The organism is Klebsiella sp. RHBSTW-00484 (assembly GCF_013705725.1).
GTDB lineage: Bacteria > Pseudomonadota > Gammaproteobacteria > Enterobacterales > Enterobacteriaceae > Klebsiella.
In genome coordinates, this window is the sequence record NZ_CP055481.1 from 3208023 (window position 1) to 3265192 (window position 57170).

The 57170-nt window shown below is 54.3% G+C and carries 53 protein-coding genes and 1 pseudogene (2 of these 54 cut by a window edge); 24 read left to right on the forward strand and 30 right to left on the reverse strand.

The features are described from left to right. Window positions 1-222, forward strand: the 3' end of a protein-coding gene (locus HV213_RS15315; protein ID WP_181485135.1) for an aldehyde dehydrogenase. 1212 nt of this gene lie to the left of the window's left edge; the window shows 222 of its 1434 coding nt (coding positions 1213-1434); its start codon lies beyond the left edge, outside the window; it ends in the stop codon at window positions 220-222. On the opposite strand, the gene HV213_RS15320 is transcribed toward HV213_RS15315, so the two are convergent. Beyond that, window positions 219-983 carry an alpha/beta fold hydrolase gene (locus HV213_RS15320; protein ID WP_181482349.1) on the reverse strand — a complete coding sequence of 255 codons (765 nt, stop codon included), beginning with the start codon at window positions 981-983 and terminating at the stop codon, window positions 219-221. The two genes, HV213_RS15315 and HV213_RS15320, sit on opposite strands and share 4 nt — an antisense overlap. 71 nt (window positions 984-1054) lie before the next feature. Next, window positions 1055-1228 (reverse strand): GhoT/OrtT family toxin, encoded by a 174-nt coding sequence (locus HV213_RS15325; RefSeq protein ID WP_110274759.1) that lies wholly within the window; start codon window positions 1226-1228, stop codon window positions 1055-1057. Between the two features lie 197 nt (window positions 1229-1425). On the opposite strand from HV213_RS15325, the gene yncL reads away from it, so the two are divergent. Further along, a complete protein-coding gene (yncL, locus tag HV213_RS15330; protein ID WP_110274760.1) occupies window positions 1426-1521 on the forward strand; it encodes a stress response membrane protein YncL in 96 nt (31 codons plus the stop codon). A 49-nt stretch (window positions 1522-1570) separates the two neighbouring features. On the opposite strand, the gene HV213_RS15335 is transcribed toward yncL, so the two are convergent. Next, the gene (locus HV213_RS15335) at window positions 1571-1855 is read right to left on the reverse strand and encodes a hypothetical protein (protein WP_181482350.1); all 285 of its coding nucleotides are present in this window, start codon (window positions 1853-1855) and stop codon (window positions 1571-1573) included. A gap of 584 nt (window positions 1856-2439) precedes the next feature. Between HV213_RS15335 and HV213_RS15340 the strand changes: the two genes are divergently transcribed. Next, window positions 2440-2562 (forward strand): small membrane protein, encoded by a 123-nt coding sequence (locus HV213_RS15340; RefSeq protein WP_181482351.1) that lies wholly within the window; start codon window positions 2440-2442, stop codon window positions 2560-2562. Between the two features lie 428 nt (window positions 2563-2990). Here HV213_RS15340 and patD read toward each other — a convergent pair whose 3' ends face one another. The 6 genes from patD to HV213_RS15370 all read right to left on the reverse strand — a co-directional run bounded on the left by patD (window position 2991) and on the right by HV213_RS15370 (window position 10048). Further along, window positions 2991-4418 carry an aminobutyraldehyde dehydrogenase gene (patD, locus tag HV213_RS15345; protein WP_181482352.1) on the reverse strand — a complete coding sequence of 476 codons (1428 nt, stop codon included), beginning with the start codon at window positions 4416-4418 and terminating at the stop codon, window positions 2991-2993. A gap of 22 nt (window positions 4419-4440) precedes the next feature. After that, window positions 4441-5247, reverse strand: coding sequence for an ABC transporter permease (locus HV213_RS15350; protein WP_181482353.1), 807 nt, complete (start codon window positions 5245-5247; stop codon window positions 4441-4443). Then, window positions 5237-6166, reverse strand: coding sequence for an ABC transporter permease (locus tag HV213_RS15355; RefSeq protein ID WP_181482354.1), 930 nt, complete (start codon window positions 6164-6166; stop codon window positions 5237-5239). The genes HV213_RS15350 and HV213_RS15355 overlap by 11 nt, the downstream gene beginning before the upstream one ends. 1 nt (window position 6167) lies before the next feature. Then, entirely contained in the window at window positions 6168-7178 is a 1011-nt protein-coding gene (locus tag HV213_RS15360; protein ID WP_181482355.1) for an ABC transporter ATP-binding protein, read from the reverse strand. A 19-nt stretch (window positions 7179-7197) separates the two neighbouring features. Beyond that, window positions 7198-8343 carry a putative ABC transporter substrate-binding protein YdcS gene (ydcS, locus tag HV213_RS15365; RefSeq protein WP_181482356.1) on the reverse strand — a complete coding sequence of 382 codons (1146 nt, stop codon included), beginning with the start codon at window positions 8341-8343 and terminating at the stop codon, window positions 7198-7200. A 292-nt stretch (window positions 8344-8635) separates the two neighbouring features. Then, window positions 8636-10048 carry an aminotransferase-like domain-containing protein gene (locus HV213_RS15370; protein WP_181482357.1) on the reverse strand — a complete coding sequence of 471 codons (1413 nt, stop codon included), beginning with the start codon at window positions 10046-10048 and terminating at the stop codon, window positions 8636-8638. A gap of 532 nt (window positions 10049-10580) precedes the next feature. Here HV213_RS15370 and HV213_RS15375 point away from each other — a divergent pair. From HV213_RS15375 to HV213_RS15385, 3 genes are read left to right on the forward strand one after another with little or no spacing between them, the layout of a single operon-like run. Further along, window positions 10581-11978 (forward strand): cytochrome ubiquinol oxidase subunit I, encoded by a 1398-nt coding sequence (locus tag HV213_RS15375; RefSeq protein ID WP_181482358.1) that lies wholly within the window; start codon window positions 10581-10583, stop codon window positions 11976-11978. Beyond that, window positions 11978-12988 (forward strand): cytochrome d ubiquinol oxidase subunit II, encoded by a 1011-nt coding sequence (cydB, locus tag HV213_RS15380; RefSeq protein ID WP_181482359.1) that lies wholly within the window; start codon window positions 11978-11980, stop codon window positions 12986-12988. The genes HV213_RS15375 and cydB overlap by 1 nt, the downstream gene beginning before the upstream one ends. Continuing rightward, a complete protein-coding gene (locus HV213_RS15385; RefSeq protein WP_181482360.1) occupies window positions 12988-13113 on the forward strand; it encodes a DUF2474 domain-containing protein in 126 nt (41 codons plus the stop codon). Before cydB ends, HV213_RS15385 begins: the two co-directional genes overlap by 1 nt. Window positions 13114-13171: 58 nt before the next feature. Here the strand turns inward: HV213_RS15385 and HV213_RS15390 are convergent, their stop codons facing one another. The 3 genes from HV213_RS15390 to HV213_RS15400 all read right to left on the reverse strand — a co-directional run bounded on the left by HV213_RS15390 (window position 13172) and on the right by HV213_RS15400 (window position 16452). Continuing rightward, entirely contained in the window at window positions 13172-15136 is a 1965-nt protein-coding gene (locus HV213_RS15390; protein ID WP_181486427.1) for a peptidase U32 family protein, read from the reverse strand. A gap of 248 nt (window positions 15137-15384) precedes the next feature. Further along, window positions 15385-15921 (reverse strand): helix-turn-helix domain-containing protein, encoded by a 537-nt coding sequence (locus HV213_RS15395; RefSeq protein ID WP_181482361.1) that lies wholly within the window; start codon window positions 15919-15921, stop codon window positions 15385-15387. 108 nt (window positions 15922-16029) lie between these two features. Next, window positions 16030-16452, reverse strand: a complete 423-nt coding sequence (locus tag HV213_RS15400) for a GNAT family N-acetyltransferase (RefSeq protein ID WP_181482362.1) — start codon at window positions 16450-16452, stop codon at window positions 16030-16032. A 200-nt stretch (window positions 16453-16652) separates the two neighbouring features. On the opposite strand from HV213_RS15400, the gene HV213_RS15405 reads away from it, so the two are divergent. Next, window positions 16653-17819, forward strand: coding sequence for a benzoate/H(+) symporter BenE family transporter (locus HV213_RS15405; RefSeq protein ID WP_181482363.1), 1167 nt, complete (start codon window positions 16653-16655; stop codon window positions 17817-17819). Here the strand turns inward: HV213_RS15405 and HV213_RS15410 are convergent. Continuing rightward, window positions 17799-18665, reverse strand: coding sequence for a helix-turn-helix domain-containing protein (locus tag HV213_RS15410; RefSeq protein ID WP_181482364.1), 867 nt, complete (start codon window positions 18663-18665; stop codon window positions 17799-17801). The two genes, HV213_RS15405 and HV213_RS15410, sit on opposite strands and share 21 nt — an antisense overlap. A gap of 308 nt (window positions 18666-18973) precedes the next feature. Between HV213_RS15410 and HV213_RS15415 the strand changes: the two genes are divergently transcribed. Beyond that, complete coding sequence (locus tag HV213_RS15415; protein ID WP_181482365.1) at window positions 18974-19870, forward strand: DMT family transporter; 897 nt, start codon at window positions 18974-18976, stop codon at window positions 19868-19870. A 157-nt stretch (window positions 19871-20027) separates the two neighbouring features. Here HV213_RS15415 and HV213_RS15420 read toward each other — a convergent pair whose 3' ends face one another. Both HV213_RS15420 and HV213_RS15425 read right to left on the reverse strand, forming a co-directional pair. Continuing rightward, the gene (locus HV213_RS15420; RefSeq protein WP_181482366.1) at window positions 20028-20696 is read right to left on the reverse strand and encodes a DUF3313 domain-containing protein; all 669 of its coding nucleotides are present in this window, start codon (window positions 20694-20696) and stop codon (window positions 20028-20030) included. Window positions 20697-20831: 135 nt separating this feature from the next. Next, complete coding sequence (locus HV213_RS15425; RefSeq protein WP_181482367.1) at window positions 20832-22424, reverse strand: ABC transporter substrate-binding protein; 1593 nt, start codon at window positions 22422-22424, stop codon at window positions 20832-20834. 238 nt (window positions 22425-22662) lie between these two features. On the opposite strand from HV213_RS15425, the gene pepT reads away from it, so the two are divergent. Beyond that, window positions 22663-23892, forward strand: coding sequence for a peptidase T (pepT, locus tag HV213_RS15430; protein WP_181482368.1), 1230 nt, complete (start codon window positions 22663-22665; stop codon window positions 23890-23892). Here pepT and tehB read toward each other — a convergent pair. After that, on the reverse strand, window positions 23889-24485 hold the full coding sequence (gene tehB / locus HV213_RS15435) for a tellurite resistance methyltransferase TehB (RefSeq protein WP_181482369.1): 597 nt from the start codon (window positions 24483-24485) through the stop codon (window positions 23889-23891). The genes pepT and tehB overlap by 4 nt on opposite strands. Window positions 24486-24487: 2 nt before the next feature. Beyond that, window positions 24488-25486 (reverse strand): dicarboxylate transporter/tellurite-resistance protein TehA, encoded by a 999-nt coding sequence (tehA, locus tag HV213_RS15440; RefSeq protein ID WP_181482370.1) that lies wholly within the window; start codon window positions 25484-25486, stop codon window positions 24488-24490. 110 nt (window positions 25487-25596) lie between these two features. On the opposite strand from tehA, the gene ydcK reads away from it, so the two are divergent. Beyond that, window positions 25597-26577 carry a YdcK family protein gene (gene ydcK / locus HV213_RS15445; RefSeq protein WP_181482371.1) on the forward strand — a complete coding sequence of 327 codons (981 nt, stop codon included), beginning with the start codon at window positions 25597-25599 and terminating at the stop codon, window positions 26575-26577. 319 nt (window positions 26578-26896) lie between these two features. Here the strand turns inward: ydcK and HV213_RS15450 are convergent, their stop codons facing one another. The 4 genes from HV213_RS15450 to ycaC all read right to left on the reverse strand — a co-directional run bounded on the left by HV213_RS15450 (window position 26897) and on the right by ycaC (window position 31243). Then, on the reverse strand, window positions 26897-27919 hold the full coding sequence (locus HV213_RS15450; RefSeq protein WP_181482372.1) for an IS110 family RNA-guided transposase: 1023 nt from the start codon (window positions 27917-27919) through the stop codon (window positions 26897-26899). Between the two features lie 163 nt (window positions 27920-28082). Next, a complete protein-coding gene (gene rimL / locus HV213_RS15455) occupies window positions 28083-28649 on the reverse strand; it encodes a 50S ribosomal protein L7/L12-serine acetyltransferase (RefSeq protein WP_181482373.1) in 567 nt (188 codons plus the stop codon). A 63-nt stretch (window positions 28650-28712) separates the two neighbouring features. Continuing rightward, the gene (locus HV213_RS15460) at window positions 28713-30368 is read right to left on the reverse strand and encodes a glucan biosynthesis protein D (RefSeq protein WP_181482374.1); all 1656 of its coding nucleotides are present in this window, start codon (window positions 30366-30368) and stop codon (window positions 28713-28715) included. A gap of 251 nt (window positions 30369-30619) precedes the next feature. Further along, window positions 30620-31243: an isochorismate family cysteine hydrolase YcaC gene (gene ycaC / locus HV213_RS15465; RefSeq protein WP_112217412.1), complete on the reverse strand. Its 624-nt coding sequence runs from the start codon at window positions 31241-31243 to the stop codon at window positions 30620-30622. A 418-nt stretch (window positions 31244-31661) separates the two neighbouring features. Between ycaC and HV213_RS15470 the strand changes: the two genes are divergently transcribed. Together HV213_RS15470 and HV213_RS33740 are read left to right on the forward strand one after the other, a co-directional pair. Further along, window positions 31662-32861, forward strand: coding sequence for a T6SS phospholipase effector Tle1-like catalytic domain-containing protein (locus HV213_RS15470; RefSeq protein ID WP_181482375.1), 1200 nt, complete (start codon window positions 31662-31664; stop codon window positions 32859-32861). 27 nt (window positions 32862-32888) lie between these two features. Further along, on the forward strand, window positions 32889-33086 hold the full coding sequence (locus HV213_RS33740; RefSeq protein WP_442788100.1) for a hypothetical protein: 198 nt from the start codon (window positions 32889-32891) through the stop codon (window positions 33084-33086). Here the strand turns inward: HV213_RS33740 and HV213_RS15480 are convergent. After that, a complete protein-coding gene (locus HV213_RS15480) occupies window positions 33058-34566 on the reverse strand; it encodes a carboxylesterase/lipase family protein (RefSeq protein WP_181482376.1) in 1509 nt (502 codons plus the stop codon). The two genes, HV213_RS33740 and HV213_RS15480, sit on opposite strands and share 29 nt — an antisense overlap. Before the next feature lie 42 nt (window positions 34567-34608). Next, window positions 34609-35952 (reverse strand): 2-oxoadipate dioxygenase/decarboxylase HglS, encoded by a 1344-nt coding sequence (gene hglS / locus HV213_RS15485; protein WP_181482377.1) that lies wholly within the window; start codon window positions 35950-35952, stop codon window positions 34609-34611. Window positions 35953-36189: 237 nt separating this feature from the next. Here hglS and pcaH point away from each other — a divergent pair, with 237 nt between their 5' ends. The 5 genes from pcaH to HV213_RS15510 all read left to right on the forward strand — a co-directional run bounded on the left by pcaH (window position 36190) and on the right by HV213_RS15510 (window position 41691). Next, on the forward strand, window positions 36190-36930 hold the full coding sequence (gene pcaH, locus HV213_RS15490) for a protocatechuate 3,4-dioxygenase subunit beta (RefSeq protein ID WP_181482378.1): 741 nt from the start codon (window positions 36190-36192) through the stop codon (window positions 36928-36930). Beyond that, entirely contained in the window at window positions 36927-37547 is a 621-nt protein-coding gene (pcaG, locus tag HV213_RS15495) for a protocatechuate 3,4-dioxygenase subunit alpha (RefSeq protein WP_181482379.1), read from the forward strand. Before pcaH ends, pcaG begins: the two co-directional genes overlap by 4 nt. 172 nt (window positions 37548-37719) lie before the next feature. Beyond that, window positions 37720-38643, forward strand: a complete 924-nt coding sequence (locus HV213_RS15500) for a LysR substrate-binding domain-containing protein (RefSeq protein WP_181482380.1) — start codon at window positions 37720-37722, stop codon at window positions 38641-38643. Between the two features lie 305 nt (window positions 38644-38948). After that, a complete protein-coding gene (locus tag HV213_RS15505) occupies window positions 38949-41321 on the forward strand; it encodes a glucose/quinate/shikimate family membrane-bound PQQ-dependent dehydrogenase (protein ID WP_181482381.1) in 2373 nt (790 codons plus the stop codon). 91 nt (window positions 41322-41412) lie between these two features. Then, window positions 41413-41691 (forward strand): hypothetical protein, encoded by a 279-nt coding sequence (locus tag HV213_RS15510; RefSeq protein WP_181482382.1) that lies wholly within the window; start codon window positions 41413-41415, stop codon window positions 41689-41691. Window positions 41692-41744: 53 nt separating this feature from the next. Here HV213_RS15510 and HV213_RS15515 read toward each other — a convergent pair whose 3' ends face one another. The 3 genes from HV213_RS15515 to cybB all read right to left on the reverse strand — a co-directional run bounded on the left by HV213_RS15515 (window position 41745) and on the right by cybB (window position 43853). Next, window positions 41745-42863, reverse strand: a complete 1119-nt coding sequence (locus tag HV213_RS15515; protein WP_112215758.1) for an S-(hydroxymethyl)glutathione dehydrogenase/class III alcohol dehydrogenase — start codon at window positions 42861-42863, stop codon at window positions 41745-41747. Between the two features lie 23 nt (window positions 42864-42886). Beyond that, window positions 42887-43162 carry a metal/formaldehyde-sensitive transcriptional repressor gene (locus HV213_RS15520; RefSeq protein WP_004101746.1) on the reverse strand — a complete coding sequence of 92 codons (276 nt, stop codon included), beginning with the start codon at window positions 43160-43162 and terminating at the stop codon, window positions 42887-42889. Window positions 43163-43325: 163 nt separating this feature from the next. Beyond that, a complete protein-coding gene (gene cybB, locus HV213_RS15525) occupies window positions 43326-43853 on the reverse strand; it encodes a cytochrome b561 (RefSeq protein ID WP_181482383.1) in 528 nt (175 codons plus the stop codon). A gap of 297 nt (window positions 43854-44150) precedes the next feature. Between cybB and HV213_RS15530 the strand changes: the two genes are divergently transcribed. Further along, window positions 44151-44627, forward strand: coding sequence for a cold-shock protein (locus tag HV213_RS15530; protein ID WP_181482384.1), 477 nt, complete (start codon window positions 44151-44153; stop codon window positions 44625-44627). A gap of 75 nt (window positions 44628-44702) precedes the next feature. Here HV213_RS15530 and HV213_RS15535 read toward each other — a convergent pair whose 3' ends face one another. Beyond that, window positions 44703-45734, reverse strand: a complete 1032-nt coding sequence (locus HV213_RS15535) for a methionine synthase (RefSeq protein WP_181482385.1) — start codon at window positions 45732-45734, stop codon at window positions 44703-44705. Between the two features lie 23 nt (window positions 45735-45757). Further along, window positions 45758-46735, reverse strand: coding sequence for a DUF1852 domain-containing protein (locus HV213_RS15540; RefSeq protein ID WP_181482386.1), 978 nt, complete (start codon window positions 46733-46735; stop codon window positions 45758-45760). A 323-nt stretch (window positions 46736-47058) separates the two neighbouring features. On the opposite strand from HV213_RS15540, the pseudogene HV213_RS15545 reads away from it, so the two are divergent. Beyond that, window positions 47059-47456, forward strand: a pseudogene (locus HV213_RS15545) (type I glyceraldehyde-3-phosphate dehydrogenase); the annotation flags it as partial. A gap of 247 nt (window positions 47457-47703) precedes the next feature. Next, entirely contained in the window at window positions 47704-48726 is a 1023-nt protein-coding gene (locus HV213_RS15550; protein ID WP_181482387.1) for an IS110 family RNA-guided transposase, read from the forward strand. 328 nt (window positions 48727-49054) lie between these two features. Here HV213_RS15550 and aldA read toward each other — a convergent pair whose 3' ends face one another. Both aldA and HV213_RS15560 read right to left on the reverse strand, forming a co-directional pair. Further along, window positions 49055-50494, reverse strand: a complete 1440-nt coding sequence (gene aldA, locus HV213_RS15555; RefSeq protein ID WP_181482388.1) for an aldehyde dehydrogenase — start codon at window positions 50492-50494, stop codon at window positions 49055-49057. 516 nt (window positions 50495-51010) lie between these two features. Beyond that, on the reverse strand, window positions 51011-51805 hold the full coding sequence (locus tag HV213_RS15560) for a YdcF family protein (protein ID WP_181482389.1): 795 nt from the start codon (window positions 51803-51805) through the stop codon (window positions 51011-51013). Between the two features lie 373 nt (window positions 51806-52178). Between HV213_RS15560 and HV213_RS15565 the strand changes: the two genes are divergently transcribed. From HV213_RS15565 to HV213_RS15580, 4 genes are all read left to right on the forward strand, one after another. Then, the gene (locus tag HV213_RS15565; protein ID WP_181482390.1) at window positions 52179-53504 is read left to right on the forward strand and encodes an MFS transporter; all 1326 of its coding nucleotides are present in this window, start codon (window positions 52179-52181) and stop codon (window positions 53502-53504) included. Between the two features lie 369 nt (window positions 53505-53873). Then, complete coding sequence (locus HV213_RS15570) at window positions 53874-55148, forward strand: Glu/Leu/Phe/Val family dehydrogenase (protein ID WP_181482391.1); 1275 nt, start codon at window positions 53874-53876, stop codon at window positions 55146-55148. A gap of 304 nt (window positions 55149-55452) precedes the next feature. Further along, on the forward strand, window positions 55453-55884 hold the full coding sequence (locus HV213_RS15575) for a MarR family winged helix-turn-helix transcriptional regulator (RefSeq protein ID WP_181482392.1): 432 nt from the start codon (window positions 55453-55455) through the stop codon (window positions 55882-55884). Next, window positions 55884-57170 carry the 5' portion of an MFS transporter gene (locus HV213_RS15580; protein ID WP_181482393.1) on the forward strand. It continues 366 nt past the right edge of the window, so the window shows 1287 of its 1653 coding nt (coding positions 1-1287); the start codon lies at window positions 55884-55886; its stop codon lies beyond the right edge, outside the window. Before HV213_RS15575 ends, HV213_RS15580 begins: the two co-directional genes overlap by 1 nt.

Here is a 57170-nt window from a genome sequence, read left to right on the forward strand (position 1 = left end):
GTCTACAGCCGGGACAGCGCCCGGGCGTGGAACCTGGCGCAAAACCTGCAAACCGGCATTTGCCACATCAACGGCCCTACCGTGCATGATGAAGCGCAAATGCCGTTCGGCGGCTGCAAATCTTCCGGGTATGGCCGCTTTGGCGGGCGCGCGGGGATAGCCGAATTTACCGAGTTGCGCTGGATAACGCTGCAAACCCGCCCGCGCGAACTGCCATTTTAAGACTCAGCGCTAAAGTAAAAATCGGCCAGCGTTTGGGCCAATGCTTCGGGGTTCTCCCAGGCCATCGAGTGCCCTGCCTGGGGAACAATAAACAGCGGGATTCCGACGGCTTTAACGTCAATGGCTTCCTGCGCGGGGAGAGAAAGTTCTCCGTAGACCAGGGCCTTACGGCAGGCTAAAGCGCTAAAGCGGGTAAACCAGGAAGGCGTAACACCTTTCACCAGGCTGCTTGCCCCGCGCCAGACGGCCCGGGGAGCGCTGTTTTGCAGGCAACCTGCCCAGGGTGATGTTTCAGCCGATAGCATGTCGCCGTAGCCCTGAGCAATAAAGCGATCCTCAGGTTGTTCAGCAATGCGTCTGCTGTACATCCCCCCGCCGGGATACAGATTAGGCTCGGCCACCAGCAGCGCTAATACCCGCTCAGCAAGCAGTTCTGCCGCTTCAATCGCAATGCTGCCCCCCATGCTGTGTCCATATAAATAGCAGCGTGTAAGCGCTAAGTGTTCCAGTAGTTCGACCACCACTTTTGCCTGATCGCCGGTGCGATAGCCAAAAGAGGCCGGTTTATCGCTATAGCCATAACCGGGTAAATCAACAAGGAGCATCCGCCGCCCTGCCAGCGCGGGATCGGCGGCTACGCGAGGATAATCATACGTAGAGGCGCAGCCCAGGCCGTGAATAAAAACAATAGGTTCGCCGCGACCGGGCAGATCAAGCCAGCGCACGGTGGCGCCAGCTTGAGAGGAAAAGAAACTGTTCATCGATGACCATCCGTTAGTTATCACTGTTTTTTTAAACAGCCATCATATAACGCGAGGTATCGATTTTTAAATCAGAACAACGAGACCAGCAGCGCCATCGGGAAGCTGAACGGCCAGGTCGCGCCGATCAACAATGCGGCAAGCAGACGTATCCAACGGCTCTCTTTGGTTAAGAACCAGCTTATCACGGCACAGATACATCCCATAACGGCATAAAAAACCAGCATTTTCTGGTATACGGTCATTTTTTCTTCTTCCTTCCCTGATAAGCATTTTCACTAAAGACAATGCTCTTTCGCACCCCAGCGTGCATCAGAGATGATGAAATCTTAAAACAAAGGCAAGCATAATTTTCAGAAAGTCGATCGATTCGGCGTTGTCCGATAGCGCATTCTTTGACCTCGTACTATACCTGTAGAGGCTTACTCAAAAAGGTGGCGTTATGGATGTTTCCAGCAAAACCGTCATTCTGATTAATGTCGGCGCAGCACTTGCGCTCATCAGCCTGTTGTCCGTTCGTTTTGGTTGGTTTTACTGATTTTACTCAGCAATGAAACCTAAAAAAGCAGCCTTCAAGGGCTGCTTTTTTACGATTTGAAAGCGCCCGCATCAGCAGCAGAGCCGCTCTTTTGTAAGGCAAGCACCTTCAGACTTTCAGGATTGTATGCCGGTAACAGATCGACTTTTTCACTATCCCACTCGGCAGCGATGCAGATAGCTTCCGGTACCCCCTGCTTTTCACATCCAATAATATGTTTAGCCGGGAAATTGCCGTAAAGAGTTGCCGTGGCGCAGACCACAAATAGAAAACATGCTATTTTTTTCAAAACAATATCAACTTCGAAGTAACAAATTGCGCGGAATGTTCGCATGAGCGGCTATGGAAAGTCAAACCCAGCCCCCCTGGTCTTCCTGAAGTCGCCGCTCCATATGAAATTAACAAACAAGTTACATTTATACGTATTCAAAATACCAGAGATAAATAATAAGCGCCGCTCACGTTATTTCTATAACCCCCAAACACAACGCTCGCACCCGGTAATTAATAACAACAATATTAATGTGGTTTAATCTATAGAGTTATTGATAAATATAAATGCACATTAAACAAAATATTGGAATTGCTGCCTGAAAACGCAATACGGTTATCATGTCTCTCAGTCAGATGAGCACTTCACATCCATCAGTATTCAAGATAAAAGCATTGATGAGACAATCTCACCATTAGCACGAAATGCGATTACTCCTGATTGTTCGCGAATTGAATCAAGATGAAAATTGCAAAAATATCAATTAATAAACATACTATTACCATCATGCATGTGAGTGTTTTTCATGATTTTGTCATTTAAATGATAGGAAATATCATTTGCGTTATCTGGCATAAAACCATACATTCATAAACTCAAGTTATGCAATGCTTGTTTTTCACTCATTCAATTTTTTGAGGTGGTACATGTCGGGAATCGCCGTTCTTATTGTGGCGTTAATTTTACTGGTCGCTGCGATTTATAATCTCGTGTCTTACGCTCGCGATCGTAAACAGTCGAGCTTACCGAGCAAAAAAACAAAACGTTAGCATGATAATTATTTTAGAAAAATAAATTATGCCTTCATGTTATTGGCTATTGACGACACTCCGTCATTTATTCTTTTGCGTAAGCGCGTGTTAACCAGCCTGCTACATCTACCTGAATCACACCTGCACGCTGTTCTTAATCATCGCAATAATCCATATAAAAAAGCCCCTGCAATCAATGCAGGGGCTTGATAATCATTGCCATTCTTGGCGGGTGTTATATCGCACTACCCGCCCGGGGTACATCCCGCACCCAGGGGGGTTAACAGACCCCATCCGGCGCTTATCTCCGGCACTCATGATGGCTTAGCTCTTGAAGGGGTTTAAGAATATTCTCACGAAAAAGCCGCCCTGTTTTAACATTTACTGCTATCGCAACTATTAGCAAGCTAATTTAGAAACTACGTAACTATATCGACGTATTTATGCTATCCGTGTTTAATCATCACGTGCCTGACTACCGTGTAATCTTCCAGGCCATACATCGACATATCCTTGCCATAGCCAGAGAGTTTCTGTCCGCCGTGCGGCATCTCGCTGACCAGCATAAAATGGGTGTTAACCCAGGTGCAGCCATACTGCAAACGCGCGCTGAGGCGATGCGCCCTGCCGACATCCTTAGTCCATACCGATGACGCCAGGCCATACTGTGAATCATTAGCCCAGTTAAGCGCTTGTTCTTCATCCGCAAAAGACGTGATGCTGACAACCGGGCCGAAGACCTCGCGCTGCACGATCGCATCCTCCTGTTTTGCCCCCGCCAATAGAGTGGGCTGATAGTAGTAGCCTTTACCCGCAGCTTTGCTGCCGCCGGTCACCACCTGAATATGCGGCAGCGCGCGAGCAGCATCGACGGCGGCGCTTACTCTTTCAAGATGTGCCTGTGAGCTTAGCGGCCCCAGTTCGGTCGTTTCATCATCCGGCGGACCCATCTTCAGGCTGGCAACGGCAGCGCCCAGACTTTCCACCAGTTGATGGTAAATCCCGGCCTGCGCGTAGATACGACAGGCGGCGGTACAATCCTGCCCGGCGTTGTAGAAACCAAAGGTCCGCACGCCCTCCACCACCGCATCAATATCCGCATCATCAAACACGATAACCGGCGCTTTACCGCCCAGTTCCATATGGGTACGTTTAATCGACGAGGCAGTATGGCCGATGATATGCGCCCCGGTGGCAATTGAACCGGTTAATGACACCATTCGGACTTTAGCGTGGGCCGTCAGCGGGGAGCCGACGGTTGCCCCGCGACCAAACAGCACGTTAAGTACCCCGGCGGGAAAAATATCTTTTGCCAGTTCGCCCAACTTCAGCGCAGTTAAAGGGGTAATTTCTGAAGGTTTGATCACCACGCAGTTGCCTGCCGCCAGCGCGGGCGCCAGCTTCCATGCCGCCATCATCAACGGGTAGTTCCACGGTGCAATAGAGGCAACCACGCCCACCGGGTCCCGGCGGATCATGGAGGTATGTCCTTCAAGGTATTCACCCGCCGCCATCCCCGGCAGGCAGCGGGCCGCCCCGGCAAAGAAGCGGAACACGTCGGCGACCGCCGGGAGTTCATCGTTGACCACGCAGTGTAACGGCTTGCCGCAGTTTAACGACTCCAGCTCAGCCAGCGCCTGCGCATGTTCCGTGATGGTATCTGCCAGCTTGAGCAGATACTCAGCACGGGTTTTCGGCGTGGTCTGGCTCCAGTTGACAAATGCCTCATCGGCGGCTTCAACCGCGGCATCCACCTGCGCCGCCGTGGCTTCGGCAATCAATAAAATCTCTTCACCGGTGGCAGGATTAAACACCGGCACCATTTCGCCTTCCCCAGCCACTAACTTACCGTTAATTAAAAGGTTATGTTGCATAGTCGTATCCTGTATCGGTGTTTTATTTTCCGTTTTCAGCACTCATATCGCCGTCACGGGTGAGCCACCAGGCCCCCAAAATCGGTATCGTCGTCACCAGCATCACCAACAGCGCCACCACGTTGGTCACCGGAACATCGCGCGGGCGACCAAGCTGATTGAGTAGCCAGAGCGGTAACGTGCGTTCATGTCCCGCAGTAAAGGTGGTGACGATAATTTCATCAAACGACAGGGCGAACGCCAGCATCCCGCCCGCCAGTAGCGCCGATCCCAGATTGGGCAACACTACGTAACGAAAGGTTTGCCAGCCCGTTGCGCCTAAATCCATTGATGCTTCCACCAGGCTCCACGAGGTCCGGCGAAAGCGGGCAATCACGTTGTTAAACACCACCACCACGCAGAAAGTCGCATGACCCACGACGATGGTCAGCAAACCCGGCTCAAGGTTGACCGCCTTAAACGCGGTGAGCAGCGCAAGCCCGGTAATAATGCCGGGCAGCGCAATCGGCAACAGTAGCAGCAACGACACCGCGTTTTTGCCAAAGAAAGTGCTGCGCCATAATGCTCCTGCAGCCAGCGTGCCAAGTACCAGCGCGATAGCCGTGGACAGCGCAGCTATTTTTAGTGACAACGTCACGGATTCAATAATATCGGCACGCTCTGCCGCTTCGCTAAACCAGCGCAGGGTCAGGCCCTGCGGCGGAAAGCTAAAGGCGGCATCTTCAGTATTAAACGCATAGAGGGCGATGATCAGTAGCGGGAAATGCAGGAATATCACCCCTCCCCAGGTCGCTACTTTCAGGAACAGCGGTGCGCGTTCAGAGTGCATCAAACGCTCCCAGACGTTTCACGAACGCCAGATAAAGGGCAATCAACACGATAGGCACCAGGGTAAAGGCAGCCGCCATCGGCATATTGCCAATCGCCCCCTGCTGGGAATAGACCATATTGCCAATAAAGAACCCCGGAGGCCCCACCAGCTGCGGCACGATAAAATCGCCCAGCGTCAGCGAGAAGGTAAATATCGACCCCGCCGCAATGCCGGGGATCGCCAGCGGCAGCACCACGTAGCGGAAAGTCTGACGCGGACGCGCGCCAAGATCGGCGGAAGCCTGAAGCAGCGACGGCGGCAGTCGCTCCAGCGCAGCCTGCACCGGCAGGATCATAAACGGCAGCCAGATATAGACGAACACCAGAAAACGGCCCAGCCCCGAGGTTGAAAGCGTATTGCCTCCCACGGCCGGAATGGTCAGCACCAGGCTCAGCACGCTTTCCAGCCCGAGATGGCGCAAAAACCACTGCGCTACGCCATCTTTCGCCAACAGCAGCGTCCACGCATAGGCCTTGACGATATAGCTCGCCCACATCGGCAGCATCACGGCGATGTAAAAGAAGGCTTTCATTTTGCCGCGGGTATAGCGCGCCATGTACCACGCCATTGGCAGCGCCAGAATCGCGCTGGCAATCGTCACCGACAGCGCCATCACCAGCGTACGCAAGATGATGTCATAATTCGCCGGGTTAAACAGCGCCCGCAGATTAGCCAGCGTCAGATCGCTGGTCACCGACATAGTAAAGTCATCAAAGGTGTAAAAGCTTTGCCATAACAGGGTCAGCAGCGACCCCAGATAGACAATGCCAAACCACATCAGCGGGCCAAGTAGCAACAGAAACAGGCCCAAAGAGGGTTTACGCCAGAATAATGCCGACAAGCGACCGGTTGAAGCTGGCGGAATCACCATGGTCATGTCAGCCTCCGCTTTCCAGAGGCACCATCGCTGCTCGCGACCACGAAGCCATTACCGTTTGCCCCACCGGCGGCGCGTTTAACGCAGCGTGACCATCAATATTTGCCTGGCTCACCAGCAGCTTTTCACCATCGGCCAGCTTCAGTTCGACGCGCGTCGCCGCCCCCTGATACTGCACCGCCTGCACCACGCCCTGCGTCTGAATTTCCCCCGCCGCGTTCAGGCGAATGTGTTCCGGGCGCAGCGACCATGCCCCGGCCATCGCACACAGTTTTTGCGCACGTTCGCTGCTAAAGACGTTGGCGGTCCCGACAAACCCGGCAACAAACGCTGTTTTGGGCCGCAAATAGAGGTCCTGCGGCGCATCAACCTGTTCAATTCGCCCGTTATTAAACACCGCAACGCGATCGGACATCGACAGCGCCTCGCCCTGATCGTGGGTGACAAAAATAAAGGTGATGCCCAGCGCCTGTTGCAGTTTTTTCAGCTCAACCTGCATCTGTTCGCGCAGTTTTAAATCCAGCGCGCCGAGCGGTTCATCCAGCAGCAGGACGCGCGGCTGATTGACCAGCGCCCTGGCAATCGCCACCCGCTGACGCTGACCGCCAGAAAGCTGAGAAGGCCTGCGTGCCTGGACAAAACCGAGCGCAACCTTTTCCAGCGCCTCCTGCGCGCGAACATGCCGCTCCTTTTTACCGATCCCTTTGACCATCAGCCCGTAGGCAACGTTGTCGAGCACCGACATATGGGGAAACAGCGCATAATCCTGAAAAACGGTATTCACATCGCGCTGCCACGGCGGCAGTTCGCTGGCCGGTTTGCCAAAAATACGGATCGCCCCGCCGGAAAGCTGTTCAAACCCGGCGATTAACCGCAGGCAGGTGGTTTTGCCGGAGCCGGACGGCCCCAGCATCGAGAAAAACTCACCGTCGCGAATAGCGATACTGACGCCATCCACCGCCCGCACGTCGCCATACAGGCGCGAGACATTATCAAACTCAACCGCGTACATGTTCTTCGCCTCCGGCGACTTAACGACCGCCCATAATCGCGATGTAATCCTGGGTCCAGCGGCTGTAAGGGACGAATTTTCCGCCTTCAGCAACCGGTGTTTTCCAGAACGCAATTTTGGCAAACTCATTGTAGCCATTGGTCTCGCAGCCTTTTTCCCCGAGCAACGGACTGGCTTTACAGCCCTGCGGGACGACCGGCAGCGAACCAAACCACGCAGCGACGTCGCCCTGAACTTTCGGCGTCAGCGACCAGTTCATCCACTTATAGGCACAAACCGGATGTTTGGCGTCGCTATGCAGCATGGTGGTATCCGCCCAGCCAGTGACGCCCTCTTTCGGGAAGACGGTGGCGATCGGCTGACCTTCCGCCTTCAGACCGTTGGCCTGATAGGGCCAGGCGCTGGAAGCGACGACGCCTTCGTTTTTAAAATCGCTCATTTGTACGGTAGTGTCGTGCCAGTAACGGTGAATCAGCCCATGCTGATCGCGAAGGACCTTCAGCACCGCCTGATACTGCGCTTCGGTAAGCTGATAGGGGTCATCAATCCCTAATTGCGGTTGGGTCGCTTTGACGAACAACGCGGCATCGGCAATATAAATCGGCCCGTCATAGGCCTGCACGCGCCCCTGATTGGTTTTGCCGTCCGGCAGATTTTGTTTCACAAATACCACGTCCCAGCTATCCGGCGGCGTCGGGAAGGTTTTGGAGTTGTACATCAGCAGATTGGGCCCCCACTGATACGGGGTACCGTATACCTTCCCGCCGACGTTAAACCACGCGCCTTTTTCAACGCGCGGGTCGAGGGTTTTCCAGTTGGCAACCAGCGCGGTGTTAATCGGTTGCACGCGTTTGCCCATAATCAGGCGCAGCGAGGCATCGCCGGAAGCGGTCACCAGATCGTAGCCGCCTTTGGCCATCAGGCTGACCATTTCATCGGAGGTGGCAGCGGTTTTAACATTCACCTGGCAGCCGGACTCTTTTTCAAACTGGGTAACCCAGTCGTAGCTTTTATCCGTCTGGCCGCGTTCGATATATCCCGGCCAGGCAATAATATCGAGACGCCCTTCTCCTTTATCCAGAGACGTCGGTGGCTCGGCGGCCTGCGCCGTCAGGAAGGCCATACCCAGCACGCAAAGGCTGCCACGGGCAATTTTTTTGCTCATCGGGTCTTACTCCTGTCACAAGAAAATTAGCGGCAGCCGTGCCGTAAAAATATCTCCCTTAATAACAGTAGACGGCGCGCTTAGGGCCCCCGAGGAAATTTATTCAGGTTGTGACAAAGGGCGCATTACGCAACAATTAATTAACATGAGGTAACTTTGTGGATTATAGACAAGGAGTTAGCGAGGTAATACGACTATGCGAATTTCCTATGGTTAGTCGCGGTAAAATAATAACCAGCATAATACCCGGCTTATTTTACGGGCCGGGATATTCGGCTGGAAATAAATAAAGTTACGCCAGCATCTCGCGGATCAGCTCACCCAGCCGCTTCACACCCTGCTCCTCTCTTTCACCCCAGCCCCATGCGGTATTAAAACGGAAAAACGAGGTCCAGCTGGCGGTGGTGGAAAACATTTTTCCCGGGGCGATGCTGATGTTATACGCCAGCGCACGCGCGCTGAGTTCCCCGGCATCGGCTCCGGCGGGCAGTTCGAGCCAGAGAAAATAGCCGCTATCGCTGTGGTGGATTTTAACTTCGGCGGGAAGATGGCGAAGCAGCGCCTGCCAGGCCAGCTGTTTGCGCTCGGCAAGCTGTCGACGCAACCGCCGTAAATGCGCGTCGTAGCGCTTAGTCGAGAGATAATCCACCAGCGCCAGCTGCATCGGCGAACTGGTGGAGAGCGTGCTCATGAGCTGCAATTGCTGAATACGCCGGGCGTGTTTGCCCGCCGCCACCCAGCCGATGCGAAACCCGGGTACCAGACACTTAGAAAATGAGCTGCAATGCAGCGTCATATCATCACGATCCCAGTACTTCGCCGGCAGCGGCTTCTCGCGGCCAAAATAGAGTTCGCTGTAAACATCATCTTCAATCAGCACCACGTTATAGCGCGCCAACAAAGCGACCAACTGCGCTTTTTTCTCCGCGCTGAGCGTGAAGCCAAGCGGGTTCTGACCGTTGGTCATCAGCCAACAGGCCTTGACCGGATAGTTTTGTAACGCCTGCTCCAGCGCGGCAAGATCAATCCCCTCTTTCACATCGGTCGCCACCGACAGCGCCTTCAGGCGCAGCCGTTCCAGTGCCTGAAGCGCGCCGTAGAAACAAGGGTTTTCCACCACCACCCAATCACCCGGTTCCGTCACCGCCTGCAGGCTGAGATTCAACGCCTCCAGCGCCCCGGCGGTAATCACGATTTCGTCCGGAGAGATATTCATTCCCTGCAGCGCATAGCGGCGAGCAATGGCGTGACGCAGTTCATCGTTACCCGGCGGCAGGTTTTCAATCACGCTCATGGCGGTGGCGGTTTTGCTTACCTGCGCCAGCGAGCGGTTAAGCTGCGGCAAGGGAAACAGCCGTGGGTCGGGAAAGGCCGAGGCAAAAGGCAGCATCGACGCTCGTCTGCTAGCCTGTAGCACATCAAAAATATAGGTGTTGATATCCACCGCTTCATCGCGCGTTACCTGCGCGGGCGGCTCCGGCTGACGCTGTTTGATCGGCTGCGGCGCAACATAATAGCCGGACTGCGGGCGGGCGATAATCCGTCCCTGACTTTCCAGCAGTTGATAGGCGTGGCTGACGGTCATAAAGCTCATCCCGCTGCTCACCACCTGTTCGCGCAGCGACGGCAGCCTGTCGCCAGGTAGCCATACGCCAAGCGCAATCTGTTCGGTAAGCTGCTGCGCCAACTGCTGGTACTTTTTCATCGTCGGGTCCGGTTTATCATTCTTGTAACCAATGATATATCAGATGATAAATAATGGCAGTTTATAAAAACTGTTATGGTGTGTAGTGAAACAACACATTCCCGGAGGCGGCTGTAAATCCGTAGCCCGGACAGATGCGCAGCATCGCCTCCGGGAAATTCACCAATTCTCTGCGCGTTTTTCCCGGGGGCGGCGCTTGACGCACCTTGCCCGGGCTACCAATCCGCAGACGGCGGTAAATCTGTAGGTCCATAGCCCGGCTAAGCGCAGCGCGAGCCGGGGAGAAGCAGCGCCGATACATCAGCACCGGCACATTCCCCGGGGCGGCGCTTGACGCGCCTTGCCCTGGCTACCAATCCGCAGACGGCAGTAAATCTGTAGGCCGGCGAGCCGGGAGATATCCATCCTGCGTTTTGCCAAAATTTCATAACAGAACCTAACTGTTATAGGGAAAAACAGCGTTTCTGTTCCTGCAACCTGACCTGGGTGAAGCCTAGAATTGCGCTGAATCAATTTTGTTGCGGAGTTCTGCATGTTCGGTCTTGATGCATTCCACCTGGCGCGGATCCAGTTTGCCTTCACCGTGTCATTTCATATTATCTTTCCCGCCATCACCATCGGCCTGGCCAGCTACCTGGCGGTGCTGGAGGGGCTATGGTTAAAAACCCAAAACCCAACCTGGCGCTCGCTGTACCATTTCTGGTCGAAAATCTTCGCCGTTAACTTCGGGATGGGCGTGGTTTCCGGGCTGGTGATGGCCTACCAGTTCGGCACCAACTGGAGCGGATTTTCAGAGTTCGCCGGGAGCATAACCGGTCCGCTGCTGACTTACGAAGTGCTGACCGCCTTCTTTCTTGAAGCCGGGTTCCTCGGCGTGATGCTGTTCGGCTGGAACCGCGTCGGCCCTGGTCTGCACTTCTTCGCCACCTGTATGGTGGCGCTGGGGACGATTATCTCCACCTTCTGGATCCTCGCCTCCAATAGCTGGATGCAAACGCCGCAGGGGTTTGAAATCGTCAATGGCCAGGTCGTGCCGGTGGACTGGTTCGCGGTTATCTTTAATCCGTCGTTCCCTTACCGCCTGCTACATATGTCGGTGGCGGCCTTTCTCAGCAGCGCGCTGTTCGTCGGCGCGTCGGCGGCGTGGCATCTGCTACGCGGCAATAACACGCCCGCTGTGCGTGCCATGTTCTCTATGGCGCTGTGGATGACGCTGATTGTCGCCCCCATTCAGGCGATGATCGGCGATATGCACGGGCTGAACACGCTCAAACATCAACCCGCCAAAATTGCCGCGATTGAGGGCCACTGGGAGAATATTCCCGGAGAGCCGACCCCGCTACTGCTGTTCGGCTGGCCGGATATGCAGCAGGAACGCACTCGCTACGGTCTGGAAATTCCGGCTCTCGGTAGCCTGATCCTCACCCACAGTCTGGATAAACAGGTCCCTGCGCTGAAGGAGTTCGCCGCGGAAGACAGACCTAACTCCACCATTGTTTTCTGGTCATTCCGCCTGATGGCCGGGCTTGGCATGCTGATGATTGTGCTCGGCGCGCTGGCCCTGTGGCTGCGCTATCGTGGTCGTCTGTATCACTCAAAACCCTTTCTGCGCTTTGCGTTGTGGATGGGACCGTCGGGGCTCATCGCCATTCTGGCAGGTTGGGTCACCACCGAGGTGGGCCGTCAGCCGTGGGTTGTTTACGGCGTACAGCGCACCGCCGATGCCGTTTCCGCTCACGGCGATCTGCATATGTCCATCAGCCTGCTGACCTTTATCGTGGTTTACAGCTCGGTATTTGGCGTCGGCTATAGCTATATGCTGCGCCTGATTCGTAAAGGCCCGCAGGAAGCGCAACCGGCAACCTCAGGAACGCCAGCACGCCCGCTTTCCGCCGCGACGGACGGTGTACAGCATAAGGAGTCCCACTAATGGGTATCGATTTATCGGTTATCTGGTTTGTCATTATCGTCTTTGCCACCCTGATGTACATCGTGATGGATGGCTTCGACCTGGGGATTGGCATTTTATTCAGCGCCGTGCACAACGGTGAAGACCGCGACGTGATGGTAAATAGCGTCGCGCCGGTATGGGACGGCAATGAAACCTGGCTGGTGCTCGGCGGCGCGGGGCTGTTTGGCGCTTTCCCGCTAGCCTACGCGGTAATTATAGACGCGCTGGCGATCCCACTCACCCTGATGCTGATCGGCCTTATCTTTCGCGGCGTCGCCTTTGAATTTCGCTTTAACGCGACGCCATCACACCGTCCGTTCTGGGATAGAGCCTTTATGGGCGGTTCGATTCTGGCGACTTTTACCCAGGGAATAGTGGTTGGCGCGGTGATCAACGGCTTCGCGGTCAGCGGCCGCAGCTTCAGCGGCGGGATGTTTGACTGGTTCACGCCGTTTACCCTGTTCTGCGGTTTAGGTCTGTGCATCGCCTATGCGCTGCTGGGTGCAAGTTGGCTGGTGATGAAAAGCGAGAATTCGCTGCAACGAAAAATGCGCGTTGCCGCACGCGGTCTGCTGCTGGCGCTGCTGGTCATTATTGCGGCAATCAGCATCTGGACTCCGCTAGCGCAACCGGCTATAGCCGAACGCTGGTTCAGCTTGCCTAACCTTTTCTTCCTGCTGCCGGTACCGCTGCTGGTCGCCGCGATAAGCGCCTGGCTATGGCGAACACTGCGTAATAGCGCCAGCCATCTGCTGCCTTTTGTCCTGACGCTAGGACTGATTTTCCTCGGCTTTAGCGGTCTGGGAATTAGCATCTGGCCGTATATTATTCCGCCGGGCATCACCCTCTGGCAGGCCGCCGCGCCGCCGCAGAGCCAGGGCTTTATGCTGGTCGGGGCGCTGCTGATTCTGCCGGTGATCCTTGGCTATACCTTCTGGAGCTACTACGTTTTTCGCGGCAAAGTTCAGCATGGCGAGGGGTACCACTGATGCAACGATTATGGCTTAAAAGAACATTGTGGATGATTGCCCTGTGGGGCGGCAGCGTACTGGCGCTGGCGGCGGTGAGCATGGGGTTCAGGCTCCTCATGACGGCAGCCGGACTGAAAGTTTGATATCAGGCTAACGTCGTTTCATTCAGCCCGACAGCAAAACCGTCGGGCTTTTTCGTTATCAGGCCCCCTTGCGCTTCGGCAGGGTTTTCAGCAGATCGTCCGGGCTAACGGACGCAACGATACTGCCCGGCAGCGGCATTTTCAGGATATGGTTTTTCATCTTGCCAATGACGTGCATTTCACACGGGCGGCAATCGAACTTCAGCGTCAGCACTTCATCACCATGAATCAGCTGCATCGGCGTCGCTTTCCAGCTCTTAATCGAACCTTTGGCCTGTTTCGGACACAGGTTGAAGGCAAAGCGCAGGCAGTGCTTGGTGATCATCACCGGCACGTCGCCCTTCTCTTCATGCGCTTCATAGGCGGCGTCAATCAGCTGTACGCCATAGCGCTGATAAAACTCGCGGGCCTTGTGGTTGTAGACGTTCGCCAGAAACGACAGATGCGTTTCCGGATAGGCCGGCGGCGGCACGCAAACCGGCTTACGGCTGCCGCGCACCACGGCCTTCAGGCGCGCATCATCCAGCATTTCTACCGTTTCACGACGCAGTTGATTAAGCAGACTGTTCGGCACAAACAGCGCCCCCGGCAACTTAACCTGCACAGCGCGCGAGTAGTAAATCGTCTGGCCCAGCTTTGCCACGCCGTCGCGCAGGTTCGCCAGCGCTTTCTCGGCCTGAGTTGCTTCAGAAAACTCGCCGTCCAGAGTGTGGGTAACGCTCACGCCCTCTTCGCTGGTCATGGTTAACACCAGCTGTTCCTGCCAGCCGCTCAGTTCGATATCCACCGCGATTCGACGTTCGCTGGAGGTTTTCAGCAACGCCTGCTGCCAGTTATGATCGAGGTTGCGGTTCAACGGCTGGTGCGGGCGCACTTTGTACATCTCGGCGGGCATTTCATTCGGCCATACGCGATAGCGGTTTTCGCCGGTTTTTTCTACCGTATTGGCGCGAAAACCGACGATTTCACGTTTGATCATCACGTTCAGACCATCGCCGTTAGTCAGCGCCTCGGTCACGTCGACGTCGAGAAAATCTTTCCCCACTTTCAGCACTTCGCCCACCGGCAGGCCGATAAACTTCGGGGAGTCAAACGCGCCGATATCGTCTTTACGCGCGTTAACAAAATAGTCGGTACTACCGCGATGGAAGGTTTTATCGGTTGAAGGAACAAAGAAGTGTTCGGTGCGACCGGCGGAAGCGCGCGCCAGATCACCGCGATCTTCAATAATCGCATCCAGCATCTGGCGATAATGGGCAGTGATGTTCTTCACGTAGCTCATATCTTTGTAGCGACCTTCAATCTTGAAGGAGCGCACGCCCGCATCGATCAGCGCCGCCAGGTTGGCGGTCTGGTCGTTATCTTTCATTGACAGCAGATGCTTTTCGTAGGCCACGACGCGGCCCTGATCGTCTTTCAGGGTATAGGGTAAGCGACAAGCCTGCGAGCAGTCACCGCGGTTGGCGCTACGCCCGGTTTGCGCATGGGAAATATTGCACTGGCCGGAATAAGCCACGCACAGCGCGCCGTGAATAAAAAATTCAATGGTCGCGTCGGTGTTATCGTAAATGGTCTTGATCTGCTGAAGATTCAGCTCGCGAGCGAGAACAATCTGGCTAAAACCGACGTCGGAGAGAAACTTTGCTTTCTCGACGCTGCGAATGTCGCACTGAGTACTGGCGTGCAGTTCAATCGGCGGAATATCAAGTTCCATCACCCCCATATCCTGAACTATCAGCGCGTCGACGCCGGTCTCGTACAGGTCGGTAATCAGGCGCTGCGCCGGTTCCAGCTCATCATCATGAAGAATGGTGTTCAACGTCACGAATATTTTCGCGCCGTAGCGATGGGCGAAAGGCACCAGGCTGGCGATATCGCTCAGGCTATTGCTGGCGTTGTGGCGCGCGCCAAAGCCCGGTCCGCCGATATAGACCGCGTCGGCACCGTGTAAAATCGCTTCACGAGCGATCGCGGTATCGCGGGCAGGGCTGAGAAGTTCAAGATGATGGTTTTGCAGGCGCATACGCTCGTCGTTATCCATTATAGGGGGTCGAAATGGCGGCTATTGTAGTCAGAACTACGCGCAGACTAAAACATTTTCCGCCGCCGCCGCTGGGGGAATTTTCGGTTTTCAGCAAAGCATTGAAGGAAAAGGTATTTCCCAGAAAAAGCGCCGGAGGATACAGTTATCACGTATTCCGGATTTTCCTCGTCACGTTGTGATTTGCTGTCTCAGTCATTTGCCTGGCTGCGAGTTCGCTCGCGGCTTTTTTATTTTTCTTTCGGGTAGTGGATCAGCGAATGGAAATGGGCAGTCTGCACGCTACTATTGCGATAAGCATGGGCTAAGTCACCGGCGAAACGCCGCCCCTCGCCGGGCTGCAACGACAACCACTCGCCTTGCAAACAGAGATCCAGCACGCCGCTAATCACCACCACATGCTCGATAACCCCTTGCTCATGGGGCGTAGACTCACTCAGCGCGCCGGGGGCCAGGGTAATGGAGAAATGGTCAAATCGTAGCACCGGGTCCCAGGGAAATATTGGCGTCACCACCATCGCCTGCTGCTGCGGGTCAAATGCGGCCGGTGCGGCGGTATCATCGGCCACGATAAACGCGGAGAACGGCACGTTCAGGCCAGTGGCAATCTTCCACAACGTGGCGACCGTCGGGCTGGACTCGTTACGTTCAATCTGGCCCAGCATCGCTTTGGATACGCCGGTTTCTTCCGCTAGTCGCGACAGGCTCCAGCCGCGCTGTTGGCGCAACGCTTTTAGGGTCGCAGACAGATGTTGCGCAATATTCATTCCACCTCCCAATAATATCTGAGGGAATTATACGCATATTCACCTGATTCTACAGGGCGTTTAGCGGCAAGCGTTAGAACGTGCGCTTAAGGTTAGGAGTCAGAATCATTAAACAAGAGATTTCAAAAAGCGCTTTCTGACTTCTCTGTAACCATTATTTTGGTAAAACTTATGCGCCTGCTCCCGCCGTTCGCTGCTGGAGAGTTCAATTTGGCGACAACCGGCGGCAATAGCAATCCGTTCAGCTTCAGCCAACAATATCCGGCCAACTCCCGCCCCCCGGCAGGATTCGTCAATCACCAGTGCTGAAATTAGTCCCCAGCGCCCTTTTTCATGCATTGGTTCAAGAAGATTGACCACAATCACCCCGGATAGCTGTTCTTCTACCAGAGCAACTAATGTGTAGCGGTATGGATTATCTTCCCGCAATAAAGCGCGAAGATCGTCTAAATCGACCGAATAGCCGAGCTGTTGAAAAAGCGCGAGCAGATCGGGAGCATCGGCCTCATTCGCGGTTCTGGTCGTGACCATGATGGGCAATTTCCTTTGTGATTGATTGACTGTGATATCTATTGAATTGCGTTCAGCATTGTCAAGATAAAACAACACCGTTTCTTGTCTCAGCCTCACGATCTCCACACTCTGGATGAATCGCCAGAAACAAAGCCAGTTGTACGCTATAGCGCACAGTGTTAAATTACATCGACCGCTATAACGCACAAGAGATACTCATGCGCACATTTACCGTACCCTTTCCGACGCTGCTTGCCGGATTTGTCGCCGTATTAGTCGGCTACGCCAGCTCCGCCGCCATCATCTGGCAGGCCGCCGCTGCCGCGGGAGCCGATGCCACGCAAATCGCGGGCTGGATGACCGCATTAGGCTTGGGAATGGGCGTCAGTACCCTGGCGCTAACTTTGTGGCGGAAGGTCCCGATTCTTACCGCCTGGTCAACGCCCGGCGCCGCGCTGTTGGTCAGCGGTCTACAAGGGGTCACGCTGGCGCAGGCGGTTGGCGTCTTTATTTTTGCCAATGCCTTAATCGTACTTTGCGGCGTCACCGGCCTCTTTGCCCGGTTGATGAAGATCATTCCCCATTCGCTGGCGGCGGCGATGCTGGCCGGGATTTTGCTGCGCTTTGGCATGCAGGCTTTCGCTAGTTTGCAAGACAATCTACTGTTGTGTGGCGGTATGCTGGCCGCCTGGCTATTGTGCAAAGTCTGGTTTCCCCGATTTGCCGTGGTAGCCGCACTGTTAGTGGGAGGTGCGGTAGCCGGGCTAAACGGAGATGTGACAACGTCACAGATAAGTTTGAGTTTTGTTGCCCCTTCTTATATTGCTCCGGTGTTTACTCCTGCGCTGCTGCTTAGCGTCGGTTTGCCTTTTTTCCTCGTCACCATGGCTTCACAAAACGCCCCCGGCTTCGCCACGCTTCAGGCTTCGGGCTATCGGGTACCCGCCAGCCCGCTAATAGTAGCAACCGGCGGCCTGGCGCTGCTGCTGTCACCTTTTGGCGTGTATTCCATCTGTATCGCGGCGATTACCGCCGCCATTTGCCAGAGCCCGGAAGCCCATCCGGAACCGCAAAAACGCTGGCTTGCAGCGGCGGCAGCAGGCATTTTTTATCTGCTGGCGGGGATATTTGGTGGCTCGATTACGTCGCTGATGGCAGCGCTGCCGATGGCGTGGATCCAGATGCTTGCCGGGCTGGCGCTGCTCGGCACCATTGGCGGCAGTCTGTTTCAGGCACTAAACCATGAAAATGAACGCGATGCGGCGGCGGTGACTTTCCTGATAACCGCCAGCGGCGTGACGCTGGCGGGCATTGGATCTGCTTTTTGGGGACTGGTGCTCGGCGGCGTCAGCTATGTTCTGCTATCAACGCTGCGCCGCCCGTAGCTGTGATGGCGTCAGGCCGGTGGCGCTTTTAACCCGGTTGCTAAAATGACTGGCGGAGCTGAAACCACAGGCCATCGCAATATCAGTTAATGGCAGAACGCTTCGGCAGATGAGCTCCTGCGCTTTGATCATACGGCGCTGCATGACGTACTGATGCGGTGCCATTTTCATCGACTGGCGGAACATCCGCGCAAAATGGTATTCACTCAGCGCCGCTTCCCGGGCCAGATCCGCCAGCGTCAGCGGCTGGTCCAGGTTTTCCTCAACCCACGCCACAGTATTGCGCAAGATATGCGGTGCCAGCCCGCCGGTCACGGTGGGCAAACGCCACTGAACGTTGGAGTAATTCTGGATAAGATGCGTCAGTAGCAACGTGCTGGCGGAGCTTAGCGTGAGTTGGTTCGCCTGTTGCTGCCAGTCGTTATCCAGCAGAAACTGGCGATAGACGGCGGTAATTTTGTCATCACTGGAGAAAGTTTTTTCCTGCAAGGTGAATGAGGCCGGGCTACGGTCCCAAATCTGCTCGCCAACCCGGCGCAAATGCTCGTCCGTGCAGTACATATGAACAAACGAAAGGTCGCCGCGAATATCCCAGGTGCTCTCATCGCCCTTCGGCATCAGACAGAAACGATCCGGCCCGCCGCCGTTTTTCCAGCCATGAGCGGTTTTCTGGTAGCTTTCATAACCATCGGCAACATACAAGCTCAGGGTATGATGGTCGCTTTGCACCGTCAGCGTATCGAGATTGTTATACCAGGCCGCCAGTTGAATACCGGAGTTAAGCTTTACCGTCTCTCGCAGCACGGCTTTTTTTTGACGCAATGTTTCAAAAGTCCTGTAAGCCATAGCCTTAACATTCCCGATTTCGCCGGTCTCTATACCCTAAATAATTCGAGTTGCAGGAAGGCGGCAAGTGAGAAAGTCCCGATGAGCTTACTCAAGTAAGTGATTCGGGCGAACGAGCGTAGCCAACGCACAAGCAACTTGAAGTATGACGGGTATAGTCTATGAAGAGTCGCAGGCAGATACCAGCCTTCCCCCGTCGGTAACCAAAAATAAGCGCAAGAATATGCAAGTCAGTAACAAGCTGATGACAGCGCGGCTGTAGCCTAAGGCGTCAGAATGACGGGTACAACACTCACGGGAGAGACATTTTGAACGCATTACTCTACGGATTAGTCGTCGTTATCTGGGGCACGACGTGGATTGCTATCTTTTTGCAGCAAGGGCCGGTCGCCGCGCCGGTGTCCATTTTCTGGCGCTTTGCGTTGGCCAGCGTCACGATGCTGACCGTTCTTCTGGTCACCCGCCGTCTGCGCCCGCTGGCCGCACGCGACCATCTCTTCTGCCTGCTGCAGGGCTGCTGCGTATTCTGCTTTAACTTCTGGTGCTTCTATACCGCCGCCGCGTATATCAATACTGGCCTTGAGTCGGTGATATTCTCCATGGCGGTACTGTTTAACGCCATTAACAGCTTTCTCTTTTTCCGCCAGCAGCCGCCGGGTCGCTTCTGGCTCGCCGCCGCGCTGGGCCTGGCGGGTATCGTTACGCTGTTCTGGGATGATTTATGGGCCAACGGCCTGAATGCGTCGCTCTTATTCGGCATCGCGCTCAGCGCGCTGGGAACCTACGGCTTTTCGCTGGGGAATATGCTCAGCATTCGCCACCAGCGCCGCGGTCTGGAAACATTAACCACCAACAGCTGGGCCATGCTTTACGGCACGCTGGTGATGGGCGCGATCGCTCTGGTACGCGGTGATAATTTTACGCCGCAGTGGACGCTAAGCTATATGGGCGCGCTGCTGTATCTGTCGCTATTTGGTTCCGTTATCGCCTTCGGTGCCTATTTCACCCTGGTGGGCCGAATTGGCGCGAGCAAAGCCGCTTACAGCACCCTGCTGTTTCCGCTGGTTGCACTGACGATTTCGACGTTTTATGAAGGGTATGTCTGGCACAGCAACGCCGTGGCCGGGTTGGGTTTAATTCTGTTGGGGAATCTGGTGATGTTTGCTCGTCCTGAGCAGTGGTTCCTGCGCCGCAGGCTGGCATAGGTAAATTGGGACGACCGGTGCTGCATTCTTGTCAGGTGGCGGCTGGCGCCTTACCTGACCTACAAAAACCGAGTTCAGCCACCAGTCGATGACTGACTACCAGTAATTAAAAAGGCGCTATCAACTCATAGCGCCTTTCTTAATTGATAAAACTGACTTAGCGGTTATTCGGGTCGAATTTAACCGCGTCAATCGCCATATCATCAATAACCTGCTTCAGGGTATCGACGGTTAACGGCGTATTTTCATTGGAGAGATCTTTACCCTCGCCTTTGCGCACGACTTTGATGACCGGCTTTTTGGTTGCCGCATCGATCAGCTCACCTTCAAAGTACAGGTTGGTATCCATGGTACGGTGGCCTGTTGCCGCCTGAGTGCCGGCGATAATCATCGCCACCGGGATCACTTCATAGAACTGCAAGCCTTCTTTGCTGGAGTCCACGCCGGTGATGGCACCACGGAAGATCAGGCTGCGTTTACCTGCGGTGGTTGCCAGCGGCTTACGCTCGGAAATAGCCTGTTTCATCTCTTTGTTGGTGTAATTTAAGATATCGGCCAAGGCCTTTTCGCCAACCTGCGTCGTCGGTTTTGGTACCGGGTAATAAGTGATCGGATTATAAACAACGTTGTCATAATTGCTCGGATTATAATCCGGGGAAATCCAGCGCAGTTCCGGTTTACCGGAGGCTGATGTCGTTTCTTTTAAGCTGGAGTAATCTTTTAAAAAACCGGAATATTGTTCGGGTTTAGCGAGTTTTGATGAGCAGCCGGCTAGCGCTAACAGGCCAGCAAGCGCGGCGACCTTAAAAAATAACTGAGTACGCATAGGTTAATCCCTGTAAATGTAATCTATCGGCAAGTGTTATAGCAAATTACACGGGTAAGTTTTGTGGCAAAAATGGTGATACGTCAAGTACCTGGATAAAATAAACCCGCTGTTGCCAGCGGGTTCTCATTGTATTTATTTTATATCCACCTGATAAAAAATATGCTTGCCAAAAGGATCTATTTCATAGCCGGAAACGTTTGTACGCACCGGTTCAAAAATAGTCGAATGAGCAATCATCACCGCTGGCATCTGGTCGTGCATCATTTGCTGCGCCTCAACATATAAGGCTTCGCGTTTTTGGCGATCGGTTATCGATTTTGCTTCAGTAATCAGCTTGTCAAATGGTTGATAGCACCATTTCGCAGAGTTAGAACCGCCGTCTGCCGACTGGCAGGTGAATAGCGGGCCAAAGAAGTTATCCGGGTCGCCAGTAGCCGTCGTCCAGCCCATCAGCGCCGCCTGATGCTCACCATCTTTAACGCGCTTCAAGTATTCACCCCACTCATAGGTGGTGATTTTGGTCTGCACGCCGATTTTCGCCCAATCGGCCTGAATCATCTCGGCCATACGTTTGGCGTTCGGGTTATAGGGACGCTGAACCGGCATCGCCCACAGGTCGATAGTGATCGGACCTGCAACCCCCGATTCATCCAGCAGAGCTTTGGCCTTCTGCGGATCGTATTCATAATCCTTCAGATTGCTATCCGCGCTCCACACACCGGGCGGTAGCAGGTTTTTCGCCGCCGTACCGGTACCGTGGAATACCGCTTCGATAATCGCCGGTTTATTGATCGCCATGGCTAAGGCCTGACGAACTTTGACATTATCCAGGGGTGCTTTCTGGGTATTAAATGCCAGGAAGCCGGTGTTGAGACCCGCTTTACTCATCAGATTGATATCTTTGTTCTCTTTCATCCTCGGCAAATCAGCCGGATTGGGGAACGGCATCACCTGACACTCATTCTTCTCAAGCTTGGCATAGCGTACTGAGGCATCCGGAGTAATGCTGAAGATCAGCCTGTCGATATTGGCCTTCCCCTGCCAGTATTCCGGGAAAGCAGTGAAAAGAATGCGCGAATCCTTTTGATACTGGGCGAGTTTAAACGGACCGGTACCAATCGGGTCCATATCCACCCGCTCCGGCGTCCCGGCTTTTAACATCGAATCGGCATATTCCGCCGATAAAATAGAGGCGAAATACCAGGCAAGATCGGCAACAAATGGCGCTTCCGCGTGGGCGAGCGTAAAGCGAACCGTATATTCATCCGGCTTATCGATATTGGTAATTAATTGACCAAATTCGAGACTTTCAAAATTGGAGTAATTACCGCTGGAGACATTGTGATAAGGATGGTTAGGATCTTTTTGCCGCATAAAAGAGAAAATCACATCGTCGGCATTAAAATCACGGGTCGGTTTAAAATATTTATTACTCTGAAACTTAACGCCTTTACGTAAATGGAAAGTATAAACTTTACCATCTTCGCTGACCTCCCAGCTTTCTGCCAGGCTCGGCAGCAGTTCGGTGGTTCCGGCCTTAAAATCGACCAACCGGTTGTAGACAGGCACCGCGCTGGCATCCACGCTGGTACCCGAGGTGTAGAGCTGAGGGTTGAAGTTTTCCGGCGATCCTTCGGAACAGTAGACCAGTGTTTTTGCGCTAATAGCCGAGCTTGCCATCAGCGCGGCTAATGCCAGAGCAAGCGTCGTGAATCTGCGTTGCATATGCTTTCCTTTTTAATTTGTCAGCTAATTTATATACCCTAAATAATTCGAGTTGCATGAAGGCGGCAAGAGAGGGAGTCCCCTGGAGCTTACTAAAGTAAGTGACTGGGGTGAGCGAGCGCTGGCAACGCACATGCAACTTGAAGTATGACGGGTATAGCTTGTTGTTTTGCCGTTCATACATAACACTAAAGCCTCATTGCAAACACCTGAAAAAACAAATAAAGAAGGAATCACTATGTCATCTCCGCTAGCCAGTCAATTAACCCAACGCTTCTTCCGCTATCTGGCGATCACCAGCCAGAGCGACCCGCGCGCGACCACCCTGCCCACTACGCCGGGACAACACGCGATGGCGCAGGCGCTTGCCGATGAGTTACGACAGCTGGGCCTGGATGAAATCGTGATTGACGAACACGCTACCGTCACGGCGGTTAAAAAAGGCAATGTTCCCGGCGCGCCGCGGATTGGCTTTATTACCCATATCGATACCGTCGACGTTGGACTGTCGCCAGATATTCATCCACAAATTCTGCGCTTTACGGGTGAAGATCTCTGTTTGAATACTGATAAAGATATCTGGCTACGAGTGGCGGAACATCCGGAAATCTCCGCTTATCCGGGTGAAGAGATCATTTTCAGCGACGGTACCAGCGTACTCGGGGCCGATAATAAATCCGCCGTGACGGTGGTGATGACGGTGCTGGAAAACCTGAAGGCGGAGCATCGCCACGGCGATATCGTTGTCGCGTTTGTGCCGGATGAAGAAGTGGGCCTGCGCGGAGCTAAAGCACTGGACCTCTCGCGCTTTGCCGTCGATTTTGCGTGGACTATCGACTGCTGCGAGCTGGGCGAAATCGTCTATGAGAACTTTAACGCCGCAGCGGCAGAGATCCGCTTTACCGGCGTCACCGCCCACCCGATGTCGTCAAAAGGCGTGCTGGTCAATCCCTTGCTAATGGCTACCGATTACATGAGCCATTTTGACCGCCAGCAAACCCCGGAGCATACCGCCGGACGCGAAGGCTACGTCTGGTTTAACGGTATCCAGGGCGATCAAAACAGCACATTGCTACAGGCCAGCATTCGCGATTTTGACCTTGAAAGTTTTAACCGTCGCAAGCAGCAGATGGGCGAAGTGGCGCAGAAAATCGCCGCGCAGTATCCAACCGGCAGCGTCGAATTTCACGTCAGCGATACCTATAGCAACATCAGCAATGCGATTGGCGAAGATCGCCGGGCCATCGACCTGATGTTTGAGGCGATGGAAAGCTTAGGGATCACACCGAAACCGACGCCGATGCGTGGGGGCACCGACGGCGCGGCGCTGTCGGCAAAGGGAGTATTAACGCCGAACTTCTTTACCGGCGCGCACAACTTCCACTCGAAGTTTGAGTTTCTGCCGCTGCGCGCCTTTGAGGCCTCTTATAAGACCGCGTTACAGCTCTGTCTGCTGGCCGCGCGTTAAATCGGTTTGCGCGCCAGCATAGTGGCGAAACGCAGTTTAATGCGATTACCGTTGGCGTCGGTGCGATGTAGTTCGCCGACGTCTTCGTTGTACTTGAGGAACTCCCAACCCGCGTAATAATTACGCAGTTCTTGCGGTTTAAAGGCAAACGGGAAGCCAACGGTGCACGGATAGTCTTCAGTATCCATCGCCGCGACGATCAGGTTGTATCCACCCGCTTTAGTGCAGCGCTGCATGTTATCAATAAGCCCCGGGATCGTCTTTGCCTCAAGGAACATCATCACCACGGTGGAGAGAATAAAATCATACTCGCCGTCGAAGCTCAGCGAGTTAAGGTCCTTAATCGCCGCCTGCAGGTTCTCCAGCCCTTCCGCCTGACGAATACTTTCAAGATTGTTGATGCTGGCCGGGTTTTTATCCCATGCGGTAACGGCAAAGCCATTAGCCGCCAGATAAAGGCTATTGCGCCCGTTACCGCAGCCCAGGTCCAGCGTCTTGCCCGGCGCGATCAGCGTCGCGGCATGCACCACTTCCGAGTGGGTGCGGGTCATGCCGTATTTATCGGTAAAGTAGTTTTCATCACGAAGAGTCATGGTTAATCCTTATTTTTTAATAACGTTTCGCGATCGACGCGAATCAGCAGTTTGCCGCGCATCAGCAGCAGGAAGGTACGAATCAGCAGCAGCCCAATAATGACGTTGGTAAAGATAAACAGCGGCATCGCCAGGGCATGAAAAAATCCGTTGGGATGGGTATGACCGAGATGCAGCCCGGTGGTCGCCAACGCGGAGATACCGAACGAGAAGCTCCAGAACGACGCGTTAAACGGCTGGCGCAAATACCACGGCATCAGGCGCAACATAAACAGCAACTGAAGCAGGCCGTAGCCAAACAGCAGCTTAGCAAAGGTATCCGCTTCCCCACCGTTGACGCTCAGCCAGGCGCTGCACGCCACCAGCGCCGGGGCCAGTTGAATGCCCAGCGAGGTTCGCATGGCGGTCGGTAGTTCGCCGTCGCTGCGCAGACGCTGCAAAATCACCGGCTCCAGGCTGAGCCACGAGAAGATCCCCGCGCCAAGAAACACCAGCCCGGCATCGTTAAAACCCAGCGCGCCGCAGGCCATGGCGCTAATAAAGTTGTTCGCCACCGTCGGCAAGTAGAGACCCGGCGTCGTCGCCTCTCCGGGGTGTTGTCCCCGCCATAGTCCGGCGCTTTGCCAGGCAGAATAGGAGAGCTGTAGCACCACGCCAAGACTAAACAGGACCAGCGATAGCGAGCGCAGCCATGGCACAAAGCCGATGGAGACCAGCATGGTGGTCGCCGGAAAAAGGCTGACAAAGCTACTGGCGACCGGGTGACGCATCTCTTGCAGTACGCTATGCGGAAAACGTAGCGCCCGTGAAATAAACGTGACCGCCAGCAACGCCCAAATGACCATCGCCAGAATCACCAGCCCGTCGCCAATAGCCCGGCTCACCGGCCAGATGGTACTGGCATAGCGCCAGGCGATGCCCATACCGATAATGCCCAGCACCATGCCAAAGTAACCCGCCGGTAAATTCAATACCTGACTCTTAATCTGGTTTTTATTCATTTTGTTTAATATTTCAATTTATCTTAAGTTGCATTTTAAAAGAACCTTCAAAAACGCGCTACGGAGTTTTTTGCTATCTTTATGTTAACCATACGTAATGAGAAAGTCCGATGCGCAAATATTGCCTCAGTGAGAAGGTTCGCCAGTTTCACTATGAAGAGGACGGGAACAAACATAGCGCAAATCTGCGGCAAATTGTCGCCTTGCGTGATTTCGCTGACGTGAAAGTCGGGGACGAAGGCGGCTGGCTGGACGATGAAGAGGCGCTGAGCCACAGCGGCGAGTGCTGGATTTATGATGCCAATAGCGCCGTTTTTGCTGGTTCGAGGATTGAGGGCAACGCGCGGTTGACCGGCGAGTGCGTGATCGGTCACGGCGTCATCATTAGCGATAACGCCTGCCTGGATAGCGTACACATCAGCCATCACGCGCGAATAAGTGACAACGTCACGATAGAATCATCCCGGATTCGGGGGTGTTGCCATCTGGCGGACGACGCGCGGATCCTCCCCCACAGCCTGATTATCGCCGCTCAGGGACTCACCGCCGACAATGATAAGATCCTGCGTATTTATCAGCGGGCGACGGTCAGCACATCGCGGATTGTCCATCAGGCGCAAATTTACGGTGATGCCTTTGTCGAACACGCGTTCGTCGAACATCGAGCGGAGATTTTTGACAATGCCCGACTGGAAGGCAACGACGAGAACGATGTTTGGGTTTGTGATAACGCCAGAGTCTATGGTAATGCGCGGATTATCGCCGGGCGCGAAGAGGACGCCATTCCAACCCTGCGTTACAGCTCGCAGGTCGCGGAAAATGCAATCGTAGAGGGAAACTGCCTGCTTAAGCACCGGGTGATGGTCGGCGGCCATGCGCACCTGCGCGGTGGGCCAATCCTGCTTGATGATGAGGTGTTAATAGAGGGAAACGCGGCTATCTGTGGTGATGTGATAATCGAACATCAGGTGGCAATTCGCGACGGCGCACGGATTGAGGCAAGCGCTGGCGATGCCATTCACATTCGTGGCGCAAAGGTTATTAGCGGCGACGAGCATATTACCCGTACGCCAATCGTCGGTTTTCTGTAAGCCTTACCCCCGGGGGCGGCGCTCAACGCGCCTTGCCCGTATATGGACACCTCCCGTGATGCAAGCTATTTTTTGTGTGAGTCACCAGGGTAAGTTGCGTTCGTATATCCGGCCTCTCTTTCGGTACCGTCGTACCCGGGCCATGATGTGTTCTGCGCACCTGCTTCCTTTCGGGCTATCGGCTTTGCTTCGCAGGGAGCCTTCGGACAGGCCGGATTTCTCAGGTGCTGGTCTTACCGGTTACTCATCACGCTAAATCGCTTCGCAATCTCACGACAGGGTTACTGCTCTTTTTACTGCATGGCTCACGGGGCGTCGGTTAACCGGCGACCCGTGAACCATGGTAATCTTCTCCGCGACTCATCACCGCCCACGCTATCCGCACATTCTTGTTCGCCAGCGCCACCGTCGCGATATTCCGGTTCCGTCTTTCCGCCACCGACTGCAGCCACTGGCTCCGCCGGTCTTCTTTGCCTGCACATGTCTTCAGAACTGACCGTGCCCCGTGGATGACCAGCGTACGCAGGTAGCTGTCACCCCGCTTGCTGATATGCCCCAGCTGCTGCTTACCGCCGCTTGAGTGCTGCCGGGGAACCAGCCCCACATAAGCCGCCATCTCCCGACCGTTCTTAAACTGCGTCGCGTCACCCAACAACGCCACCATCGCGCTGGCGGTTATCACGCCGATACCTTCTATTTTCATCAGCCGCTGGATGCAGATATCTTCCCGCGCCGCCTCTGCGAGCCGCCGGTCATGCCCCGCCACCCGGTCATCCAGCATCCGCAGCTCTTCGGCCAGCTCGCACAGCAGGCGCATAAACCGGTCATCCCACTGCTCCTGCTGTGACAGTATCTCCGGCAGCGCCTTACGCAACTGGCTGATGCCGACCGGCAGCACCACGCCGAATTCGCCCAGAAAGCCCCGTATCTCGTTGCACAGCGCCGTGCGGCTTTTTATCACTCTGGCCCGCACGCGATGCTCAGCCTGAAGAGTCTGCTGGCGCTCTGTCTTAACCGCGACGAAGCGCATGGCGGGGCGGCTGATGGCTTCACAGATGGCTTCGGCATCGTTGGCATCATTCTTGTTGCCCCTGAGGTAGGGCTTAACAAACTTCGGGGGAATAATGTGCACGGTATGTCCCATGCGGGTGAGTTCGCGGGCCCAGTAGTGGGATGACGCGCAGGCTTCAATCCCGACGGTGCAGGGAGCCAGCTGAGAGAAATAAGCGTGCATGTGGGCGCGGCGGAGAGATTTCCGCACGACGACATGTTCATGGTGATCCACAGCATGGATCTGAAAGACATTTTTTGCCAGGTCAAGACCGATACGTTTAATATTCATGGTGGACACCTCCTCCTGTGGACTGCAGGTAACACTTCCAGTCTGGCACGTTCTGATGCCGTAAGGTGGGAGGTGTCCATCACATCGGGCTACAGGTTCGAGCGATCTTTGGGTGTTGTAGCCGGACAGATGCGCAGCATCGCCTCCGGGAAGAACCTCAGTTTTATTGCCCATCACAATCAATAATTCGCCCGTAGATATTCTGGTCATCATACGAACCGTTGAGGAACTCGGCCTGCTTCAGACACCCTTCAAGCGTAAAACCATTACGTAACGCTACCTGATTGCTCTTATGGTTCGCCACCCGGCATTTGATCACAAACCGGCGAACCGTACCGCTGCGAGCGTAATAATCCATAAAAGCCTGTAGCGCCTGAGAAAGCAGCCCCTGTCCATTATGGCTTTCGTCAATCCAGTAGCCGATATACGCGGTCTTGTTAATCGGTTCAATCTGGTTAAACGACAGCACGCCGATAATCTCTTCATGCAAAAAGAGCAAAAACATTTTGGCGTAGCCGCGCTGATGCAGCATTACGTTGCCCTGCACGTGGCGACGGGTTTCATCTTCGTGGCTGACCTCAGCGGGCCAGCTCAGCGATTGCTGAAGCCAGTGCTGGTTTTTAATCACCAGTTGGTGCAACTCAGTGACGTGACGTTCATCAACAGCACGCAGTGAAAGCGTGTCGGTCACGGGGATTTGTTCTTGCATTGGGGTGTTTTCAGCAGACATAGCGCACTCTTACAGAAAGGCAAACGCCCGCAGAATCTCCTCTGCGGGCGGGACAAGGAGCGATTACTTCATCACCCTATCATCAACGTAGTTGCGCTTATCCGGCGCTGGCGGGAAATACTGATACAGCCAGGTTTCGCTGATCGCCTCCCCCTGGCAGCGCAGGAACATACGCATCTCCACCGGGTCGGTAGAATCCGAGGTCGGATACCAGTCAAACTGGATGCGATAGCCATCAAACGGTTCGACGTAGAGGATCTCTATCTGCTTCGCCTCGCCGCTCGAAAGGGTAATCACCGGCTCAATACCCTTCGGCGCAGCAGCTTTCAGATCGCCACCGACAAAATCGATGGCAAAGCGACGGGTCCATTTATCCGGGTAGTGCTCGCCCGGTGCCCAACCTTCCGGGAAACCGCCCATCCCGGTGCGCGTCGCCATCACCCGCGCCAGCGGGGAACGTACCGGCGGCTGCGCGCTCCAGTAGAGACGATAGCGGAAGTCCAGTTCATCCCCGGCTTTCACCGGTTTCGCCGGTTGCCAGAAGCAGACGATATTATCCAGCGTTTCGCCGGTGGTCGGGATCTCCATCAGGCTGACGGCCCCTTTACCCCACTGGTTACGCGGTTCAACCCACAGGCTTGGGCGCTTGTTATACCAGCCCATAATGTCCTGATAGTGGGAGAAATCGCGATCCAGCTGTAGCAGGCCAAAACCGCGCGGGTTCTTATCCTGGTAGGCGTTAAATTGCAGCTTTTGCGGGTTGTTCAGCGGACGACAAATCCACTCGCCGTTGCCCAGCCACATCGACAGGCGATCGGAGTCATGGATTTGCGGGTGGATGGTGTCGCACATCCGGCGTTCGTTGTTGCCGCAGCTGAACATACTGGTCATCGGCGCAATGCCCAGCTGTTTGATGTCCTTACGCGCATAGATGTGGTTTTCCACATCCATAATCACCTGCGTTTCCTGGCAGTTGACGACAAACTTATAGGCCCCGGTGACGCTCGGGCTGTCGAGCAGTGCGTATACGGTAAATACCGTCGCTCCCGGTTTGGCGGTTTCAAACCAGAAAGAGGTGAAATCCGGGAACTCTTCCGGCGTATCGGTAAAGGTGTCGATAGCCAGTCCACGGGCAGACAGACCATACTGATAAGTACTGTCCACCGCGCGGAAGTAGCTTGCACCGAGGAAAGCGACGATATCACGACGCGCCAGCTCCGGGGCTTTAAAGACGCGGAACCCGGCAAAACCGAGATCGCTCTGGCCTTCCAGCTGTTTGGTGTCGACGCCGGCATCGTTGTATTTAAACAGCTCCGGGCGGAAGTGAATTTCCCGCGCCTGCTGGCTTTGCGAATCCAGCGAGAACATGCGCACGCGGCGGCGGAAGCCCATGCCGACGTGGAAGAACTGAATATCCAGCTTGCGCTCTTCGATATTGCTCCACAGGGAGTGTGCCGCATCATACTGAATGCTGTTGTAGGCCTGCGGGGTCAGGTTCGCCAGCGTCGGCGGCAGATCGCGAGGTGCGCCACCCCATGGCTGACGGGCAAGGTCATGCGCCATCGATTGCAGCACGGTGTAGTCAAAACGGCGTGTCAGCCCATCGGCAATTCCCGAATCCTCGGCGAACGCGGCTTTACTGAACAGAGAGGCGACTCCTGACGTTCCGCATACGGCGGCAACAGCCATGGAAGATTTGAGAAAACGTCTGCGGTTCATGCCTGAGAAAGCATCCTTATTCAAATGTGAATTGAGACGCGACGTAACAAACTCATGCGTCGTGAATGTCGCTCACTCTAGACAAAAACGATTGATAATCCAATTGTTGGCGGCAGAAAAAGCGTGAAAAAAATATGTCCACCGGACCAGGCCGAATTGCCGACATCTGAAACGGCGATGATCCTCGTTTAACGCGCCAATAAAGGTAATGGGGTTGAAAACGGCCAGCCGGTCGCTGGCCGCACGCCCAGTTATTTCTGATTTAAGAGGTTAAAGCTGGTCATCAGATTGCGATAGTCCGGGATATGGTTGGAGAACAAGGTCCCCAGACCTTCAACATCATTGCGCCAATCGCGATGAAGCTCACAGGCTGCACCAAACCACGACATCAACTGCACACCCGCCTGCGACATGCGATCCCATGCGGCATCGCGGGTAATCGGATTAAACGTGCCGGACGCGTCGGTTATCACAAAGACATCAAAGCCCTCTTCAATCGCCGACAGTGCCGGAAATGCCACGCAAACCTCGGTCACGACGCCGGCGATAATCAGCTGCTTTTTACCCGTGGCTTTGACGGCCTTAACAAAATCTTCGTTATCCCAGGCATTAATGTTGCCAGGACGAGCAATGTAGGGCGCGTCCGGGAACTGCTCTTTCAGCTCCGGCACCAGCGGGCCGTTGGGACCATTTTCGAAGCTGGTGGTTAAGATGGTCGGCAGACCGAAGTACTTCGCCAGGTCGCCAAGGGCAAGGACGTTGTTCTTGAACTTATCAGGATCGATATCACGCACAAGTGATAACAGTCCCGTTTGGTGATCCACCAGCAGCACAGCGGCATCATTTTTATCCAGACGAACATACGGTTTGGCCATGATCTCTTCCTCATTTCGACATCAGATTTTCCGCCAGATTGCAGCTTCGGCGGGTATTTATACCCTAAATAATTCGAGTTGCAGGACAAAACGGTTAACCGTTTTGAACAGCGCTTGCGCTGGCCCTAAAAGGGTGAGTCCCGTAGGGGCGAATCACGCGGCAAGTGAGCGAATCCCCGGGAGCTTACTCTGGTAAGTGACTGGGGTGAACGAGCGCGGCCAACACACCTGCAACTTGAAGTATGACGGGTATGGTTAACAGGGCTGATAATAGTGTAATAACTAGCTGAGGATTAGCCGCTGAATGTGAGACGCATTGTCCCATTTGCGGAACAAGCCGTGGCATACTGCTAAAAAGCAACACCAACCGCAGGGATACTCCTGGCACTTTTTTGTCTTTGATTTCAGGAAGAAAATAATGAGCAAAAATGTCGTTATCTGTTGTGATGGAACCGGTAATGAAGTGAAGGCGGAGCTGTCAAACGTGCTGAAACTTTACCGGGTGATGAGCAAAAACGCAGCGCAATGCGTCTATTATCAACCTGGAATTGGCACTATTGGTCAGCACAACGCCTGGCAACAGTTGCGACAAAAAGTCCGTGGATGGTTTGAACTCGCCACCGGTTTCGGTCTGGATAAAGACATTCTTTGCGCCTACCGCTTTCTTTGTGAAAATTATGCCCAAGGGGATAAAGTGTGGCTTTTCGGCTTTAGCCGTGGGGCGTACACCGTTCGCGTACTGGCGGCCATGGTAAACATGATTGGCCTTCTCAATAAAGACCAATTGAATCTCGCCGAATACGCCCTCGCCGCCTACAAGCGCGCAAGTTTAAGCAATGAACCGCCTCATCAGAGCAAGCAGCCCTCTTCAGCGCTGGCCGATGCATGGCACTTCTCACGGGTCGCCGGAACGCGGATGATTCAGATCGAGTTTATCGGCGTGTGGGATACCGTCTCCTCAATACTGATCCCAAAAAAATTCGGCCTGCTGCTGGATGTGGAAAAGCTGCTCTATACTCAGAAAAACCCCATTGTGAAGTGCTTTCGCCAGGCCATCGCCATCGATGAACGGCGGCGGATGTTTCGACTGCATCACTGGCTCGACCCCCAATCTTTTAGAGCCAAACCTTTTAGGCCTGAAAGCGATATTACGCAGGATGTTAAACAGGTCTGGTTTGCGGGCGTTCATGCGGATATCGGCGGCGGATATCCGGAAACGGAGAGCGGCCTGTCAAAATTTCCGCTGGCCTGGATGATAGAAGAAGCCCGGTCGTACGGCCTGCTGGTGAATCAGGCCAATATTAATCAAATGGTTTTCGGCAAGCCGCGCCAGGGCAGTAAATATCGCTACGCCGCGCCGGATGAAATGGCTGAAATTCATCGTTCATTGACGCTGTCCTGGATCCCTCTCGAATGGTTGCCAAAAAAGGTGAAAGCCAGGGAGTGGCGTGAGCGTCGGGACTGGCTGGGTTGGTATCTTCCGCGAGGGGAACCAAGGTTGATTCCTGAAGGCGCGCTGATCCACCAATCCGTTGAGCGGCGAATGGCAGCAAGTGACTATCGGCCGGTTAATCTCCCTCAACGCTACGAGTGGGTTGACCCGGGCAAGACGCTTTGAACACCGCCCCTGGGGGAAAACCGCCAGGTGTTGCAGAATTTCCCGGAGGCGATGCTGCGCATCTGTCCGGGCTACAAAACCCGCAGACCGCACGGTTCCGTAGCCCTGAGCGTGAAAACCGGTGCCAGCTATCAGCTGGTGGTGCGATCCTCGCAAAGCAAAGCCGACGGACTGGCGCACTTTCGTGAAGAGCTGATTAATCCAGGGTCACATGATGTTTCATGACCCGGCGAAATAGCGCCAGGCGAGCGCGCATAAAGCGGTTTTCCACTTTAAAACCGGCTTGCTTGTGCAACCCGATTCGCAACAACCGATCGCGCCCACGCAGGCTGGCTGGCCAGCGTACCGCCCCTGAAAGCTCCTGGCAGCCGCCGCCCGCTCGCCGGGCGAATTCAACCCAGTAATCCGCAACCTGCTCTGCAAAATCCCGATCGCGTTCATTTGCATAATTACGCACCGGCTCAGCCAGTTCGAGATTATCAAAAACGTATGCCACTTCGTTGCCGTGCCACGCGCCGTGCGGATAGGTTTCGTGCTCGGCCTCGGCAACATAATCAAACCAGTAGCGCCAGCACGGCTGCCCTACCCGCTGCTGCGCCTGCATGACCACGTAGCCCAGCGTGGTAAACGCCATGTCGCGACACACTTCACGTCCCAGCGCTTCATCCCCCTTGACGCCAGGGTAGAGTAGTTTAATTAACCCGAGACCAAAGCGGCGTTCGCGACGCAGTTTCTGGATTTGCCCGGCGATATCGACGCCAAACACCGCCATGACGCTGGCCTCATCGCTGTTTGAACCAATCATCACCGGCAGCGGATGCTGGCGTCCGCTAAAGAAGGTTTCCAGCATCGGCTGCGGCAGGACAGCATCGCCAACGATAGGTGCCGGGCCGATAGTTAACGGCGCGGTCAGCGACCAGAACGCCTCAGCCGGGATCGCCCGAAGCTGTTCGGCGCTGGCCTGCGGCAAAGCGAAATGTTCAGCGATCAACTGCCCCTTCGCCAGCGCCTTCTCGCGCGGCAGATCCGGCAAAGTATAGCCGCTTTGAATGATCGCTTTATGAAACAACCCTTTGGCTTTCGGCGAGGTCAGTAACGACAGCACGCTGCGCGCCCCGGCGGATTCGCCGAACAGCGTAACGTTGGCAGCATCACCGCCGAAGGCATGGATGTTTTCCTGAACCCATTGCAGCACGGCAATCTGGTCGAGCAGAGCAAAATTATAGATTCTTTCGCCATCTTCGCCTTCCAGCGCAGGATGAGCAAAAAAGCCCAGATGTCCCAAGCGGTAGTTGACCGTCACCACCACCACCTCGCGGGAAGCCAGCGCTTTACCGTCGTAGGGTGGCAAGCTGCCGGCACCGATGGTGTAACCACCGCCATGCAGCCAGACCATCACAGGTAAAGCGCGCGCCCGGACGGCGGGTGACCAGACGTTAAGGTAGAGACAATCCTCTGAGAAGCTGCCGGGATCGCCGCCGCCAAGTTCACGGCAATACTCAATATCCTGCCAGCTGGAAGCGGAGAAAGTATCAGCCTGACGCACGCCCTGCCAACGGGCGGCAGGCTGCGGCGCGCGCCAGCGAAGATCGCCGACGGGCGGTGCGGCATAGGGAATGCCGCGCCAGATGTGTATTCCTTCTTCGGAGGTGCCCGATAAGGTGCCCTGCCGGGTTTTCACCAGCGGGGTAGACGGATTCTGCATGACCTGCTTCCTTTAACGACTCATGCCAGCAGAGTACTGATTTCACAGCAGACCGCAACGTCGTTTGCTGCGCTCTTCCGCCTGTCGATACAGTTCAAACTCATCATAGACCGAGCCGCCCAGCGCCGTTTCAAAGGCCTCGCGGCTGGCGTTGCCGTGGCTATGGGACTGAATCTCATTGCCCAGGTTCGACTGAAAAATCCCCGCGGCGCTCACCGGTAAGAAGTCTTCATAAATGATCGGCTGGGCAATCACCCAGCCGCGTTCGATCAACGGCTGCGGATCATCGCCCGGGCGAAACGCCTGGCGATGCGCTTCGCCTGAAGGGGTCAGACGGTAGCGGAACCAGGCCAGCCCCTGCTGGCGCAGCAGAAATTCGCTGTCCGGGAACGCGCTAAAGACTTCCTGCAAATGGCGCTGATGATTAAGATTATCTTTGCCCACCCCTGCCTCGCTGAGCAGTCGGTCATAGAGGGCGCGGCCCTTCGGCGTCAGCGCAATGCCGCGCTGCTCAATTTCGCCAAAGCGGGCGGTGTGCGTGCCTTTATGCTCCCCGGCAAACATCACCGGCTCCTCAAGAGCCTTAAAACTGGTCTGACGCAGTAAAATCGGGACTTCACGCCTCGGCGGTCCTTCAATCAGCGCTTTCGGCGTGATACCGCACTCCGGCATTAGCGCCTGTACCCGGTCGATATCCAACGTGCGTGGGGTCAGATGATTGATATGACAGCCGGGGAAACAGACCACATCGGCAATCAGCCGGTGCTCTTCATGCAGCGCGTGATAGGTTTCATCATCAACGGTGGCATGGCGATGCCAGCGAAAGGTTTCCAGCGCCTGGTTGACAAACTCGCGTGCTTCAGCAGAGGTAAATTCACCCTTATCTTCATAAAGCGCCATCAGTTCACGACAGCGAGGAGTGAAAATATCGCGGCGGGCGAGAATTTTCGCTGCCCGATTGCGCAGCTCAACGTTAGCAATTAACTCCAGGCGCAGCAGCGAAGTAAAAACCCGAAACGGATTGCGCGCCAGCGCCGCGTCGTCAATGGGCCGAAACGCAGTCGAGTGCACCGGGACCCCGGCCTGCGACAGATCGTAATAGCTAACGGGATACATTCCCATAATGGCAAACATGCGACGTAAGGTCGCCAATTCCTCCGCCGTTCCGACGCGGATCGCGCCGTGGCGTTCAACGTTCAGCCGCGCCAGCTCATCGGCATTGGCCAGTTGTTCATGCAGCTTCGGGTTATTTTCCAGTACTGCCAGATTAACGTCGGCCACCAGCTCCAGTAACGTCCCGTACTGGGGAACTTCCTGCTGGTACATCGCCGACATCGCCTGCGAAAAGCGCTCCCGAATCTCATCAGCCGTGATGGTGTTCGCCATGATGTCTTACCTCCAGTGAATACTCCCTGGAGTGTAGGAAAGCTGCTCGCAGGCGGCGGGAAGAATTTACAAACTGTGATGCGGATAGCTGAGCGACTTCTTTTAGCTGACCACTTCATAACCACTGGTTATGAAAAACACCCTTTAATTTCACTTTAAATTAACAAAACATTTACACACACTGCTTATGGCGATATTACAACAACATGCCCCTCTACCGATAAAACGGAGTACCCTATGAACGATAAATGGTCACCGCGCGAGGTTCTGCATCGCGACTACAACAGCCATCCTCCCGCTTACGCGCCGGGCTACAAAACCAGCGTTCTGCGTTCACCGCGCAATGCGCTGATCTCCCTTCAAAACTCACTCTCAGAAATTACCGGACCGGTGTTCAGCAGTGATGATCTGGGCGCACTGGATAATGACCTTATCCTTAATTATGCCAAAGAGGGTTTGCCCATCGGCAAGCGCATCATTGTGCACGGCTACGTTCGCGATGGGTTCGGCCGTCCGATGAAAAACACGCTGGTTGAAGTCTGGCAAGCTAACGCAGGCGGTCGCTATCGGCATAAGAAAGATCAATATCTTGCTCCCATCGACCCTAACTTTGGCGGTTGTGGCCGGGTGCTGACTGACGAGAACGGCTATTACTGTTTCCGCACCATTAAGCCAGGTCCCTATCCGTGGCGCAACCAGGCGAGCGACTGGCGACCGGCGCATATCCACTTCTCTCTTTCCGGCGAAGCCTGGGCGCAGCGCTTAATCACTCAAATGTATTTCGAAGGCGATCCGCTGATTAAACAGTGCCCTATCGTCAAAACCATCAATAATGATGACGCTATTCGGACGTTAATCGCCGAGCTGGATATCCACGCCGCCGTGCCGCTGGACTCTCTTGCTTACCGTTTTGACCTTGTGCTGCGCGGTCATCGCGCGACGTTGTTCGAAAACCGCACTCAGGGGGCCGCCCGATGAAAGATTTTTTACCTGAAACCGCTTCGCAGACCGCCGGTCCTTACGTACACATCGGCCTTGCGCCGGACGCCGCCGGTTTTCATATCTTTGAAAAGAACTTTGGTCCGACGTTGACCACGCTGGCCACCGAAGGCGAACGCATTACGATTGAAGGCCGGGTGATTGACGGCTCCGGGACGCCGGTACGCGATGTGCTGCTGGAGATCTGGCAGGCCAATGCCGCCGGGCGTTATAACCATCCTGACGACAGGCAGCAGAACAAAAAGCAGAATGCGGAATTTCGCGGCTGGGGGCGTAGCTGCTCGGACTTTACCAGCGGTATCTGGCGCTTTGAAACGATTAAACCCGGCTCCGTTATCGGTCGCGATGGCCGCGTAATGGCACCGCATGTGAATTTATGGATAGTGGCACGCGGGATTAATATTGGCCTCAACACGCGGATGTACTTCTGTGATGAACAGGATGCGAACCAGGCCGACCCGGTACTGAATCTGATTGAGTGGGAAGTGCGCCGCCAGACTCTTATCGCGCAACGCGAAGTTCGCGGCAATGAAATCGTGTACCGCTTCGATATTCATTTGCAGGGCGAGAACGAAACCGTCTTCTTCGATATCTAGCATTGCTCTTCTTTTCATGCCCCCGCTCACCGGGGGTCTCTCTTTTTTAACAATCTCAACAAAATCAACTTGTAAAATAATAAGATAAAATGTTAATAATATTTTGCTATGAAGTTAACAAATTTAATCAACATTACTTGTCACTGGCGCACCTCTGTTTTTAACATTGATTATGCAAAAAAATGGTCTTTTCAGTCAGCGCATTCGCTTGCGCCATCTACATACCTTCGTGGCCGTCGCTCAACAAGGAACTCTTGGGCGTGCGGCTGAAACCTTAAATCTTAGCCAACCGGCCTTATCAAAAACGCTCAATGAGCTTGAACAGCTGACCGGCACGCGGCTGTTTGAGCGTGGGCGACTGGGTGCACAGCTCACGCTGGTCGGTGAACAGTTTCTGACTCATGCCGTTAAAGTGCTTGATGCGCTCAATACCGCGGGCCAGTCGCTGAATCGCAAAGAAGGTCTTAACAGCGACATCGTGCGTATTGGGGCCCTTCCTACTGCCGCTCTGGGCGTTTTACCCTCGGTAATTGGTCAGTATCACCAACAACAAAAAGATATCACGTTGCAAGTGGCGACCATGAACAACACCATGCTGCTGGCGGGGCTGAAATCGGGTGAAATCGATATCGGTATCGGGAGAATGTCCGACCCGGAGTTGATGAGTGGTTTGAACTACGAACTGCTGTTTCTCGAATCCCTGAAGCTGGTGGTTCGCCCGGGGCACCCGCTGCTTCAGGAGACGGTCACGCTGAGCCGGGTGATGGAGTGGCCGGTGGTAGTGTCACCAAAAGGAACCCTGCCGCGTCAGAACGCTGAAACCCTGCTGCAAAGTCAGGGCTGCAAAATTCCTTCAGGCTGCATTGAAACGCTGTCGGCCTCGTTATCGCGCCAGCTCACCGTCGATTACGACTACGTCTGGTTTGTCCCCTCTGGCGCAGTAAAAGACGACCTTCGCCGCGGACTGCTGACGGCGCTCCCCATCCCGACCCAGGGCGCAGGTGAACCCATCGGTATTCTGACTCGCGTGGATGCCACCCTTACCGCAGGCACGCAGATCTTGCTCAGCGCGATTCGCAAATCCATGCCAGTCTGACTGGTGCTTTAATCATTTCCCCGGTGACGGTCCTGTTAACCGGGGGAATAATGCCTTCTTTCCCTACGCGAAAGCGCAACTCCATTCACCAAAATAATCAATTAGTGCGAAATCATTCATTAACAATTGCGTAGATTTATTTAACAGATCTATCATATCCATGATTTCACCAAATGGTTCACTTGAAATCAATAACAGCAAAAAACAGGCTTTTATGAAGGCCACAATCACTTCATTCAAAAGACTTCACTTGAAAAATTGATTCATCTGGTTCACGCCTGTACAGGGGTGGTTAAGGAGAAAAAATGGCAACTGGCAACGTGCCGCGAGGGTTCCCCCGGATCCTGCAGTGGCTTCTCGCCGGACTGATGCTGATCATCGGTCTGGCTATCGGTATTCTCGGTGCAAAACTCGCCTCCGTCGGCGGCACCTTCTATTTCGCAATTATGGGCCTGGTGATGATTATCGCCTCGCTGCTCATCTTCCGTAGCCGCCGCGGCGGCATCGTGCTGTACGCAATTGCTTTTATCGCCTCTATCATCTGGGCAATTAGCGATGCTGGCTGGACGTACTGGCCGCTGTTCTCGCGCCTGTTCGCCCTCGGCGTGCTGGCCTTTCTTTCTGCGCTGGTCTGGCCGTTCCTTTCCCACCAACCAGCGAAAAAAGGCCCGGCGTTTAGCCTTGCGGCGATCTTCGCCGTGGTGCTGCTGGTCAGTTTCGGCTGGATGTTCAAATCCCAGCCGCTGGTCAGCGCCAGTGAAGAGGTACCGGTCAAACCGGTCGCCGCTGGCGAACAACAGAAAAACTGGGAACACTGGGGTAACACCACCCACGGCGACCGTTTCGCTGCGCTCGACCAGATTAACAAACAGAACGTCGACCAGTTGCAGGTCGCCTGGGTCGCCCATACTGGCGATATTCCGCAGAGTAACGGCTCCGGTGCGGAAGACCAGAACACCCCGCTACAGATTGGCGACACACTTTACGTTTGTACGCCTTACAGCAAAGTGCTGGCACTGGATGTTGATAGCGGCAAAGAGAAATGGCGCTACGATTCAAAGGCCACCGCGCCGAACTGGCAGCGCTGCCGTGGCTTAGGCTATTACGAAGATAGCCAGGCCCAGGTAACAGCCACTGCGGATACACAGCCGGCGGCCTGCTCTCGTCGCCTGTTCCTGCCGACCACCGATGCGCGCCTGATCGCCATTGATGCCGATAACGGCAAGCTGTGCGAGACCTTCGGCGACCACGGTATTGTTGACCTCAGCGTTGGCATGGGCGAAATCAAAGCGGGTTACTACCAACAAACCTCCACGCCGCTTGTCGCCGGCAGTGTGGTCGTGGTTGGCGGTCGCGTGGCGGATAATTTCTCCACCGGCGAGCCTCCGGGCGTTGTGCGCGCTTACGATGTTCACACCGGTAAGCTGGCGTGGGCATGGGATCCGGGTAACCCGAATCTGACCGGCGAGCCGCCGGAAGGCCAAACCTACACCCGCGGTACGCCGAACGTCTGGTCGGCCATGTCTTATGACACGAAGCTGAATCTGATCTATCTGCCAACCGGTAACGCTACGCCAGACTTCTTCGGCGGCGAGCGCACTGCGCTTGACGATAAATACAGTTCCTCTATCGTGGCCGTTGACGCAACGACCGGTCAGGTGCGCTGGCACTACCAGACGACTCACCACGATCTGTGGGACTTCGACCTGCCTTCTCAGCCGCTGCTGTACGATCTACCTGACGGCAAAGGCGGCACCACCCCGGTGCTGGTACAAACCAGTAAGCAGGGCATGATCTTTATGCTCAACCGCGAAACCGGTGAGCCGGTGGCCAAAGTGGAAGAGCGTCCGGTTCCGCCAGGTGATATCAAAGGCGAGCGCTATTCCCCTACTCAGCCTTACTCCGTTGGTATGCCGATGATCGGCAACGAAACGCTAAAAGAGTCGGATATGTGGGGGGCGACGCCTGTCGACCTGCTGCTGTGCCGTATCCAGTTTAAAGAGATGCGTCACCAGGGCGTATTTACGCCGCCGGGCGAAGACCGTTCTCTACAATATCCCGGTTCGCTGGGCGGGATGAACTGGGGCAGCGTGTCGGTTGACCCGAATAACAGCCTGATGTTCGTCAACGATATGCGCCTTGGCCTTGCTAACTATATGGTGCCGCGCGAGAAAGTGGCGAAAAACGCCAGCGGTATCGAAATGGGTATCGTGCCGATGGAAGGTACCCCGTTTGGCGCAATGCGCGAGCGTTTCCTGTCGCCGCTGGGTATTCCATGCCAGAAACCACCGTTCGGTACCATGTCGGCGGTGGATCTGAAAACCGGCAAGCTGGTGTGGCAGGTTCCGGTCGGCACCGTTGAAGATACCGGCCCGCTGGGGATCCGCATGCATATGCCCATCCCTATCGGTATGCCGACGCTGGGCGCTTCGCTGTCTACCCAGTCCGGGCTGCTGTTCTTTGCCGGTACTCAGGATTTCTACCTGCGCGCGTTTGATACCGCCAACGGTAAAGAGATCTGGAAATCCCGTCTGCCGGTCGGCAGTCAGTCCGGCCCGATGACCTACGTTTCGCCGAAAACCGGCAAGCAGTACATCATCATCAACGCTGGCGGCGCTCGCCAGTCACCGGACCGCGGCGATTACATCATCGCCTACGCGCTCCCCGAGCAGAAGTAAGTTCAAGGGCCCCGATTGGGGCCCTTTCTTTATTCAGCTATGTTATTATTGCGAATGGTTATCAATAATAACAACTGAACAAGGATAATGGATGAAACGTTCAACCTGCCGCCTGCTTGCGGGCACCATTATGTCGATAATGGCTGCGTCGGCTCAGGCGTTGAAGGCTCCAGAGGTGGACCTGCGCAATCCGACGATATGGGAAGAAAAAACCGTGAATCCACTCGCCGATAAACAACAGCCCTGCGAAGTGTACAGCGGGCCAAACTGCTCGGTGTGGGAAGATGAAAAATCGGATATCCAACGTGAACGGGAGCGACGAGAACAGCGGCGGTGGCAAAACGGTTATGAGAACCTGCGACGGGAGTAATTCTGCTTTAGCGATAACCCGGGCATGCCCGGGTTATTATTTTTACCGAAAGATCAATTCTCGCCGAAATGAATCACGGTACGAATGGATTTACCTTCATGCATCAGATCGAATGCTTCGTTGATCTGATCCAGCGGCATACGGTGGGTGATAAACGGGTCAAGACGAATTTTGCCCGCCATCGCCTCTTCCACCATTCCCGGCAGCTGAGTGCGCCCTTTCACGCCGCCAAACGCCGAGCCGCGCCAGACGCGACCGGTCACCAACTGGAACGGACGGGTTTTGATCTCCTGGCCTGCGCCAGCAACGCCAATAATCACGCTTTCGCCCCAGCCTTTATGGCAGCACTCCAGCGCCGCGCGCATCACGTTGACGTTACCGATGCACTCAAAGCTGAAGTCCACGCCGCCATCGGTCAGTTCAACAATCACATCCTGAACCGGTTTGTCGTAGTCGTTCGGGTTGATAAAGTCGGTTGCGCCCATCTCTTTAGCGAGGGTGAATTTTTCCGGGTTAGTATCAACCGCCAGAATGCGTCCGGCTTTCGCCTGTACCGCGCCCTGAATGACCGCCAGGCCAATGCCGCCGAGACCGAAGACCGCCACGGTATCACCCTCTTTCACTTTCGCCGTATTGTGTACCGCGCCGATACCGGTGGTCACGCCGCAGCCCAGTAGACAAACTTTGTCCAGAGGCGCCTGCGGGTTAACTTTCGCCAGAGAAATTTCGGCCACCACGGTATATTCACTGAAGGTGCTGGTGCCCATATAGTGATAAATAGGCTCGCCGTTATAAGAGAAACGGGTGGTGCCATCTGGCATCAGACCCTTACCCTGAGTGGCGCGTACCGCCTGACAGAGGTTGGTTTTGCCCGATTTACAGAACTTACACTCGCGACACTCGGCGGTGTACAGAGGGATCACGTGATCGCCCGGTTGCAGACTGGTCACGCCTTCACCCACTTCGACCACAATACCGCCGCCTTCGTGGCCCAGTACTGCCGGGAAAACGCCTTCCGGATCGTCGCCAGAAAGAGTAAAAGCATCGGTATGACATACGCCGGTATGGGTAATTTTGACCAGCACTTCGCCTTTTTTCGGCGGTGCGACGTCAATCTCAACGATTTTTAGCGGCTGGCCTGGGCCAAACGCGACTGCTGCACGTGATTTCATATTCTCTCTTCCTCGTCGTGATTTTATTTTAAGTAGGATCGTAGCAGATGGCCGACTTCCGCCATTCTGGCGGCGCGTTGGTCTGGCGTCGTTTCGCCGCTCACCAGTTCATCTTGCAGGTGAATTTCAACCATTTCGCCCATCAGGCCGTTAGCGGCACCGCGAATAGAGGCGATCTGTTGCAGGATAGTCATGCAGGGTTCGCCGGATTCCAGCGCCCGTTCGAGCGCTTCAACCTGGCCGCGAATGCGTCGTACCCGGCTGAGGGCACGTTTTTTATCTTCAGGTGAGTGTGGCATGGTTACGCCCTCAAAATCATATAGGGGGGTATACTATATTTTTTCATTTAAAGAGGCAAATCAACTCGCCGCTTTAACCGTAGCATAGCGGCGAAAATTTGCGTTTAATCGAGCTTGAGGGTCATGAGAAACAAAAAACCCGCCTAAGCGGGTCTGAAGATGTTTAGCGTTTGCGCGGCATCATCCGCAGCAGCGTGTTGTCTTTCCAGAAGTAATGGTGCATCAGCGCCGCCAGCGCATGCAGGCCGACGATAAAGTAGCCGGTGTTCGCCAGCAGCTCGTGCCAACCCTTCAGCGTATCCACCAGCTCAAAGTTGCTTTCTGCCGCATGGGGCATGGTCAAACCAAAAGCAAACCACGGATTGCCACGATAATACATCATCACCATGCCAATCACCGGCAGCGCGATAAACAGCAGATAGATAACCAAATGCCCGAGGTGCGCAAAGCCCGTCATCATTGGCGACGGTTTGGGCACAATTGGCGGTGCGGGAGATTTCAGGCGTACGAGCAGACGCGCCACCATCAGTACAAAGACAGAGATCCCGCAAGAGACATGAATCATATTAATGACCGGCCGCGCGCTCCGAGGGAAAAAGCCTCGTAGCTCCATTGCCGCATAAGCGCCAATCACTAACAAAAAGACCAGCCAGTGGATGCCTATCTGCAGGCCGGAGTATTTATCGCGCATGGAAAACCCTTAAGGAAACAGTGATGCCGTCAACATAACTACCTTTCCTTAAAAATTCATTAACTTTTACGAAGCATTAACAAACTATTGCTGAACATGATGTAATCAGATTAAAAGCAAACAGTTAGCGCCGTTTTATTTGGGGGTGACGTCGTCCGGGTTCACCAGCCCCTCTTCTGGCCTGACCGAAATTTATCGTCCAGACTTAAAGCAAAGACGTGGTCTGCATCGGCATTGTGCTTTACACTGCGCGCTGCAAAAACTGAGTAGATAAACGATTAACCAGGCGGTAAGGCGATGAACGGAACGATCACAACGTGGTTTAAAGATAAAGGTTTTGGATTTATCAAAGATGAAAACGGTGAGAACCGTTATTTTCATGTGATTAAGGTCGCCAATCCCGATCTGATTAAGAAAGATGCAGCCGTCACTTTCGAACCCACTACCAATAACAAGGGCTTATCCGCTTATGCGGTAAAAGTGATACCGGAAAGCAAATACATCTATATCGCGGGTGAGCGTATTAAGCTCACGTCGATCAAGTCCTATCTGGTTTACAGCGAAGAAGTGCCAGCCGACACCCGCATTGATAAAGAAAACGCTGTACTGTCTGTAGGTGCGCTGATGGGGAGTATCAGGCCAAAATCAGCCGCTAAACCGGGTGAAATGCGCTCGCTGAAAAAGCTGGCGGTGACCACTTTTCAGGGAACGACGTTAATCTTTTCTGAAGATGAAATAGACGTGGATGCCACGGTAAAAATGCTCAAGGTCTGAAATGATCCTGTGCCGAAATCTTGCTTGCATAAGCAGGATTTCGGCATCGTTGAGTCGTCAGGATATTTGGCGTATTTATTTAACCGAGAGTTCCTTGCGGATAAGTTCTGCCCCTGCACTTAACGCATTTAGTTTGCCTGCGGCTACCCGACGAGATAACGGCGCCATACCGCAGTTGGTAGAGGGATAAAGCTTGTCAGCGTCGACAAACTGAAGGGCTTTGCGTAATGTGTCAGCAACCTCCTCCGGCGTCTCAATAGAATTCGTTGCCACGTCGATAGCCCCGACCATCACTTTTTTACCGCGAATCAGCTCAAGCAGGTCCATCGGAACATGCGAGTTATGACATTCCAGTGAGATGATATCGATACTGGATGTTTGCAGCTTAGGAAATGCTTCTTCATATTGACGCCACTCTGTGCCCAACGTCTTTTTCCAGTCGGTGTTCGCTTTGATGCCATATCCATAGCAGATATGTACCGCCGTTTCGCATTTCAGCCCTTCCACTGCTCTTTCTAAAGCCGCGATCCCCCAGTCATTCACTTCATCAAAAAACACATTAAAAGCCGGTTCATCAAACTGGATAATATCGACGCCAGCAGCCTCTAGCTCTTTGGCTTCCTGATTCAATATTTTCGCAAATTCCCAGGCCAGTTTTTCGCGGCTTTTATAGTGGTCGTCATAAAGTGTATCAATCATGGTCATAGGCCCAGGTAGCGCCCATTTAATAGGTTGTTTGGTGAGCTGGCGTAAAAACCGCGCGTCCTCAACAAAAACGGGTTTTTGGCGTTCAACAGCACCCGTGACGGTTGGGACACTTGCTTCATAGCGATTACGAATTTTCACCACTTCACGTTTTGCAAAATCAACACCGCTGAGGTGCTCAATAAACGTTGTCACAAAGTGCTGACGCGTTTGCTCACCATCGCTGACAATATCGATACCTGCACGTAATTGATCGTACAGAGCCAAACTTAGCGCGTCCTTTTTCCCCTCAATTAACTCTTCATTTTGTAGTTTCCAGGGGGACCATAGTTTCTCAGGCTCGGCGAGCCACGAAGGTTTGGGTAAACTGCCCGCAGTCGAAGTAGGTAATAATTTTTTCATAATAGTTGGCCTTATATCGTTAATTAAATAGCGTACTGAGCAGACCACTGATCGAGAATGTTCTTGTACGGTTTAATGAAGTTCTCTTCAGTAAATTTCCCCTGCTCAATAGCCAACTGGCTACGCTCTTCGCGGTCATAAACAATTTTTGTCAGTGAGTGATCCTGGTGATTCAGGTCAGGTTGATAGCACTGCCCTGCCGCAGAGTTGGCGTTGTAAATCTCAGGCCGATAAATTTTCTGGAAAGTTTCCATCGTGCTAATGGTACTAACCAGCTCAAGATTAGTGTAATCGCTCAGTAAATCACCTGAAAAATAAAAAGCCAAAGGTGCGACACTATTTGCAGGCATAAAATAACGAACCTGCAAGCCCATTTTTTTGAAATAGCCCTCAGTCAATGACGTTCCATTCTGTTGGTATTCAATGCCCAGCACAGGATGCTCATTACCTGTTCGATGGTAGGTGTTTTTATTGGATACGCTGAGGCATATCACCGGCGGTTTGCTAAAGTTATTTTTGTACTCATTTGAGTTTACAAAATATTTAAAGATATTACCGTGTAAATCGCCAAAATCATCGGGAAAACTAAACGCTGATTGCTGTTTATTGTGTTCTAACAGCAACACGCTAAAATCATAATCTCTGACATAAGAAGAGAAGTTATTCCCTACAATGCCTTCAATACGTTCGTTGGTTTTTTTATCAATAATATTCGTTTTTAATATTTCTATTACCGGGAAAGTGTCGCCATTAGCCTCGATACTCATCTCGACAGAAATGATTTCAAGCTCGAGCGAATAACGCTCGCCTTTCGGATTATCCCAGTGCGCCAGCGTGTTGAAACGATTGTCAATCATCAATAAAGTGTTACGCAAATTCTGCTGGCGATTTTGCCCTCTGGCTAAATTAGCAAAATTAGTTGTAATACGCGTATTTTCAGAAGGGTTATAGTTTTCATCGAAAATACTGCTCTTAATCGTAAAAGTAAAATTTTTATTCATCGCAATTTTGCATCCTGAGTCCTGGCATGAAAACTGAATTTATACCCGTCATACTTCAAGTTGCATGGGCGTTGGCTCAGTCAGCGGTCTTCATGTTGCCAATAAGTTAATATGGTGTATTTTATGCCAGAGCCACTGGATGAGTGAAAGCGACTTAATTTCATTACAACATGAGCTATCTTCATGATCTTCTGTCGCTGATTTGGCGCCAGGCCAATCCTGTTCACAATCTGCCTACCCCAGCTTATCGTCGATGGTAAAAAAATTACCGTGTACGCAGAGAAAGCGCAGGTGCGAAAAAGGTGCTGATTTCCGCGCCAGCAGGCGACATGACCACCCTCCACGCCTATACCGGCACCCAGTCGTTGGTTGATGGCCCACGCGGTAAACTAAAAGGCCATGCCCAGCACGTACCGACCAAAACAGGATCGGTAACGGAACTGGTCTCCGTGCTGGCGAAAAAAACCACCGCTGAAGAGGTCAATCAGGCGATGAAAAACGCGGCGACGAACAATGAATCGTTCGGCTATACCGAAGAGGAAATTATCTCGTCAGATGTGATTGGTAGGCAGGTAGGCATTTCGGTTCAATTTACGACGCCACGCAGCTTGAGATAGTCGAAGCCGGTGATGTTCAGTTGGTCAAAACCGTGACCTGGTACGATAACGAATATGGCTTTGTCACCCAGCTCATTCGCGTGCTGGATAAATTCGCAAAATAAACAGCAAGCAGCAGTACCTTGCCTGGCTGGCAAAAACCACACACTCCTCGTAACCCCATCCCCCCCGGGAGGAAGCCCCCCCCTGCGGCCTTCCTCCCGGGGGCGGCGCAAAGCGCCTTGCCCGGGCTACGGGACCGCAGACGGCTCAAAACTTGTAGCCCGATGTGATGGACACCTCCCACCTTACGGCATCAGAACGTGCCAGACTGGAAGTGTTACCTGCAGTCCACAGGAGGAGGTGTCCACCATGAATATTAAACGTATCGGTCTTGACCTGGCAAAAAATGTCTTTCAGATCCATGCTGTGGATCACCATGAACATGTCGTCGTGCGGAAATCTCTCCGCCGCGCCCACATGCACGCTTATTTCTCTCAGCTGGCTCCCTGCACCATCGGGATTGAAGCCTGCGCATCATCCCACTACTGGTCCCGCGAACTCACCCGCATGGGGCATACCGTGCGCATTATTCCCCCGAAATTCGTCAAGCCTTACCTCAAAGGCAACAAGAATGATGCCAACGATGCCGAAGCCATCTGTGAAGCCATCAGCCGCCCCGCCATGCGCTTCGTCGCGGTTAAGACAGAGCGCCAGCAGACCCTTCAGGCGGAGCATCGCGTGCGGGCCAGAGTGATAAAAAGCCGCACGGCGCTGTGCAACGAGATACGGGGCTTTCTGGGCGAATTCGGCGTGGTGCTGCCGGTCGGCATCAGCCAGTTGCGTAAGGCGCTGCCGGAGATACTGTCACAGCAGGAGCAGTGGGATGACCGGTTTATGCGCCTGCTGTGCGAGCTGGCCGAAGAGCTGCGGATGCTGGATGACCGGGTGGCGGGGCATGACCGGCGGCTCGCAGAGGCGGCGCGGGAAGATATCTGCATCCAGCGGCTGATGAAAATAGAAGGTATCGGCGTGATAACCGCCAGCGCGATGGTGGCGTTGTTGGGTGACGCGACGCAGTTTAAGAACGGTCGGGAGATGGCGGCTTATGTGGGGCTGGTTCCCCGGCAGCACTCAAGCGGCGGTAAGCAGCAGCTGGGGCATATCAGCAAGCGGGGTGACAGCTACCTGCGTACGCTGGTCATCCACGGGGCACGGTCAGTTCTGAAGACATGTGCAGGCAAAGAAGACCGGCGGAGCCAGTGGCTGCAGTCGGTGGCGGAAAGACGGAACCGGAATATCGCGACGGTGGCGCTGGCGAACAAGAATGTGCGGATAGCGTGGGCGGTGATGAGTCGCGGAGAAGATTACCATGGTTCACGGGTCGCCGGTTAACCGACACCCCGTGAACCATGCAGTAAAAAGAGCAGTAACCCTGTCGTGAGATTGCGAAGCGATTTAGCGTGATGAGTAACCGGTAAGACCAGCACCTGAGAAATCCGGCCTGTCCGAAGGCTCCCTGCGAAGCAAAGCCGATAGCCCGAAAGGAAGCAGGTGCGCAGAACACATCATGGCCCGGGTACGACGGTACCGAAAGAGAGGCCGGATATACGAACGCAACTTACCCTGGTGACTCACACAAAAAATAGCTTGCATCACGGGAGGTGTCCATATACGGACAGATGCGCAGCATCGCCTCCGGGAGGCGTGGCTACCCGCTGACTTAGGCTTGCAAATAGACTACCTGAGTTTGCAGATACTCATTCAGGCCATGACGCCCATCTGCACCGCCAATTCCCGATTTACGCCATCCGGCATGGAAGCCCTGCATCGCTTCAAAGTTTTCGCGGTTGATGTAGGTTTCGCCGAACTTCAGCCCTTTTATCGCCTTCATGGCAACGTTCAGATCCCGCGTATAAATGGAAGAGGTCAGACCATAATCGCTGTCGTTAGCCATTGCCAGCGCCTCTTCGAGCGTGTCAAACGCCACCACCGGCAGTACCGGGCCAAACGTCTCTTCATGAACGATGTCCATCTCCTGACGCACATCCAGCAGTAGCGTCGGCGGATAAAAATAGCCCTTGCCTGCGACAGCTTTACCACCAAGGACAACGCGGGCGCCCTGCGCGACCGCCTTCGCCACCTTCTGCTCAACGCGCTCCAGCGCGGCGGCGTTGATCAACGGCCCCATGGCGATATCGTCACGTGATGCCGGGTCGCCAAACTGCACCGCTTTCATCGCTTCGCCAAGTCGGTTAACGAAGCGGTCGTAAATCCCTTTTTGCACATACACGCGCTCGACGCAGTTACACACCTGCCCGGTATTGATGACTCGTGAATCCACCACCGCTTTGACCGCCAGCTCGATATCCGCATCATCCATCACGATAGCGGGCGCTTTACCACCCAGCTCAAGGCAAACTTTGGTGATGTTTTTCGCCGCCGCAGCCATGATTTTCTCACCCGCCACCACGCTGCCGGTCATGCTAACCATCGCCACTTTCGGGTTACCCGCCAGCTCCTGGCCCACGGTTTCGCCACGGCCCAGCACCATGTTAAATACGCCCTTCGGCAGTCCGATCTCATGAACAATTTGCGCAAAGGCGATGGCGTTATTTGGCGTAAATTCACTCGGTTTAATGACGATGGTATTGCCGGTAATCAACGCAGGAGCCAGCTTGCGGGCAATCAGGAAAAACGGGAAGTTCCACGGCAGGATACCGGTCGTTACGCCCAGCGCACGTTTAAAGACTAGTATGTTTTCGCCCGGACGGTCACTCTGGAGGATTTCACCTTCATAACGGCGTGCCCATTCGGCCATGTAATCGAGGTAATCAGCGGTAAATGAGACTTCGACTGCCGCCAGTTGCTGAATTTTCCCACCTTCGGCGACAATCAGCGCGGCGATTTCATCCGCCCGCTCGCGAATACCGGCAGCAATTTTGCGCAACCACCCCGCCCGCTCAATAGCTGGCAGCGCTTCCCAACCGGGCTGTGCGCGTTCAGCTGCCTGAATCGCCCGTTGTGCATCCTCCGCGCTCCCGTCAGGAATGCGCGAAAGCAGCGCTTCCGTCGCCGGGTTGATAACATCAATCCAGGCATCACCGCGGCCAGATTCAAACTGACCGTCAATGTACATAGGGTGTTGAACGGGTGCTGTCATGGTTTGCTCCTGTGGAGTTATTGTTTTTAACAAGTGAATTTAATGTTAAAAACTATCTCCTGAACGGCAAATCGACAGTCCGGACGCGCATTATTGTGAGTTATTTCATAAAAATAGATGAGTTAGACGCAGAAAAAATCACAATTTCGTAACACATAATGCCCGTTTGCGATAACTCTGACTCAAACGGGCAAATTTTTCGATTCAGTGCTTAGCAGCAATTCGTTGAAAGGGGATCTGAAGGTGTTTTCAGGAATATGTTGTTGAAGTGGAATACTCCGTTCACGTCTGTTCTGTACACCTTATTATTTCCTCTACGAGTGAAAGGCATGGGGGGGCGTTTCGCCCGCCCCCCATGACCCCCGGCATTGCGCTGAAAATTGCCGCTACGCGGTTCGCTCCACTTCGGCTTCATCTGGCGGCCAGCCCTGGATGCGCGCCTGCGTTCTCGCCAATTTCCTTGATGCGCCAACCCCATCGCTGCAAGCCCGCATTTAAAACCACTGACTAAAGAACCTAACCCAGCGTTCGCGCGCTCAGCGCATCGGACAACAGACGATCATCGCGCAGCGTCTCCCACGCCTGCACAATATGCGGCGGAATATCCACATGGGCGATAAACCCCTTACCCAGCGGACCGTATCCCTGCGGATTATCTGCCAGCCGCGGCAGTTCGCCGAGGATTAACGCCAGATAGCGCCCAACCGGCCACAGACCCTCTTGCTCACCACTGAAGGTTAAACCGTTATCACTATTACACAGCACAGGCGAGCAGCCCGGCGTGCTGTACCATTGCGGCGCAGCGGTCTCCTCCCCCTGCCAGACGCGGGCAAACGTCGCCATCGTTCTGCGCTGCATCGTCGGGTCTTGAATCACCACGCCCGTGCGATGTGCAATCTCTCTATCTTCGAGCATTTGTCGGGTAAAGCGCGCGTTCTCTCCGCAGTTGGTGGAGCGGTCTTCCACCACAATCCTTTCACGAGGAATCTGCCAGAACTGATGGGCGATATCAGCAAGAATATGCGACTCGGCGCGCCCCGATACCGACAGCATCCGGTAGCGAGAGTCGCTCAACACCGCATCATATAAAAATGAGGTGGAATGGCCGATGCCACCACTGATCAGTAACGGCACAGCGTGACGTACCGCCAGCTGGCAGGCAAAATCAATGGTCGGGATCACCGCATTGCCCGCCAGTACCACCACATCTATTTGCGGATCCTGCGACAAATCATCCTGCGCCAGCCAAGCCCCCAGCCGGTTTGCCGCGTCTAATGTGGCCTCCGGCAGCGATGGAAAATATTCTGACATGCTCTCTCCTTTTCACTCAATGTCATCTTGAGCATCATCATAAACCGCTCAGGCCTTTAATCGTCAATAAACGAGAATCTGTAACAAGATTGAAATAACAAGAAACGTCCAAAAACAGCGTGGTTGCACCTGAATAACTCACCACTGAATGCAATTTTTTTAGCGTATTAGTTTAAAAACAGGTCTAAAAATCCACGCTATCTGCCATAAAAAACCGCAAAGTTCATCTCATCTCGCCGCCCAAAACTTGCTAAATGCAACTCACAACTCTAGTTTTCTTAACAATTAAATAACCTCATCACTCACCAGGTTGCACCGGTAAAAGGCTGGGTAGCACCTGATAGTGATGATTCTGGCAGGAGTACATTGAATAATGACAATACAAGACGGCAGCACCGCATCAATCCTTAAGAAAAACAAAAAGGTGCTCATTGCCAGCCTCACCGGTAGCGCCATTGAATGGTTTGACTATTTTCTTTACGGCACGGCGGCCGCGCTGGTGTTCAACAAGATTTTCTTTCCGATGGTCGACCCGGTGATTGGCTTAATCCTCTCCTGGCTCTCGTTCTCACTGACCTTTTTCATCCGTCCGATTGGCGGCGTCGTCTTCGCGCACATCGGTGACCGGATCGGACGCAAGAAAACGCTGGTCCTGACGCTTTCCCTGATGGGCGGCGCAACGGTCGCCATTGGACTGCTGCCCACCTATGACATGATCGGTTTATGGGCACCCGCGCTCCTGATTACCTTACGTATCGTTCAGGGGATGGGCATCGGCGGCGAATGGGGCGGCGCGCTATTGCTGGCTTACGAATATGCACCGGAAAAGCGCAAAGGCTTCTTCGGCAGCATCCCGCAGGCTGGCGTGACCATCGGTATGCTGATGGCCACGTTTATCGTCTCGCTGATGACGCTGTTCAGCGAAGAGCAGTTTCTCTCCTGGGGCTGGCGCATCCCTTTCCTGCTGAGCTCGGTGCTGGTTCTTATCGGTCTGTGGATCCGCAAAGATATTGATGAAACACCGGAATTTAAGAAAGTAAAACAGTCAGGCCAGGTAGCGAAATCGCCACTGCGCGATACGCTCAAATTTCACTGGCGTGAAGTACTCATTGCCGCCGGGCTAAAGGTGGTCGAAACCGCACCGTTCTATATCTTCTCCACCTTCGTCGTCAGCTATGCCACCACCACGCTGAGCTATCAAAAATCCCAGGCATTGGAAGCCGTCACCCTCGGCGCGCTGGTCGCCACGGTAATGATCCCACTAATGGGACTCTTGTCAGATAAAGTCGGGCGGCAAAAAATGTACACGCTCAGTGTGATATTGCTTGGCCTGTTTATTGTGCCGTGGTTTCTGCTGCTGGATACCCGCACCACGTGGGGTATTGCGCTGGCGACGGTGATTGCGTTCGGCATTCTGTGGGCACCCGTTACCGCCGTGCTGGGAACGCTATGCTCAGAGATCTTCAGCGCTAACGTTCGTTATACCGGTATCACCCTCGGCTACCAGCTGGGCGCAGCGCTTGCCGGAGGAACCGCTCCGCTGATCGCCACCGGCCTGCTGGCAAAATATGACGGCGACTGGGTGCCAGTCGCGTGGTATCTGGCAGGAACGGTTGTCATTCCACTTATCGCTATTTTCTGCGCCAGCCGCATAAAGCAGGCGCCTGCCGCCATTGCCGCCCGGGCTGGGACGCGATAAGCCAATACGCTGCCGACAGCGGACCACCGTTGTCGGCAGCAGACGAAAAACTGCCCACTGCGATGCAACAAAGTCAACACATCCACATAGCGTTTTGTTCACTTTTTGAAGAGAGTCAAGATTCTAATAAATAGGGATAAATAGCCGCAACTACGGCTTTAATGCACAAAGATGCATATTCATCCGCAGCAGGCGTTATTTCTCGTTTTTTTATTCATAAAAAACTCAAACCCACCCGTAACGACAGCATATTCTGAATTTTTGCCAAATACCGTCCCATTAAATTGGTGATAACATTCTCGTTACAGAGTTTCTCGCTGTATCTTTCCACGGTTAACAAAATAATTATCACTGCAAAACAGGACTCTTATGGAAAAGTTATCTTACGCTTCTGAAAGTAGTACATCCCCATGGACCACCTACCTGCGCCAAATCGACCGCGTCGCGCCCTACCTGGGCGATCTCGCCTACTGGATCGAAACCCTGCGCCACCCAAAACGCGCGCTGATTGTTGATATTCCGGTACAAATGGATGACGGTACCATCCGCCATTTCGAAGGCTATCGCGTCCAGCACAACCTCTCGCGCGGGCCAGGTAAAGGCGGGGTGCGCTACCATCCGGATGTAGACCTGAATGAAGTGATGGCGCTCTCTGCCTGGATGACCATCAAGTGTGCTGCAGTCAATATTCCTTACGGCGGCGCTAAAGGCGGGATCCGCGTCGACCCGTTCTCATTATCCGAAGGTGAACTGGAGCGTCTGACCCGCCGCTATACCAGCGAAATCGGCATTATTATTGGGCCGCAAAAAGATATTCCGGCACCAGACGTCGGCACCAACGGTAAAGTGATGGCCTGGATGATGGATACCTACTCCATGAACCACGGCACCACCATCACCGGCGTGGTTACTGGTAAGCCTATCCACCTCGGCGGCTCTCTGGGCCGTGAAAAAGCCACCGGACGCGGCGTATTCGTGACCGGACGCGAAGTGGCTCGCCGCAGCGGGATCGAAATTGAAGGCGCGAAAGTAGCGTTACAGGGTTTTGGTAACGTCGGTAGCGAAGCGGCACGCCTGTTCGCGGGCGTCGGCGCGCGCATCGTGGTGATTCAGGACCACACCGCCACCCTGTTTAATGAAGGCGGCATTGATATGGCCGCGCTGACCGCATGGCAGACCGAGAACAAACAGATTGCCGGTTTCCCCGGCGCGCGCGAAATCGCCAAAGAAGAGTTCTGGACGACGCAGATGGATATTCTGATCCCGGCGGCGCTGGAAGGCCAGATTACGCGTGAACGCGCGGAAACCATCAGCTGCAAACTGGTACTGGAAGGCGCTAACGGCCCGACCTACCCGGAGGCAGACGATGTGCTGGCCGAACGCGGCATCGTGGTGGTACCGGACGTTATTTGTAACGCCGGCGGCGTCACCGTGAGCTACTTTGAATGGGTGCAGGATATGGCCAGCTTCTTCTGGAGCGAAGAGGAGATCAACGCCAAGATGGACCGCATAATGACCGATGCGATCGTTCATGTCTGCGAAAAAGCCGCTGAAAAAGAGTGCTCTTTGCGTACTGCCGCCTATATCGTGGCCTGTGAGCGCATCCTGATGGCGCGTAAAGATCGCGGTATTTATCCGGGATGATCTGCCCCTCTCAGCCCGGTTTATGCCGGGCTTGAGTCTGCTGGTCTATTTTCGCCGGATGGCGGCTTACGCCTTATCCGGCGTACAAAACCCACGGTACCAACATGTTATGCCTCCTCCCGTAGGCCCGTGCAAGCGTAGCGCCGCCGGGCAATGCAACACCTTCTTAGCCCAACCGGTTGTGTTTTCTTATCCCCCTACAATAAACGCACATACCGTTAACCGATTTTTATCAATCAGCTTGAATTCACGCTTTTGCCAGGCCTAAAATCATTAGAGCTCTAACGATATTGCAGACTGGCCTATGGATAACCGACAGCTTAACTTTTCTCATCTTTTATATCTCACCGCCCACCACTGGCGGCTGGCGGTTAACCGTCGGCTCAAAAACCTTGGCATGAGCCAGGCCAGTTGGGTCGCCGTTGCCGCCATTGCGCGCAATGAACAGCCGCTGTCACAAAGCGAGCTGGCCCAGGAGCTGGGCGTCGAAAGCGCCACCCTCGTGCCGCTGCTTAATCGGCTGGTCGATCTCGGCCTGGTTGAGCGGGTCAAAACCGAACGCGATAAGCGTAAACGGCTGCTGATCGCCACCGCCAAAGGCCTTGAGATTTATCAACAGGTGAAAACGGTGGCCGACGATTTGCGTGAGGAGATCCTCACCGCCATTACCCCTGAAGAACAGCAACAGACCCAGCGGGTGCTGGAAAAACTGCTGCGCGAGGTGGAGAAAAAATAATGCCTCGCCGTAAAAGTAACCCCTACGTTCCCCACGACTGGGCCCCGCATGAAAAACCGGCCATTCTCGGCTCACCTTCAACGCCTATTCACAGCACGCCAAAACGTATTGCCTACGGAATCGTCGGGCTGCTGGTATGCCTGACCGGGGCGCTGGGCAACGCGGTGGTCACTGCCAACCTGCAGCTATTGCAGGGGACCTTTGCCGCCTGGTCGACGGAGATCGCCTGGCTACCGGCGGTCTACGTGATGACCAACGTCTCCATCAACCTGCTGCTGGTGAAATTCCGCCAGCAGTTTGGCCTGCGCGCCTTTACCGAAGGTTTTCTGGTGCTCTACGTGCTGGTGACCTTCTTCCACCTGTTCGTCAACGACCTCAGTTCAGCCCTGATGGTGCGCGCGGCGCATGGCATGGTGGCGGCAGCACTCAGCTCGTTAGGGATTTATTATCAGGTGCAGGCCTGGCCTGCCCGCCATCGGCTAAAGGCGCTGACTATCGGCATCACTGGCTCCTCGCTGGCGATCCCCCTTGCCCGCCTTTTCTCTACCGAACTGCTGCAAATTGATGAGTGGCGCGGGCTGTACTTCTTCGAACTGGGGCTGGCGCTGGTGTCGCTGGCCTGCGTGATGGCGCTGAAACTGCCGCCGAGCGATCGCAAAAAAGTATTCGAGAAGAAAGATTTCATCACCTTTTGCCTGCTGGCGCCGGGGATGGCGCTGGTGTGCGCAGTGCTGTCGCTGGGGCGTCTGGACTGGTGGTTTGAAGCGCCGTGGATTGGCTGGTCGCTGGCGGGCGCGGTGGTGTTGATTGTTTCCGCTATCGCCTTTGAACATAACCGCAGCAACCCGCTGCTCAATACTAAATGGCTATCCAGTGGCAGTATTCTGCGCCTCGGGCTGATTATGCTGCTGATCCGTATCGTGCTGGCGGAGCAAAACACGGGGGTGATCGGCTGGCTGCAGTACGTCGGCCTGCAAAATGAGCAGATGACCAATCTGGCCTGGTCTATTTTTGCCGGGATCGCCTGCGGGATTGTCGCCAGCTGCCTGACGCTCAATCCGCAGCGCCTCTACTGGCCCACCGCCACGGCGCTGGCGTTGATAATGATTGCCTCACTGCTCGACAGCCAGTCGACGATCCTCACGCGCCCGGAACAGCTGATGTTCAGCCAGTTCCTGCTCGGTTTCGGCAGCGCCTTCTTCCTCGCCCCGGCGATGCTGGCGGGCATTGGCGGCGTGATTGCCGATCAGCGCAACCTGGTGAGTTTTTCGGTGCTGTTTGGGATG

Excerpts from the sequence above, each read along its gene's own strand:
- HV213_RS15320 (WP_181482349.1), bottom strand. The coding sequence starts at position 983 with ATGAACAGTTTCTTTTCCTCTCAAGCTGGCGCCACCGTGCGCTGGCTT.
- HV213_RS15325 (WP_110274759.1), bottom strand. The coding sequence starts at position 1,228 with ATGACCGTATACCAGAAAATGCTGGTTTTTTATGCCGTTATGGGATGT.
- yncL (WP_110274760.1), top strand. The coding sequence starts at position 1,426 with ATGGATGTTTCCAGCAAAACCGTCATTCTGATTAATGTCGGCGCAGCA.
- HV213_RS15335 (WP_181482350.1), bottom strand. The coding sequence starts at position 1,855 with ATGCGAACATTCCGCGCAATTTGTTACTTCGAAGTTGATATTGTTTTG.
- HV213_RS15340 (WP_181482351.1), top strand. The coding sequence starts at position 2,440 with ATGTCGGGAATCGCCGTTCTTATTGTGGCGTTAATTTTACTGGTCGCT.
- patD (WP_181482352.1), bottom strand. The coding sequence starts at position 4,418 with ATGCAACATAACCTTTTAATTAACGGTAAGTTAGTGGCTGGGGAAGGC.
- HV213_RS15350 (WP_181482353.1), bottom strand. The coding sequence starts at position 5,247 with ATGCACTCTGAACGCGCACCGCTGTTCCTGAAAGTAGCGACCTGGGGA.
- HV213_RS15355 (WP_181482354.1), bottom strand. The coding sequence starts at position 6,166 with ATGACCATGGTGATTCCGCCAGCTTCAACCGGTCGCTTGTCGGCATTA.
- HV213_RS15360 (WP_181482355.1), bottom strand. The coding sequence starts at position 7,178 with ATGTACGCGGTTGAGTTTGATAATGTCTCGCGCCTGTATGGCGACGTG.
- ydcS (WP_181482356.1), bottom strand. The coding sequence starts at position 8,343 with ATGAGCAAAAAAATTGCCCGTGGCAGCCTTTGCGTGCTGGGTATGGCC.
- HV213_RS15370 (WP_181482357.1), bottom strand. The coding sequence starts at position 10,048 with ATGAAAAAGTACCAGCAGTTGGCGCAGCAGCTTACCGAACAGATTGCG.
- HV213_RS15375 (WP_181482358.1), top strand. The coding sequence starts at position 10,581 with ATGTTCGGTCTTGATGCATTCCACCTGGCGCGGATCCAGTTTGCCTTC.
- cydB (WP_181482359.1), top strand. The coding sequence starts at position 11,978 with ATGGGTATCGATTTATCGGTTATCTGGTTTGTCATTATCGTCTTTGCC.
- HV213_RS15385 (WP_181482360.1), top strand. The coding sequence starts at position 12,988 with ATGCAACGATTATGGCTTAAAAGAACATTGTGGATGATTGCCCTGTGG.
- HV213_RS15390 (WP_181486427.1), bottom strand. The coding sequence starts at position 15,136 with ATGCGCCTGCAAAACCATCATCTTGAACTTCTCAGCCCTGCCCGCGAT.
- HV213_RS15395 (WP_181482361.1), bottom strand. The coding sequence starts at position 15,921 with ATGAATATTGCGCAACATCTGTCTGCGACCCTAAAAGCGTTGCGCCAA.
- HV213_RS15400 (WP_181482362.1), bottom strand. The coding sequence starts at position 16,452 with ATGGTCACGACCAGAACCGCGAATGAGGCCGATGCTCCCGATCTGCTC.
- HV213_RS15405 (WP_181482363.1), top strand. The coding sequence starts at position 16,653 with ATGCGCACATTTACCGTACCCTTTCCGACGCTGCTTGCCGGATTTGTC.
- HV213_RS15410 (WP_181482364.1), bottom strand. The coding sequence starts at position 18,665 with ATGGCTTACAGGACTTTTGAAACATTGCGTCAAAAAAAAGCCGTGCTG.
- HV213_RS15420 (WP_181482366.1), bottom strand. The coding sequence starts at position 20,696 with ATGCGTACTCAGTTATTTTTTAAGGTCGCCGCGCTTGCTGGCCTGTTA.
- HV213_RS15425 (WP_181482367.1), bottom strand. The coding sequence starts at position 22,424 with ATGCAACGCAGATTCACGACGCTTGCTCTGGCATTAGCCGCGCTGATG.
- pepT (WP_181482368.1), top strand. The coding sequence starts at position 22,663 with ATGTCATCTCCGCTAGCCAGTCAATTAACCCAACGCTTCTTCCGCTAT.
- tehB (WP_181482369.1), bottom strand. The coding sequence starts at position 24,485 with ATGACTCTTCGTGATGAAAACTACTTTACCGATAAATACGGCATGACC.
- tehA (WP_181482370.1), bottom strand. The coding sequence starts at position 25,486 with ATGAATAAAAACCAGATTAAGAGTCAGGTATTGAATTTACCGGCGGGT.
- ydcK (WP_181482371.1), top strand. The coding sequence starts at position 25,597 with ATGCGCAAATATTGCCTCAGTGAGAAGGTTCGCCAGTTTCACTATGAA.
- HV213_RS15450 (WP_181482372.1), bottom strand. The coding sequence starts at position 27,919 with ATGAATATTAAACGTATCGGTCTTGACCTGGCAAAAAATGTCTTTCAG.
- rimL (WP_181482373.1), bottom strand. The coding sequence starts at position 28,649 with ATGTCTGCTGAAAACACCCCAATGCAAGAACAAATCCCCGTGACCGAC.
- HV213_RS15460 (WP_181482374.1), bottom strand. The coding sequence starts at position 30,368 with ATGAACCGCAGACGTTTTCTCAAATCTTCCATGGCTGTTGCCGCCGTA.
- ycaC (WP_112217412.1), bottom strand. The coding sequence starts at position 31,243 with ATGGCCAAACCGTATGTTCGTCTGGATAAAAATGATGCCGCTGTGCTG.
- HV213_RS15470 (WP_181482375.1), top strand. The coding sequence starts at position 31,662 with ATGAGCAAAAATGTCGTTATCTGTTGTGATGGAACCGGTAATGAAGTG.
- HV213_RS15480 (WP_181482376.1), bottom strand. The coding sequence starts at position 34,566 with ATGCAGAATCCGTCTACCCCGCTGGTGAAAACCCGGCAGGGCACCTTA.
- hglS (WP_181482377.1), bottom strand. The coding sequence starts at position 35,952 with ATGGCGAACACCATCACGGCTGATGAGATTCGGGAGCGCTTTTCGCAG.
- pcaH (WP_181482378.1), top strand. The coding sequence starts at position 36,190 with ATGAACGATAAATGGTCACCGCGCGAGGTTCTGCATCGCGACTACAAC.
- pcaG (WP_181482379.1), top strand. The coding sequence starts at position 36,927 with ATGAAAGATTTTTTACCTGAAACCGCTTCGCAGACCGCCGGTCCTTAC.
- HV213_RS15500 (WP_181482380.1), top strand. The coding sequence starts at position 37,720 with ATGCAAAAAAATGGTCTTTTCAGTCAGCGCATTCGCTTGCGCCATCTA.
- HV213_RS15505 (WP_181482381.1), top strand. The coding sequence starts at position 38,949 with ATGGCAACTGGCAACGTGCCGCGAGGGTTCCCCCGGATCCTGCAGTGG.
- HV213_RS15510 (WP_181482382.1), top strand. The coding sequence starts at position 41,413 with ATGAAACGTTCAACCTGCCGCCTGCTTGCGGGCACCATTATGTCGATA.
- HV213_RS15515 (WP_112215758.1), bottom strand. The coding sequence starts at position 42,863 with ATGAAATCACGTGCAGCAGTCGCGTTTGGCCCAGGCCAGCCGCTAAAA.
- HV213_RS15520 (WP_004101746.1), bottom strand. The coding sequence starts at position 43,162 with ATGCCACACTCACCTGAAGATAAAAAACGTGCCCTCAGCCGGGTACGA.
- cybB (WP_181482383.1), bottom strand. The coding sequence starts at position 43,853 with ATGCGCGATAAATACTCCGGCCTGCAGATAGGCATCCACTGGCTGGTC.
- HV213_RS15530 (WP_181482384.1), top strand. The coding sequence starts at position 44,151 with ATGAACGGAACGATCACAACGTGGTTTAAAGATAAAGGTTTTGGATTT.
- HV213_RS15535 (WP_181482385.1), bottom strand. The coding sequence starts at position 45,734 with ATGAAAAAATTATTACCTACTTCGACTGCGGGCAGTTTACCCAAACCT.
- HV213_RS15540 (WP_181482386.1), bottom strand. The coding sequence starts at position 46,735 with ATGAATAAAAATTTTACTTTTACGATTAAGAGCAGTATTTTCGATGAA.
- HV213_RS15550 (WP_181482387.1), top strand. The coding sequence starts at position 47,704 with ATGAATATTAAACGTATCGGTCTTGACCTGGCAAAAAATGTCTTTCAG.
- aldA (WP_181482388.1), bottom strand. The coding sequence starts at position 50,494 with ATGACAGCACCCGTTCAACACCCTATGTACATTGACGGTCAGTTTGAA.
- HV213_RS15560 (WP_181482389.1), bottom strand. The coding sequence starts at position 51,805 with ATGTCAGAATATTTTCCATCGCTGCCGGAGGCCACATTAGACGCGGCA.
- HV213_RS15565 (WP_181482390.1), top strand. The coding sequence starts at position 52,179 with ATGACAATACAAGACGGCAGCACCGCATCAATCCTTAAGAAAAACAAA.
- HV213_RS15570 (WP_181482391.1), top strand. The coding sequence starts at position 53,874 with ATGGAAAAGTTATCTTACGCTTCTGAAAGTAGTACATCCCCATGGACC.
- HV213_RS15575 (WP_181482392.1), top strand. The coding sequence starts at position 55,453 with ATGGATAACCGACAGCTTAACTTTTCTCATCTTTTATATCTCACCGCC.